This window comes from Ruegeria sp., from assembly GCF_965199275.1.
Taxonomy (GTDB): Bacteria; Pseudomonadota; Alphaproteobacteria; order Rhodobacterales; family Rhodobacteraceae; genus Ruegeria.
The window spans coordinates 55,675-109,746 of record NZ_CBDAQX010000012.1 but is presented as its reverse complement, the minus strand read 5'-3'; the positions used below and the strand labels follow the sequence as shown (position 1 = coordinate 109,746).

General features: G+C 60.9%; 40 protein-coding genes and 2 pseudogenes (1 of these 42 only partly in view). 25 read left to right on the top strand and 17 right to left on the bottom strand.

Features of this window, described 5'->3' with window-relative positions; translation table 11 throughout:
• Positions 1–294: 294 nt before the first annotated feature.
• A complete protein-coding gene (locus ACOERD_RS08090; protein ID WP_419738675.1) occupies positions 295–642 on the bottom strand; it encodes a helix-turn-helix domain-containing protein in 348 nt (115 codons plus the stop codon).
• Between ACOERD_RS08090 and ACOERD_RS08085 the strand changes: the two genes are divergently transcribed.
• Positions 635–2,377 carry an IS1634 family transposase gene (locus ACOERD_RS08085; RefSeq protein WP_419737624.1) on the top strand — a complete coding sequence of 581 codons (1,743 nt, stop codon included), beginning with the start codon at positions 635–637 and terminating at the stop codon, positions 2,375–2,377. The two genes, ACOERD_RS08090 and ACOERD_RS08085, sit on opposite strands and share 8 nt — an antisense overlap.
• A 506-nt stretch (positions 2,378–2,883) precedes the next feature.
• Here the strand turns inward: ACOERD_RS08085 and ACOERD_RS08080 are convergent.
• Positions 2,884–3,456 (bottom strand): recombinase family protein, encoded by a 573-nt coding sequence (locus tag ACOERD_RS08080; RefSeq protein WP_419738674.1) that lies wholly within the window; start codon positions 3,454–3,456, stop codon positions 2,884–2,886.
• A 195-nt stretch (positions 3,457–3,651) separates the two neighbouring features.
• Here ACOERD_RS08080 and ACOERD_RS08075 point away from each other — a divergent pair, with 195 nt between their 5' ends.
• The 4 genes and pseudogenes from ACOERD_RS08075 to ACOERD_RS08060 all read left to right on the top strand — a co-directional run.
• Positions 3,652–4,719, top strand: coding sequence for a DUF4158 domain-containing protein (locus ACOERD_RS08075; protein ID WP_419738673.1), 1,068 nt, complete (start codon positions 3,652–3,654; stop codon positions 4,717–4,719).
• Positions 4,720–4,804: 85 nt separating this feature from the next.
• A complete protein-coding gene (gene istA, locus ACOERD_RS08070; protein WP_419738672.1) occupies positions 4,805–6,313 on the top strand; it encodes an IS21 family transposase in 1,509 nt (502 codons plus the stop codon).
• Positions 6,300–7,031: an IS21-like element helper ATPase IstB gene (gene istB, locus ACOERD_RS08065; RefSeq protein ID WP_419737606.1), complete on the top strand. Its 732-nt coding sequence runs from the start codon at positions 6,300–6,302 to the stop codon at positions 7,029–7,031. Before istA (ACOERD_RS08070) ends, istB (ACOERD_RS08065) begins: the two co-directional genes overlap by 14 nt.
• A 193-nt stretch (positions 7,032–7,224) precedes the next feature.
• Positions 7,225–9,102 (top strand): annotated as a pseudogene (locus ACOERD_RS08060) (Tn3 family transposase); the annotation flags it as partial.
• 33 nt (positions 9,103–9,135) lie between these two features.
• Here the strand turns inward: ACOERD_RS08060 and ACOERD_RS08055 are convergent.
• Positions 9,136–9,981: pseudogene (locus ACOERD_RS08055) on the bottom strand (urate hydroxylase PuuD); the annotation flags it as partial.
• 101 nt (positions 9,982–10,082) lie between these two features.
• Here ACOERD_RS08055 and ACOERD_RS08050 point away from each other — a divergent pair.
• Entirely contained in the window at positions 10,083–10,994 is a 912-nt protein-coding gene (locus tag ACOERD_RS08050; protein WP_419738671.1) for a LysR family transcriptional regulator, read from the top strand.
• 12 nt (positions 10,995–11,006) lie between these two features.
• Here the strand turns inward: ACOERD_RS08050 and uraH are convergent, their stop codons facing one another.
• A complete protein-coding gene (uraH, locus tag ACOERD_RS08045; RefSeq protein WP_419738670.1) occupies positions 11,007–11,360 on the bottom strand; it encodes a hydroxyisourate hydrolase in 354 nt (117 codons plus the stop codon).
• Positions 11,361–11,506: 146 nt separating this feature from the next.
• Between uraH and puuE the strand changes: the two genes are divergently transcribed.
• The 3 genes from puuE to ACOERD_RS08030 are packed head-to-tail and all read left to right on the top strand — an operon-like array spanning position 11,507 to position 14,880.
• Entirely contained in the window at positions 11,507–12,919 is a 1,413-nt protein-coding gene (gene puuE / locus ACOERD_RS08040; protein ID WP_419738669.1) for an allantoinase PuuE, read from the top strand.
• Complete coding sequence (locus ACOERD_RS08035) at positions 12,916–13,401, top strand: ureidoglycolate lyase (RefSeq protein ID WP_419738668.1); 486 nt, start codon at positions 12,916–12,918, stop codon at positions 13,399–13,401. Before puuE ends, ACOERD_RS08035 begins: the two co-directional genes overlap by 4 nt.
• Before the next feature lie 54 nt (positions 13,402–13,455).
• Positions 13,456–14,880: a uracil-xanthine permease family protein gene (locus ACOERD_RS08030; RefSeq protein WP_419738667.1), complete on the top strand. Its 1,425-nt coding sequence runs from the start codon at positions 13,456–13,458 to the stop codon at positions 14,878–14,880.
• 194 nt (positions 14,881–15,074) lie between these two features.
• Here ACOERD_RS08030 and bhcD read toward each other — a convergent pair whose 3' ends face one another.
• The 5 genes from bhcD to bhcA form a co-directional block, all read right to left on the bottom strand.
• Positions 15,075–16,040: an iminosuccinate reductase BhcD gene (gene bhcD / locus ACOERD_RS08025; RefSeq protein WP_419738666.1), complete on the bottom strand. Its 966-nt coding sequence runs from the start codon at positions 16,038–16,040 to the stop codon at positions 15,075–15,077.
• 21 nt (positions 16,041–16,061) lie between these two features.
• On the bottom strand, positions 16,062–17,093 hold the full coding sequence (locus tag ACOERD_RS08020) for an IS110 family transposase (protein ID WP_419737763.1): 1,032 nt from the start codon (positions 17,091–17,093) through the stop codon (positions 16,062–16,064).
• Positions 17,094–17,439: 346 nt separating this feature from the next.
• A complete protein-coding gene (gene bhcC / locus ACOERD_RS08015) occupies positions 17,440–18,603 on the bottom strand; it encodes a 3-hydroxy-D-aspartate aldolase BhcC (protein ID WP_419738665.1) in 1,164 nt (387 codons plus the stop codon).
• Between the two features lie 42 nt (positions 18,604–18,645).
• Complete coding sequence (gene bhcB, locus ACOERD_RS08010; RefSeq protein WP_419738676.1) at positions 18,646–19,614, bottom strand: beta-hydroxyaspartate dehydratase BhcB; 969 nt, start codon at positions 19,612–19,614, stop codon at positions 18,646–18,648.
• A complete protein-coding gene (gene bhcA, locus ACOERD_RS08005; RefSeq protein ID WP_419738664.1) occupies positions 19,614–20,804 on the bottom strand; it encodes an L-aspartate--glyoxylate aminotransferase BhcA in 1,191 nt (396 codons plus the stop codon). Before bhcA ends, bhcB begins: the two co-directional genes overlap by 1 nt.
• 168 nt (positions 20,805–20,972) lie before the next feature.
• On the opposite strand from bhcA, the gene bhcR reads away from it, so the two are divergent.
• On the top strand, positions 20,973–21,809 hold the full coding sequence (bhcR, locus tag ACOERD_RS08000; protein WP_170467560.1) for an HTH-type transcriptional regulator BhcR: 837 nt from the start codon (positions 20,973–20,975) through the stop codon (positions 21,807–21,809).
• 7 nt (positions 21,810–21,816) lie between these two features.
• Here the strand turns inward: bhcR and ACOERD_RS07995 are convergent, their stop codons facing one another.
• The 5 genes from ACOERD_RS07995 to ACOERD_RS07975 form a co-directional block, all read right to left on the bottom strand.
• Entirely contained in the window at positions 21,817–22,659 is an 843-nt protein-coding gene (locus tag ACOERD_RS07995; RefSeq protein WP_419738663.1) for a bifunctional allantoicase/(S)-ureidoglycine aminohydrolase, read from the bottom strand.
• 490 nt (positions 22,660–23,149) lie between these two features.
• Positions 23,150–23,299, bottom strand: a complete 150-nt coding sequence (locus ACOERD_RS07990) for a hypothetical protein (protein ID WP_419738662.1) — start codon at positions 23,297–23,299, stop codon at positions 23,150–23,152.
• 538 nt (positions 23,300–23,837) lie between these two features.
• Entirely contained in the window at positions 23,838–24,569 is a 732-nt protein-coding gene (gene istB, locus ACOERD_RS07985) for an IS21-like element helper ATPase IstB (RefSeq protein WP_419737606.1), read from the bottom strand.
• Complete coding sequence (gene istA, locus ACOERD_RS07980) at positions 24,556–26,064, bottom strand: IS21 family transposase (protein WP_419737605.1); 1,509 nt, start codon at positions 26,062–26,064, stop codon at positions 24,556–24,558. The genes istB (ACOERD_RS07985) and istA (ACOERD_RS07980) overlap by 14 nt, the downstream gene beginning before the upstream one ends.
• Positions 26,065–26,123: 59 nt before the next feature.
• A complete protein-coding gene (locus ACOERD_RS07975) occupies positions 26,124–27,596 on the bottom strand; it encodes an IS1634 family transposase (RefSeq protein WP_419738661.1) in 1,473 nt (490 codons plus the stop codon).
• On the opposite strand from ACOERD_RS07975, the gene ACOERD_RS07970 reads away from it, so the two are divergent.
• Positions 27,589–28,002 (top strand): hypothetical protein, encoded by a 414-nt coding sequence (locus ACOERD_RS07970; protein WP_419738660.1) that lies wholly within the window; start codon positions 27,589–27,591, stop codon positions 28,000–28,002. The genes ACOERD_RS07975 and ACOERD_RS07970 overlap by 8 nt on opposite strands.
• Positions 28,003–28,109: 107 nt before the next feature.
• Here the strand turns inward: ACOERD_RS07970 and ACOERD_RS07965 are convergent, their stop codons facing one another.
• The gene (locus ACOERD_RS07965; RefSeq protein WP_419737624.1) at positions 28,110–29,852 is read right to left on the bottom strand and encodes an IS1634 family transposase; all 1,743 of its coding nucleotides are present in this window, start codon (positions 29,850–29,852) and stop codon (positions 28,110–28,112) included.
• On the opposite strand from ACOERD_RS07965, the gene ACOERD_RS07960 reads away from it, so the two are divergent.
• The 12 genes from ACOERD_RS07960 to ACOERD_RS07905 all read left to right on the top strand — a co-directional run bounded on the left by ACOERD_RS07960 (position 29,845) and on the right by ACOERD_RS07905 (position 39,859).
• On the top strand, positions 29,845–30,024 hold the full coding sequence (locus tag ACOERD_RS07960) for a hypothetical protein (protein WP_419738659.1): 180 nt from the start codon (positions 29,845–29,847) through the stop codon (positions 30,022–30,024). The genes ACOERD_RS07965 and ACOERD_RS07960 overlap by 8 nt on opposite strands.
• A 462-nt stretch (positions 30,025–30,486) precedes the next feature.
• On the top strand, positions 30,487–30,945 hold the full coding sequence (locus ACOERD_RS07955; RefSeq protein WP_419738658.1) for a DUF6878 family protein: 459 nt from the start codon (positions 30,487–30,489) through the stop codon (positions 30,943–30,945).
• Between the two features lies 1 nt (position 30,946).
• Complete coding sequence (locus tag ACOERD_RS07950) at positions 30,947–31,444, top strand: DUF6915 family protein (protein WP_419738657.1); 498 nt, start codon at positions 30,947–30,949, stop codon at positions 31,442–31,444.
• 108 nt (positions 31,445–31,552) lie between these two features.
• Positions 31,553–31,810: a hypothetical protein gene (locus ACOERD_RS07945; protein ID WP_419738656.1), complete on the top strand. Its 258-nt coding sequence runs from the start codon at positions 31,553–31,555 to the stop codon at positions 31,808–31,810.
• Positions 31,811–31,948: 138 nt separating this feature from the next.
• A complete protein-coding gene (locus tag ACOERD_RS07940; protein ID WP_419738655.1) occupies positions 31,949–32,290 on the top strand; it encodes a DUF2958 domain-containing protein in 342 nt (113 codons plus the stop codon).
• Positions 32,291–32,563: 273 nt separating this feature from the next.
• Entirely contained in the window at positions 32,564–34,642 is a 2,079-nt protein-coding gene (locus ACOERD_RS07935; protein WP_419738654.1) for a ParB N-terminal domain-containing protein, read from the top strand.
• A gap of 146 nt (positions 34,643–34,788) precedes the next feature.
• The gene (locus ACOERD_RS07930; RefSeq protein ID WP_419738653.1) at positions 34,789–34,998 is read left to right on the top strand and encodes a hypothetical protein; all 210 of its coding nucleotides are present in this window, start codon (positions 34,789–34,791) and stop codon (positions 34,996–34,998) included.
• Positions 34,999–35,269: 271 nt separating this feature from the next.
• The gene (locus ACOERD_RS07925; RefSeq protein ID WP_419738652.1) at positions 35,270–36,178 is read left to right on the top strand and encodes an ArdC family protein; all 909 of its coding nucleotides are present in this window, start codon (positions 35,270–35,272) and stop codon (positions 36,176–36,178) included.
• A gap of 149 nt (positions 36,179–36,327) precedes the next feature.
• A complete protein-coding gene (locus ACOERD_RS07920; protein ID WP_419738651.1) occupies positions 36,328–36,762 on the top strand; it encodes a hypothetical protein in 435 nt (144 codons plus the stop codon).
• 339 nt (positions 36,763–37,101) lie between these two features.
• Positions 37,102–37,539, top strand: coding sequence for a DUF736 domain-containing protein (locus ACOERD_RS07915; RefSeq protein WP_419738650.1), 438 nt, complete (start codon positions 37,102–37,104; stop codon positions 37,537–37,539).
• Positions 37,540–37,658: 119 nt separating this feature from the next.
• Positions 37,659–38,114 carry a hypothetical protein gene (locus ACOERD_RS07910; protein ID WP_419738649.1) on the top strand — a complete coding sequence of 152 codons (456 nt, stop codon included), beginning with the start codon at positions 37,659–37,661 and terminating at the stop codon, positions 38,112–38,114.
• 842 nt (positions 38,115–38,956) lie between these two features.
• On the top strand, positions 38,957–39,859 hold the full coding sequence (locus tag ACOERD_RS07905) for a DUF2493 domain-containing protein (protein WP_419738648.1): 903 nt from the start codon (positions 38,957–38,959) through the stop codon (positions 39,857–39,859).
• Between the two features lie 173 nt (positions 39,860–40,032).
• Here ACOERD_RS07905 and ACOERD_RS07900 read toward each other — a convergent pair whose 3' ends face one another.
• Positions 40,033–40,314 (bottom strand): HU family DNA-binding protein, encoded by a 282-nt coding sequence (locus tag ACOERD_RS07900; RefSeq protein WP_419738647.1) that lies wholly within the window; start codon positions 40,312–40,314, stop codon positions 40,033–40,035.
• Between the two features lie 231 nt (positions 40,315–40,545).
• On the opposite strand from ACOERD_RS07900, the gene ACOERD_RS07895 reads away from it, so the two are divergent.
• Positions 40,546–40,881 carry a hypothetical protein gene (locus ACOERD_RS07895; RefSeq protein WP_419738646.1) on the top strand — a complete coding sequence of 112 codons (336 nt, stop codon included), beginning with the start codon at positions 40,546–40,548 and terminating at the stop codon, positions 40,879–40,881.
• Positions 40,882–41,465: 584 nt separating this feature from the next.
• Here ACOERD_RS07895 and ACOERD_RS07890 read toward each other — a convergent pair.
• A complete protein-coding gene (locus ACOERD_RS07890; RefSeq protein ID WP_419738645.1) occupies positions 41,466–41,645 on the bottom strand; it encodes a hypothetical protein in 180 nt (59 codons plus the stop codon).
• 847 nt (positions 41,646–42,492) lie between these two features.
• On the opposite strand from ACOERD_RS07890, the gene ACOERD_RS07885 reads away from it, so the two are divergent.
• A protein-coding gene (locus ACOERD_RS07885) for an AAA family ATPase (protein WP_419738644.1) crosses the window boundary here: on the top strand, positions 42,493–54,072 show its 5' portion. The gene runs 1,638 nt beyond the window's last position; 11,580 of the gene's 13,218 nt are visible here — the first part of the coding sequence; it begins with the start codon at positions 42,493–42,495; its stop codon lies beyond the right edge, outside the window.

Genomic DNA, 54,072 nt, shown 5'->3' with positions numbered 1-54,072 from the left:
TCGTGAGCTATCAGAATTCTATCACCTTCTGATTAGCTCACGGGACAGAAAGAGGCAACCCGAAAATGCATTTTCGGGATCGGGAGAGCTGTATCTGTCACCTGGATCGGGTGTGCGGTCGGATCTGCGACGCACCTCACCCGGGCTGATTGGGCACATGCAGCGATGACCTGCGCTCTGAACATATGGAGAGCAGAGATGCGAGATTTTACATGCAGCGGGGCCCCCGGGGTTTATGATCCTGCGCGGTCCGAAGATATTGGGGTCGATTACGGCTCAGTGATAAATCGTACGCTAAGCGCTCTGGTCTCTCTGCAATGTGCGATAGACGGTAGCCCTTGAAACGGAGAATATCTCGGCGAGATCGCTGATCGAATGGTCTCCGGTTTTGTGCATCTTGTGAAGCTCTTTCTGTTGTTTTTCAGTTAGTTTTGGCTTCTTTCCTCGCATTTTCCCCTTTGCCTTGGCGATGGCCATGCCTTCACGGGTGCGCATTTCCTGACTTCCGACCTTTTTGTTGATCTGACTGGGTTTTTGGTTTGTTTTCAGGTGTGGTTGCTCAGAGGCGCGTTGTAGTGCCCCATTATTATAAAAAGTATTGACATGGGCCTTCAGATGGCTAACCTCTTCGCCCATGTTCATCCGCACCAAACATGACGCAAAGCTCAACCGCACACGGATCCAGATCGTTGAATCCGTCCGCACCGGCTCCAAGGTACGCCAGAAGATCCTGCGCCATGTGGGTGTGGCCCATAACGACAGCGAGATTGAGGATATCAAGCGTCTGGCGGGCCGCTTGATGGAGCAATTACGCATTGATCGCTCGCCGCAAATGGAACTGTTCACGCCCACGGAATATGCCGATCTGCAGGCGCTGGTGCGCCGCGCTCCGCGGCCGGACAAGCTTGGCGTTGATCTTGCCGAGTGCCGTGAGGAGGCGCGGGTCTCTCTGGGTCTGCGGGATGTCATGGGGACGATGTATGACCAACTGGGTTGGGGGGCCCTTCTGGGGGCGGCGCGTAAAAGTGCCAATCGCATTGTGAAAGAGCTGGTTATGGCGCGGATCGCACAGCCCGAGAGCAAGCGCGCGACCGTGGAGGCGTTGGAGAACCAGGCAGGCATCACGCTCAATCTGGACGTGGTCTATCGGAGCATGGATTACATCAATACGCCGGTGATAGACGGGATTTGCAAAACCTCTCACGCGGCGGCAGAGAAGTTGCTGGGCGGGCCAGTGACCGTGCTGTTCTACGATTGCACGACCCTGGCCTTTGACACCGAGCGCGAGGACCCGGCCGAGGATGCGGACGGGGTCGAGCAGGATCATCTTCTGGCCAAGGGCTTCAGCAAGGATGGCAAGCATCACCGCGCTCAGGTCATGCTGGCGCTGATCGTCACCTCCGATGGGCTGCCTGTGGGCTATGAACTCTTCCCGGGAAACACCTGGGAAGGTCATACGCTGGAAGCTGCGCTGAAGGCGTTGGAGGGACGCTTCGACGTGGCCAGGGTCACGTTCGTGGCCGATGCCGCCATGCTCAGCAAGGACAACCAGCAGATGTTGCAGAACAAGGGTCTGCCCTACATCCTCGGCTATCGCATGAAGTCCGCCCCGGCCGCCGTGAAGGCGAACATTTTGAGCCCGGAGGGACGCCAGCCTTGGGCTGGACACGGTTCTGAAGAGGCAACCGAGAAGGGCTGGTACAAGGTGATCGACCAGGAGGGAGCGCGGGTCATTGTGACCTGGTCACCCACCCGGGCACGCAATGATGCCCACAAGCGCGACAAGGCAATCGAAAAGCTGCACAAGAAGCTCAAGCGCTCTCGCAAACCCGGCAGCTTCAGCAGCCGGGGATATGGCCGCTTCCTGGCCTTCCCCGACAGCGGGGACGTCACGCTGGATGATGCAAAGATCAAGGCAGCGGCACAATGGGACGGGCTGCATGCCATTGTTGTTCATGGTGCGGACGAACTGGAGGCACAGGACGTCATTGCCCGCTATCACCAGTTGTGGGAGATCGAAGCCTGCTTCCGCACCAACAAGCACGATCTGAAAATCCGGCCCATCTATCACTGGTCGCCGCGTCGGGTCCGGGCCCATATCGCCATCTGCTACATGGCCTTCTGCTGCCTGCAGCACCTGCGCAAGCATCTGGACCTGCTCGGACACCCGATGAGCCCGGCTCGTATCCGCAACGAGTTGAACGCATTGCAGCTCTCGATCCTGCGCCACAAAGGCACCCCTGACCGCTACGGCATGCCAAGCCATGCCACGGTCGATGCCAGACGCATCCTCACCTGCGTCGGCCTGACCTGGAACGAAGCCCCTTTCAAGATACCCCCCGGGCGCACCCGAAAAACTGGCCAGACCAAAGCCTGAGCTCCCTCAACACTCCGAAACAATCGCTGGCGAAAAAAGTCCGTGTAGTGCCTTTTGGCAACCAAGGCATAATAATATCAATGACTTATACGAAAAAATGTCGGAAGTCAGGAGCACAGGAGGAGACGGGATCCGGAACGCGATGATGTAAGGCCAAAAAAGAGTTGAGGCCAAAAAAGCAAAACGCGCAGGTCTCCCCGCGCGCCTCATTCTCGTGAGCTATCAGAATTCTATCACCTTCTGATTAGCTCACGGGACAGAAAGAGGCAACCCGAAAATGCATTTTCGGGATCGGGAGAGCTGTATCTGTCACCTGGATCGGGTGTGCGGTCGGATCTGCGACGCACCTCACCCGGGCTGATTGGGCACATGCAGCGATGACCTGCGCTCTGAACATATGGAGAGCAGAGATGCGAGATTTTACATGCAGCGGGGCCCCCGGGGTTTATGATCCTGCGCGGTCCGAAGATATTGGGGTCGATTACGGCTCAGTGATAAATCGTACGCTAAGCGCTCTGGTCTCTCTGCAATGTGCGATAGACGGTAGCCCTTGAAACGGAGAATATCTCGGCGAGATCGCTGATCGAATGGTCTCCGGTTTTGTGCATCTTGTGAAGCTCTTTCTGTTGTTTTTCAGTTAGTTTTGGCTTCTTTCCTCGCATTTTCCCCTTTGCCTTGGCGATGGCCATGCCTTCACGGGTGCGCATTTTGAGCAGATCTGCCTCGAACTCGGCGAATGTGGCGACGATGTTGAAAAACATCTTCCCCATCGGGTCACTGGGATCGTAGATAGCTGCTCCCAGGGCAAGTTTCACGCCTTTAGCTTCGAGTTGATCGCTGATGGCCCGAACATCCGGAACAGATCGGGCAAGACGATCGAGCTTCGTCACGACCAGAGTGTCGCCTTTTCGCACGGCGGCCAGCGCTTGTTCAAGTCCGGGCCGCTCCCGATTGGTGCCGGTCAATCCGTGATCCGTGTAGATGCGGTCCTTGCGAACCCCGAGGTCACTCAACGCTTGCCGCTGCGCGGTCAAGTCCTGACTGTAGGTCGAGCAGCGCGCATATCCGATTTTTTCCATTGCTCGACTGTACGTTTGAACCCCCTTCACTGCAACTTTTATCGGACGGGTTATTTGCGACACTCTGAGACCTTGTTTTCATGGGTGCGGATTCCGAGGTCTGAGTTGTGCGCTGAAGGTAGGTCTATCGAACAGGCAAAAACATAACGAAGGCCCGGGATCTGACCCTCAACACTCTCTCTGAAAAGGTAACACATGGCCCATAGAACTGTTCTGACGAAACGTCAGCGTGATACTCTCTTCGACCTGCCCACTGACCGGGCATCGCTGGAATACCACTACACGCTCGCAGACGATGACATCGCGTACATCAAAACGCGCAGGCGCGCGCAAAACCAGATCGGCTTTGCGCTCCAGCTTTGCGCGTTGCGATATCCTGGACGTCTTCTGAAACCGGGAGAGGTGATCCCGGAAGCCGTATCCAATTACATCGCAGCCCAACTCGGGCTGAAACCTGAAGATCTCTTGCCCTACGCTGTCCGCGATGTAACCCGTCGAGAACATCTCGGTGCCTTGCGCAAAATCTACGGCTACAAGCCGTTCGCTGGCAAGCGCGCGAAGCAGATGCAGTCCTGGCTCGGTCAGCAGGCCGAGGCCGCCGAAACCGGCGAAGGGCTGGTGCGGGTCTTTGTGGAGGAATGCCGAAACCGGCAGATCATTCTGCCGGGGATCACGACCATTGAGCGGCTGTGCGCCGATGCCCTTGTGGCGGCCGAGCGGCGGATTGAGGGCCGGATTGCCGCGCGCCTGGACAGCCGGATGCGCCGCCGCCTAAATGATCTGCTGGGCGCGGCGGAGAACGGCTGGCAGAGTGTGTTCTTGTGGCTGCGCGGTTTCGAGGTTGGCAAGAACACGGCCGATATGAACCGCCTGCTTGATCGGGTGGACGCCCTCAAGGCAATTGAGCTATCGCCTGACGTCCTCAATGACATCCCGCCACACCGGATCAAAATCCTGCGCCGCCAGGGCGAGCGGTACTTCACGGGCGGCCTGCAGGACATCAGCGGCAATCGTCGCCTTGCCATTCTGGCCACCTGCGTGGTGGAGTGGTCGGCCTCCATCGCAGATACCGTTGTCGACACCCATGACCGGATCGTAGTCAAGATGTGGCGGGAGGCGAAGAAACTCAGCACGCTACACTTCGAACAGGCGCAGGCAGATATCGCCAACACACTGGTCGGGTTCCAATCATTGGGAACGACCTTGCTGATGGCCCGGGGCGATGAGGCGGCTGTAGAAAAGCGTGCAATTTTGACCCCCTAAGCGGGGAAATCGGCGTCCAAATTTGACCCCTCCCTATGGTTGTAGACATCCTTTTCATTGAGCAGTCGATGGAGAGGCAAGCGGGATGATTTGCGTGGAAACTATTAGAAAAGTGCGTCGCTTACACCTGATCGAAAAAAAGAGCATCAAGGAAATTTGCCGTTCGCTCAATTTGAGCCGTGCAACGGTTCGAAAGATAATCCGATCGGGAGTGACGGAGTTCAAATATGAGCGCAAATCGCAGCCATACCCGGTGCTCGGGCCTTGGCGCGCGCGTCTGGATGAAACGCTTGAGGAGAACGAGGCGCTTCCGAAGAAACACCGCAAGCGGATGACCAAAATCTGGAAGGAACTCTCCGATGATGGTTTTGGCGGCGGGTATGACAGTGTTCGACGCTACACAAAGAATTGGCGCATTGCGCACGGCCGACAACAGGCGCAGGCGTTCATCCCGCTGATCTTTGATCCTGGGGAGGCGTACCAGTTCGACTGGAGTGTGGAGACGGTTTTGATGGACGGTGCACTCACGACCGTGAAGGTTGCCCATTTCAAACTTTGCCATAGCCGCATGCCATTCTCCATTGCCTATCCGCGCGAGACGCAGGAGATGGTCTTTGATGCCCACGACGAGGCCTTCAAATTCTTTGGTGGAGGCTGCATCAACGGGATCTACGATAACATGACGACCGCCGTCGATGCGATCCTGTCGGGCAAGGAAAGAAAGTTCAACAAGGCATTCTCCCGGATGTGTTCTCATCATCTGGTGAACCCGATCGCCTGTACGCGCGCGGCCGGTTGGGAGAAGGGTCAGGTTGAGAATCTGGTCAAGGAGAGCCGCGCCTATAGTTTTACACCGCGTCTGGAGGTGGCCGACTTCGATGAATTGAATGCCCGGCTGCAAAAAGACGCGATCAAACGCGCAAAAGAACTGCGGCATCCGGAAAACCTGGAGGTGACGGTCTGGGAGGTGTTCCAGCAGGAAAAGCCGCTGCTGACGCATCTGCAGAAGCCCTTCGTCGGGTTCCGTGAAAAGACGGTCGCCGTGAGCCGAACCTGCCTGATCAACTTCGAAAGAAACAAATACAGCGTTGAGGCAAGAGCTGTTGGACGTCAGGTCCAGTTGCAGGTCTACGCCACGCGGATTGTCCTGCGCCAAGACGGTGAGATTGTCGGAGAGCACGAACGGTGCTTCGGCCGAGGAAAAACGATCTTCAACCCTTGGCACTATGTGCCCGTCCTCAAGCGCAAGCCTGGCGCTCTGCGCAATGGAGCACCGTTCCGTGACTGGGACCTACCACCGGCAATGACGCAGATCTGGACCCATCTGCGGGGCACATCCGACGGAGACCGGCAACTTGCCGATATTCTTTTCGCTGCTTACCAGCACGACATTGATGTGGTCGAGGCTGCCTGCGAAGAAGCTCTAAAATCTGGCCTGCGCAAGGCCGATGCGATCCTGAACATTGTCTCTCGGCGCACCAATCCCCCGCCGCCAAAGGCGATTGAGCCGCCTGCCCACCTGCAGCTGAAAATGGCACCGATCGCGGATTGCGCTCGCTATGACAGGCTTGGAGGCTCCCATGCAACTGCGTAAGGAAATTCTCGAACTTGCCCGTCAACTGAAGTTGCCAGGCATCGTCAACTGCTTTGACGAAGTGATGCAGGCCGCAGCCAAAAACAACTGGCGGCCCCAACAGGTCGTGGCCGAACTCCTCACGGCCGAACTGGCCGAAAAGACTGCGCGCTCGATCCGGTATCAGATGGGTGCCGCAAAGTTCCCGGTCTGCAAGTCCTTACCTGAGTTCGACTTCACGGTCAGCCCCGTCAACGAGGAAGTCGTGCGCAATCTTCATGACGGCGATTTTATGGACCAGGCCAGGAATGGCGTGCTGGTCGGTGGAACCGGATCGGGCAAAACGCATCTCGCAACAGCGATCGGGGGCCACGCGGTCAATAACCGCCGGCGGGTCAGGTTCTTCAGCGCTGTGGATCTCGCGAACAAGCTGGAGGCTGAACATCGCGAAGGCAACGCCGGGCGGCTCAGCGAGCAGCTGATCCGCGTCGACCTCGTGATTATAGACGAACTCGGTTATCTGCCGTTCGCAGAGTCTGGTGGACGATTACTCTTCCATCTCATCAGCAAACTGTACGAGCGAACGTCTATTCTGCTAACAACCAACCTCGCATTTGCTGAATGGCCGAGTGTGTTCACAGATGCCAAAATGACCACTGCTCTCCTGGATCGACTGACACACCATTGCGATATCATCGAAACCGGGAACGAAAGCTGGCGAATTAACCACCGCGACTAACCTCGAAATCGGGGAATAAATTCAAAACAGACAGCAGGTCAAACCTTCAGTCGAGCTACGCTCTCTTTTCGGTTTGACCTGCTGTCCACCCCCTCCTGAATCAACCTAAACACGACCCCCTCAACGCCCCTCTTAGCTCCAAGGGGGGTCAAATTTGGACGCCGATGGGGGGTCATTATTCAATGCCGATTGACAGGCGGCCCTGCGCGGTGCCGTCGATGCATCCTGCTCATGGGATGGATTGGAAACACTCGTGGCGATGGCGACCCAGTTGATCAAGCCCGCCATGGCCGAGCCAATGGATCACATCGAAAAGGCTATTCACTGTTTCAAACTCTATGGCAAACGCATGTTGAGAGCGCTGGATATCAGGGGTGCCACCGTGGCCCAACCGCTGCTCGACGCTGCGACGGTCATCCGGGAAGACGCAGATATCCCGACCAAATCCCGGGCCTTTCTTCCAGCCCGCTCAAAGTGGGACAAACAGCTGCGCAAGCCGGAAACCAACGAGCAGCGGCTTTGGATCGTAGCGGTGATGTGCCGCTTGCAAGAAGCCTTCCGGTCCAACGATATCTGGCTGGATCATGCCCGCCGATATGCCGATGACAGGAAAGTCCTGGTGCCGCTGGAAGCGGCGAAGACGATGCCAGGTCTTGATCTTCCGCTGGATCCCGAGGTCTGGCTTGAGGATCGCAAGCATCGGTTGCAGGTTGGTCTGGAGCGGCTTGCGGAGGCTGTCAGGGACGGCACCCTTCCCAACGGCCTCATCGAAGCCGGTGAGTTGCGCATTGAACGCCTCAAGGCGGATGTTCCGGCGGAAGCTGCCGATCTGGTTCTCGATCTCTATCGGCGCCTGCCCCCTGCGAAAATCACCGATATCCTTCAGGACGTGGCCGAAGCCACAGGCTTCACGGACGCGTTCACCCATCTGCGCACAGGCGCACCGTGCAAGGACATCATCGGACTGCTGACCGTGCTTCTCGGTGAGGGCTTGAACGTTGGTCTGAGCAAGATGGCCGCCGCGACCGCCGACCATGAGTATTCCCAGCTCTCCCGTCTGTCGCGTTGGCATGTCGAAAGCGATGCGATCAACGAGGCGCTGGCCATCGTTCTCGACGCGCAGTCCAGGCTTCCCATGGCCCAATACTGGGGTTCGGGTCAGACCTCATCCAGCGACGGGCAGTTCTTCCCGACCACGCGCCAGGGCGAAGCAATGAATCTCATCAACGCCAAGTACGACACGCATGTTCCGGGGCTGAAAGCCTACGCCCATGTGTCCGACCTGTACGGGCCGTACTGGATCAATTCGATCCCGGCCACTGTGAACGAGGCACCATATATTCTGGACGGATTGTGCCTGAGCGAGATCGGCAAGAAGATCAAGGAGCACTACGCCGACACGGGTGGGTTCACTGATCTCGTATTCGCCGCCTGCGCGCTGCTGGGCTATCGCTTCATTCCCCGGATCCGCGATCTGAAATCCAAGCGGTTCTACGTCTTCGATCGTAAAAGCGTTCCCAAGGAACTCAAGTGCCTGGTCGGGGGCAAGGTCCGGGAACAAACCTTCATCGACAACTGGGGCGATGTGCTGAGATGCACGGCCACGATGCGGTCCGGGAAGGTACCGCCAAGCCAGCTGCTGAAGCGATTGTCAGCCCGGCCGCGCAAGAACGATTTGGCCATCGCGATGCGGGAAATCGGACAGATCGAACGGACACTGTTCATCATCGAATGGACCCTTGATATGGACATGCAGCGCCGCTCTACTGTCGGGCTCAATAAAGGCGAAGCGCACCATGCGCTGAAGAATGCCTTGTGGATCGGCCGTCGGGGCGAGATCCGCGATCGGACCACGGAAAGCCAGCATTTCCGCCTGGCTTGCCTCAATCTGCTCACGGCGATCATCATATTCTGGAATACGGACCAGATCGGCAAAGCCATCCTGCAGCGGCAAAGCGAAGGCCTGGACACGCCCGAACACCTGCTCAGGCACATATCGCCCTTGGGATGGGAGCACATTCTGCTCATAGGTCAGTACATCTGGCGAGAAATGAGGCACAAAATCGCTTAGCGTACGATTTATCACTGTCCCGTAATCGACCCCATGAGGGCCTGTTCCAGTCGCATGCATCGTGTTGAAGTAGTGGCGAATGGTGACCCCGGTCAGAAAGATGAGACTTGCAATGATCCATGAATACTCGGTGCCGAAGGCCAGCGGGTAGTGGTTCGACAGCATCAGGAACACGACCGGCAAGGTCAGATAGTTGTTATGCGTCGAACGTACCTTGGCGATCTTGCCGTATTTTGCGTCCGGGGTCCGACCGGCCTTGAGATCTGCGACTACGATGCGCTGGTTCGGCATGATCTGGAAGAACACATTGGCCGTCATGATCGTTGCAGTAAACGCCCCAAGATGCAGTAGCGCGGCCCGTCCGGTGAATATCTGGTTATAGCCCCAGGACATGATCACCAGGATTACGAACAACAACAGCATCAGAATGGTGGGATGATCGCTCAGCTTGGATTTGCACAATTGGTCATAGAGCAGCCAGCCAATGGTCAGTGACCCGCCCGAGATCAGAATTCCCTGCCACAGCGCCAGATCGACCTTGGTCGGGTCCAGCAGGAACAGCTCTCCTCCGACCCAGTAGATGATCATCAGGAGCGCAGCACCGGACAGCCATGTCGTGTAGCTTTGCCATTTGTGCCAGGTCAGATGTTCGGGCATCCGGGCGGGGGCCACGAGGTATTTTACGGTGTGGTAAAACCCGCCGCCATGGACCTCCCATTCCTCGCCATAGGCCCCATCCGGCAGCGCAGGGTTTGGCTTAAGCATCAGGTCCAATGCGATAAAGTAGAAAGATGCCCCAATCCACGCCATCGCAGTGATCACGTGCAGCCAGCGGACCGAAAAGGCGATCCACTCCCACATTACGGCCAGATCATACATGGGTTTGCTCCTAAGATTCTTTGCTTCCGCTCACTCTATGCGAGACTGCTTTGTTCTGGTATTGCTAGCAAAGACCAAGCAGTATCAAAAAATGCAAAAAAATGTCCTATCTAGATAACATCAGAACCTTTGTCCGAGTCTACGAGTTGGGCAGCATGTCCGCCGCAGGCCGTGATCTGAGGGTTTCTCCGGCTGTCACCTCAGCGCGGATATCGCAATTGGAGGAGCATCTGGGCGTGCGGCTGTTTCAACGCACGACGCGCAGCCTGACGCCGACCGAACAGGGGCAATCGTTTTATCGGGGGGCTGCTGAGATTCTCGAGGCCGTCGAAAACGCCGAGGCGCAGATCGTCAATATTACCGAGAATCTAAAAGGATCTCTCTATGCCGCTGCGCCATTGGGCGTCGGTCGCAGGCTGATCGCGCCGCAGGTGCCAAAGTTTTTGGCCGAGTACCCCGAGGTCAATGTCAGGCTGAGGCTGACAGATCGCAAAGTCGACCTGACAACAGAAGGTCTGGATCTTGCATTTTTCCTAGGGCAGCCCGAGTACAGCAACTTGCGCATTCGCAAGATCGCCGATGTTGAAAGAGTGCTGTGCGCATCCCCAAAATACATCAAAAAACGCGGAATGCCGGCAAGTGGAGACGATTTGATCGCCGACAATCACGAATGCCTCAACCTGCGCTTTCCAGGCGCGACCGAGTTTCAATGGCTTCTCAGGACTCAAACGGGGCCAAAGCGATTCCGTGTCTCTGGTCGCTATGAATCGGACGATGGTGATGTGTTGACGGATTGGGCGCTTGCGGGTCACGGGATCGCGCTTAAGCCGATCTTTGAGATTGCACAGCACCTTAAGGCCGGAAATCTGGTTCCGGTCGCAACAGAAACGCCGCCGGAACCCATTCAGATGGCGTGTCTGTTCACACACCGTCGCATGCAAGATCCCAAAACGCGGCTGTTCATGGAGTTCATCATAGAGCGTATCGGATCCTCAATCGCCGCGAACACCTAGAACGGTAGGTTCTCAGCTGCCGCGGTAGGTCGAGTATCCAAAGGGGGAGAGAAGCAACGGGACGTGATAGTGAGACTGTTCGGACATCCCGAACCGGATCGGTATCACATCCAGAAAGCGAGGTTCCTCGGGCGGCGTGCCCGACGCGTCAAGGTACGCGCCGGCATAGAAGATCAGCTCATACTCGCCCGTTGAAAACTCGGATTGCGGCAGAATTTGTTCGTCGGTTCTGCCGTCGTCATTTGTTACCAGTGCTTTCAGCAAGGTGCGGTCTGTGCCATTGATGCGGTACAGCTCGATTTTCAGTCCTTCGGCGGGACATCCCCGCGCAGTATCCAGGACATGTGTGGTAAGGTAACCGGTCATTTGTGCCACTCCTAAAGTTGCTTATTTCTTAGTCTGTTTTCTCGTCCGAGGGCAAAGCCAGACTGTCCGAAACTGCTTTTCGTATTTTTTGAAAAATTTCTTTGATTATCCGGAGTATTGAGGAACTCAAGAAGAAGGAAACAGATGTGAAGCCTTATCCACGAGATATGACCGGCTACGGCAGCGAAATGCCCAAAGCCAACTGGCCCAACGGGGCCCGGATCGCGATTCAGATCGTATTGAACTATGAGGAAGGTGGCGAAAACAACATCTTGCACGGTGACGCTGCATCCGAGGCGTTTTTGTCCGAGATCACCGGTGCAGCCCCATGGCCTGGGCAACGGCACTGGAACATGGAATCGATCTACGAATACGGCAGCCGTGCCGGGTTCTGGCGTGTTCACCACCTTTTGCAGGACCTGCCAGTGACCGTTTATGGCGTGGCAACCGCTTTGGCGCGTGCCCCGGCGCAGGTTGCGGCGATGAACAATGCTGGCTGGGAGATCGCGAGCCATGGGCTGAAATGGATCGAACACAAGGATATGGACCCGCAAGACGAGCGTGCCCAGATCCGCGAAGCCATCCAGCTGCACAAGGAAGTCACCGGTCAGCCTCCGCGCGGTTGGTACACGGGTCGGTGTTCGATGAATACAATCGGTCTTGCCGCAGAAGAGGGTGACTTTGCCTATATCGCGGACAGCTACGCCGATGATCTGCCCTATTGGATCAAGGCAGGCGGCAAGGATCAGTTGATCGTACCCTATACGATGGATTGCAACGACATGCGTTTCGCGATTCAGGCCGGATACACAAATGGTGAGCAGTTCGAAAGCTATCTGAAAGATAGTTTCGACATGCTCTATGCCGAGGGCACAGCGGGTATGCCGAAAATGCTCTCGATCGGGTTGCACTGCCGCTTGATCGGTCGTCCGGGTCGCGCCATGGCGCTGAAACGCGCGCTTGAGTACTTTAGAAAACACGACGGCGTCTGGTTCGCGACACGTGAACAGATTGCCGATCACTGGGCAAGGGAACACCCACCGATGCAACGCCTCACCCCGTCCGAAATGGACCAGCCCACCTTTGTATCCGAATTTGGCGGCGTGTTCGAACACAGCCCATGGATTGCCGAAGGCGCGTTTGACCTTGAACTGGGACCGACCCATGACAATGCGGCTGGCGTCCACAATGCGCTGGCCCGTGTTTTTCGCACCGCCACGCCCGAGCAACGCCTTGGCGTTCTGACGGCGCACCCGGATCTGGCGGGCAAGCTTGCCGCCGCCGGGCGGCTGACCAAGGAAAGCACGGCGGAACAGGCCGGGGCCGGTCTGGACATGCTGACGGATGAAGAACGCGAAACCTTTACCGCGTTGAATGAGGCCTACACGACCAAATTCGGCTTTCCTTTCATCATCGCCGTTAAGGACAACACGAAGGCCAGCATCCTGGAGGCCTTTCACCGCCGCATTATCAGTGACCGGGATACCGAGTTCGACGAAGCCTGCCGTCAGGTCGAACGGATCGCCGAGCTGCGCTTGATCGAGAAGTTCTCGGAATGACCATCGAAATTAAGCTGCAGCCCCTGACCCCCGAAGCCTTTGCGCCGTTTGGAGATGTGATCGAAGCGGCGGGTGAGGTGGACAAATACATCAATCAGGGCAAATGCGCCCGCTATCATGACCGTGCCGCGTTGGATTTCCAGGACGGCCGTGCGGGGATCAGCGTGTTCCAGTCCGAGGCTTTCAGCCTGCCGATCAGGCTGGATATGATGGAGCGTCACCCTGAGGGCAGCCAGGCGTTTCTACCATTTTCCGAAAAGCCGTTCGTTGTGGTTGTAGCTACCGATGAAGATGGAAAACCCGGCCACCCGATTGCGTTCATAACTGCGCCGGGGCAGGGGGTGAACTATCATCGCAACACTTGGCACGGGGTACTGACCCCGCTCCATGATCCGGGGCTTTTTGCGGTCGTGGATAGAATTGGAACTGGACCCAACCTACAGGAGCATTGGTTCGAGGTGCCGTTCTCGATCATTGAATAAGAAAAAGCGCCGACAAAAGGCGCAGACTATCGTCATTTCAAGGAGGGAAACACAGTGTCAGATGCATCGATCGGTACGCCCGAGCAGCTCCGAGATCCGAATTACTCACCCCCGCTCGTCAAGGCAGTGCCACTAGGAATTCAGCATGTGCTGGCGATGTTCGTATCAAACGTCACGCCAGCTATCATCGTTTGTGGTGCCGCAGGATTTGGTTTCGGATCAGACAGCCCCGATTTCCCTCAGATGATCTACATGATCCAGATGTCTATGTTCTTCGCGGGCGTCGCTACTTTATTGCAATCCATTGGCGTGGGTCCTGTTGGCGCAAGGCTACCGATCGTTCAGGGGACTTCGTTTGCCTTCATCCCAATCATGATCCCGCTGGTGGTCGGTAAAGGCGTGGATGCCATTGCGGTCCTGATGGGCGGCGTTGTAGTTGGTGGGCTATTCCACGCTTTTCTGGGGATGTTCATTGGGCGTATCCGCTTTGCCCTTCCACCTCTGGTGACTGGCCTAGTGGTAACCATGATCGGCCTGGCACTGGTGAAAGTGGGTGTCCAATACGCCGCTGGTGGTGTTCCCGCAATCGGAACTGATGAATATGGCTCGGGTTTGAACTGGTTCATGGCAGGGGTCGTCATCGTCGTGACCCTCGGACTCAAGTTTTTCGCGCGGGGGATGTTGTCGGTTTCCGCGGTACTGATCGGCCTGTTGGTCGGGTATGCCGTGGCCTTTGTTCTTGGCCAAGTGAGTTTGGGCAATGTTGGGCGTGCCGCCTCTTTCGCACTGCCCAATCCGTTGCATTTTGGGATCGAGTTCTCGGTCGCGGCCATTGTCGGCTTCTGTGCGATGTCTTTTGTGTCAGCGGTTGAAACTGTCGGGGATGTTTCCGGTATCACTAAAGGAGGTGCGGGACGTGAGGCAACCGACAGCGAAATTCAAGGTGCGACCTTCGCCGATGGGATCGGCACCGCGCTGTCTGGCCTGTTCGGAGCTTTGCCGAATACGTCATTCAGTCAGAACGTTGGTCTGATTGCCATGACCGGGGTCATGAGCAGATCGGTCGTGACGATCGGTGCGCTTTTCCTGATCGTATGCGGCCTTGTTCCGAAAATCGGTGCGATCATCTCGTCCATCCCGATCGAGGTTCTGGGCGGCGGCGTCATTGTCATGTTCGGCATGGTCGTTGCGGCGGGTGTGTCGATGCTGTCAGACGTGAACTGGAATCGCCGCAACATGGTGATCTTTGCGATTTCCTTGAGCCTGAGTCTGGGCCTGCAGCTAGAGCCGGGTGCATTGCAGCATCTTCCTGGGACCATCAAGGTTCTGGCCACATCGGGTATCCTGCCCGCCGCCGTGATCGCAATTGTCCTCAACCTTGTTCTTCCTGAGGAACTATCTGACGAAGCGACCGAGGAGGTTTCTGGCGGACTGTCTGGACATGGTCTTGGCTCGATCGGGCGTGACGATCATAAGTGAGTGTCACAGGAGTATTGAAAACGGCGTGTTAAGGCACGCCGTTTTTTGTTGAAAATCCAACTGGTCATTAGATGGGATATTGCAAAAGGCGCTGATCCCGGTAGCAGGTTTATAGGTTTGTTCCAATCTACACTGCGATGTGTATAGCGCCACGTTCTGCCAGAAAGAAGGCAACAGAACGTGGCCCAATGGCGTCAGAAATCGACCTCGATAGCGATCCCTTTTTCTACGGCAAGGTCAACCACCGCTGCGGCCACCGCAAGATCCTGCAGGCCAACGCCTGTGCCGTCGAACAATGTGATCTGATCATCTGCCGAGCGGCCCTCATGCGTTCCATTGATGACCGCGCCAAGCTGAGCGACGTCGCTTTGGCTGATCAGACCTTCTGCGACGGCGTGCTGCGCCTCGCCAATGGTGATGGATTGCGCAACCTCGTCTGTGAAGACACTCGCTTTGGCCAGCAGGGCGGGTTCGACCTCTTGCTTGCCTTTGGTGTCTGTTCCCATGCAAGCCACATGCGTTCCAGGGCCGACATGATGCGCCATCAACGACGGCGCAAAGGCTGAGGTGATCGAGATGATCACATCCGCTTCGGTCATCCCGTCAAGTTCGACCGCCTCAAATGGGACACCTGCCTCAACAGCGACTTTCTCGATATTGGGCAGCATTTCCGGGTGGTAGTTCCAGCCAATGACCTTTTCAAAGCTACGCTGTTCCAGCGCGGCGCGCAGTTGAAAGGCGGCCTGATGGCCCGCCCCTATCATGCCGATCACCTTGGCATCTGCGCGGGCCAGATGTTTGATTGACACTGACGAGGCCGCCGCTGTGCGCAGCGCCGTCAGCAGGTTGCCGCCCACCGTCGCTGAGGGTTTGCCGGTGTCGGGATCGAACAGGAAAACCGTGGATTGGTGGTTGATCAACCCGCGTTTCTCAAGATTGTTCGGCCAGTAGCCGCCAGCCTTCAGGCCCAAAGTCAGGCCGGCGCGGTCAAAACCACCCTTGAAGCCATACAGAGCGTCCTCGTGGCCGATGGCCTCTCGCACGACAGGGAAGTTATAGGCATCGCCAGCGGCCATCGCTGCAAAGACGCTTTCGACGGCGTCAAAGGCCGCTTGGCGGGTCATCAATCCGGCGATCTCACGCTCGGGTACGATCAACATGTCAGTCTCCTATGATGATTGTCAAGCATGACATTGATTTTGTTTGATTTTAAATTCGACAAAATCGTCGAAGACCCAGCCGTTCTTGAGCGTGTCATAGATGATCTTGAGCAGCTTGCGGGCAGTGGCTATGATCGCCTTGCCCGCGCCACGGCGTTCCTTGATGCGCCGATAATGGCTGTTGAGATATCCCGAATAGCGGATCGCGATGAGCGTACATTGCACCAGCGTGGTGCGCATGAGCTTGTTGCCGCGCTTCGTGATCCGCCCGTGATGTTCGGTTTCGTTTGAGTTGCTCACCTTGGGCACGATGCCGACATAGGCGGCCAGCTTGTCCGCGTCGGAGAAGTCTTCAACCCTGCCGATCCCCGCCAGCAGGACCGCGGCAGATCGCGCACCGATCCCCTTGATGCTGGTGAGCCCCTCAAAGCCTTTCATGGCCGAGGCGGCCTCCTCGATGGCCTTGTCGAGACGGCTCAGGGTTTCGGTCAGGCCGAGCGCCTGGTCCCGCAATGCCGCCAGTTCGACCTGCTCAAGCGGTGTGAAGCGGCTGAGATCCAGGTCGCGCAGGCGCTTCTTGCTGGACAACCCTTCCTTCTTCAGCTTCATGCCGTGGCGGACAAACATCGCGTGGATGCCGTTCAGCAGCATGGTGCGCTGTTTGACCAGCATGTCACGCGTCCGGGTCAGCGAGGCCAGTTCGCTTTCCTGAGTGGACTTGAGCCGGGTTTCCGGCAGCATGTCCTTCGACAGGAAAAACGCCAGGGCGCGGGCATCGTTGCGATCGGTTTTCTTCACCGATGTGCGGATCACTTTAAACTGGCGCGGGTTGACCACAACGATCCGGCCGACACAGGGTTCCACCTCACCGCAGAACCAGGCCGTGTTGCCGGTGGCCTCGACCGCCAGTTCGTCATCCGCATCAAGGCTCTGACAGAACTGCTCAAGCGCCTGCGCGGACAGTTGAAAGGTTTGGAATGTTTCCGATCCGTCCGTCTCACGCCGACAGATCGTGAAGGAATTCGTATGAAGATCGACACCTATGTAAGCCATGGCTATACTCCCTGCTCAAGGAGGCGGAGCCCCCAATGGGGCGTGAACGGCCAAACCAAGCTCCTATGCAGGATCACCGGCCAAAACCGGGCCCTATGGGGGCTGTTCGGAAACAGGCGAAGGCTAAGCTCCACTACAGGGTCACAATGCCCTACGAAAACATCCAGCCTGAGACCTATCCGCCTCCCCGAATCCTCTAACAGATTCAGGGCGTTTGGCCGATCACAAATCATTCATACCCCCTCCACTTGGAATTCGTTCGCCCGTGCGCCTGTCCCGAAGGGAGAGGAGGCACACGGGCGAGGATCAGGCTGCTTTCGAGCCAGATTTCTTTGATTGTAAGGTCTTAGTAGGCGCGGCCGCGTGCGGATACGGGCCAGACGGCCTCGACCTTGCCGTTGCGCACGCCGACATACCAATCATGTACATTGGCCGTTGGGTCGCAGTGGCCGGGCACCAGCTTGAGCTTGTCGTTGACCTTGAGAACACCATCCGTATCCATCACAACGCCATGTTCGTCCGAGCATTTGATGTACTCAACATCGTCACGCCCAAACACGACGGGTAGGCCGCTGTCTACCGATTGCGCCTTGAGGCCCGCATCGACGATCGCCTTGTCTGCCTTGGCGTGGCTCATGACGCTCGTCAGGATGAACAGAGCGTTCTCCCACTCGCCCCGGTCGATACGGTTACCGTCCTTGTCCAGAATGCGGCCGTAATCGGCATCCATGAAGGCGTAGGAGCCGCATTGAAGCTCATTGTAGACGCCCGAGTTTGACTCGAAGTAGTAAGAGCCGGTGCCGCCGCCGGAAACCAGCTCGCAATCGATGCCTTCCGCCTTAAGGCCGTCAACGGCGTCTTTGACCATCGCAATTGCGGTATCCAGCTTTTCCTTGCGCGCCTCATAGCTGTCGAGATGCTGCATCGCACCCTGATAGGCCTGAATGCCGGTGAATTTGAGGTTGTCGGCCGCCTCGACGGCTTTGGCAATTTCGATCACCTGAGGTGTTGTGGTCACCCCGCACCGTCCCGCTCCGCAGTCGATCTCGACGAAGACCTCAAGCTGAGTGCCGTGATCGACGGCTGCACTGGAAAGATCGGCGACGTTGTCTACGTCGTCGACACATACAATGATGCGGCTGCCGAGTTTTGGCAGGCTGGCCAGGCGATCGATCTTGGCGGGGTCGCGTACCTGGTTCGACACCAACACGTCCTTGATCCCACCGCGCACAAAAACTTCGGCTTCCGAGACCTTCTGACAGCACACGCCCGCGGCTCCGCCGAGGCGTTCCTGAAGTTTCGCCACATCGACGGATTTGTGCATTTTGCCGTGGACGCGGTGGCGCATACCGTGGGCCTTGGCATAGTCACCCATCTTCTTGATGTTGCGTTCAAGTGCATCGAGATCCAGCACGAGGCTGGGGGTCTGGATATCTGCTTCATCCATTCCGGGCTTGGCCGGAATGTCATAGCCTACTTCGAATGCGTCGAGATTGGTCATATCTTTCATGTCCGTATTCCTGTGTCGGGATTGATGTCTGTTGCGACTGGGTCAGGTGTTCAGCCAGGGCAGCTTGTCCAGATCGACATTGCCACCGGTGATGATCAGGCCGACCCGCTTGCCTTTGAACGCGTCGGGGTTCTTGAGGATCGTAGCCAGAGGCACGGCCGAGGACGGCTCCATCACGATCCGAAGGTGTTTCCATGTTAGCTTCATCGCGTCGATGATCTCTTGTTCCGAGGCCGTGTAGATTTCGGAAACGTGGTTCGAGACGAAGTGCCACGTTAGGTCTTTCAGAGGCACCAACAGGCCGTCAGCGATGGTCTTCGGCGCGTCATCGGCGATGATGTGGCCCGCCTTGAAGCTGCGATAAGCGTCATCCGCCTGTTCGGGTTCCGCCGCAATGATTGCGGTTTCGGGCGCCAGGGTGGACAGGGTCAGGCAAGTGCCGGACACCATGCCGCCGCCGCCGATGGGGGCAACCACCGCGTCCAGACCATCGGTCTGCTCGATGAATTCGCGCGAACAGGTGCCCTGTCCGGCTATCACCCGCGGGTCGTTGTATGGGTGGACAAAATCCCCCCCAGTGGCCGCCTGAACTTGGGCGAAGGTCGCCTCGCGCGAGGTGGTCGAGGGTTCACACTCGGTGATTTTTCCTCCGTATCGGCGCACCGTGTCTTTCTTGGCCTGAGGCGCCGTGCGCGGCATCACCACGTTGCATGGAATGCCGCGCTTCATTGCGGCGTAGGACAGGCACGACGCGTGGTTGCCCGAGGAATGGGTGGCAACACCTTTCTTCGCCTGTTCCTCGTCAAGGCCGAATACTGCGTTGGTGGCGCCGCGTACCTTGAAGGCGCCCGGTTCCTGAAAGTTCTCGCATTTGAAGAACAGTTGGGCGCCAGTTAATTCGTTCAGGTAGTCCGAGGTCCGAACCGGGGTCCGGCGGATGTAAGGCTCGATCCGTTTATGCGCTTCGAGCATGTCCTCATAGGTCGGGATATACATGGAGAGGTCCTTCATCATGCAGCGTCCTTTTGAACGGCGGCTGGATGGCCGCGATAGTATTCCTGTGCAGCCGCCACGCCCGAACCCAGTTGGATGTTGAGGCCCAGATCGACCATGCACATTTCGGCCGTCGCGATTCCCGACAGGGCCATGACATCGGTCAGGCTGCCCAGATGTCCGATCCGGAAGACCTTGCCCGCGACTTCGCCAAGGCCGACGCCAAAGGCGACGCCGTATTTCTCGGCGGCATGGGTGACGATATCGGTCGCGTTGAAACCATCCGGCGTGCGGATCGCGCTGACCGTGTCGGAATAGACCGCAGGGTTCGCGGCACAAAGCTCCAGCCCCCATGCGCCTACAGCGGCACGCACCCCTTCGGCGATGCGGGTATGGCGGGCAAAGACGTTCTCCAACCCTTCTTTCAGCAACATGTCGCAAGCTTGGTTTAGGCCATTCATCAAGCCGACGGCAGGCGTGTAGGGATAGGCGCTGTTTGCGTAGCCCTTGGCCATATCATGGACGTCAAAGAAGGTGCGGGGCAGGGTGCCGGTTTTGGTCGCCTCCATCGCCTTCTGGCTAAAGCCAACGATCACGAGACCAGCAGGCAGCATGAACCCTTTTTGCGATCCCGTGACGGCCACATCGACGCCCCACTCATCAAAGCGGAAATCCATCGACGCGATGGACGAAACACCATCAACGAACAGCAATGCAGGATGCCCTGCCGCGTTCAGAGCCTTACGCACGGCAGCGATGTTCGACTTTACGCCGGTCGCTGTTTCGTTGTGCGTGGCAAGAACGGCTTTGATCTCGCGGTTCGCATCGGCGGTCAGGATTTCTTCGTAGCGATCAGCAGGCAGGCCTTGGCCCCACGGAGTCTCGACGATCTCTACATTCAACCCGTGGCGCTGGCACATGTCGATCCAGCGATGGCTAAACATGCCGTTGCGCGCGGCCAGAACCTTGTCTCCGGCGGATAGGGTATTGGTCAAGGCTGTTTCCCAGCCGCCTGTCCCGGTCGAGGGAAAGATGAACACCTCGGCGCTGTCGCTTTTCAGAACTTTCCGAACACCTTTGCGGGCAGGGTGCAGGATTTGTCCAAACAGCGGTGACCGGTGGTCGATCGTGGGCATGTCACACGCCTTGCGTAGGCTTTCAGGGATATTGGTCGGGCCTGGAATGAAAACGGGATTTTGAAAGCTCATGGATGGTCTCCTTCCGTCGTTGGGGACATCCTAAGGCCAAGCTTCTCGATTTTAAATTTTTTTGAAAACGATTTTCAAAAACCAATAATCGTGATTTAATTTATAGTTGTCAGCACCTTATGTTTTTCATATGATGAATTAAAATTTCGAAAAAATCCGAAGGTTCTTATGGTTTCTCAAAAAAATGGCGCTGGTTCCCCTCGAAAAGCCAGGGGAAGGCCGCGGGGATGGGATGACAAAACGGCTCAGAACACGATCAAATCCCTCGATCGAGCGATGGAGGTTTTCGAGTATCTGAGCGAGGCGCAAGGCAAGTCATTGACGATGCTGTCCGATGAAATGCAGCAGTCCCCGGCCACGGTCTATCGCATCCTTGTCACGCTTGAGGGCAGGGGCCTGGTAGAGTTCGATCCCGTCGAGCAGATCTGGCATATCGGCCCCCGTGCCTTCGTAATAGGTTCGCGATTTCTTCGGCGTACCAGCCTTGTGGATCGGGCAAGACCGGTGATGCGCAAGCTGATGGAAGCTACGGGTGAGACCGCCAATTTGGGCATTCAGAAAGAAGGCTCGGTCCTGTTTCTAAGCCAAGTCGAAACGCATGCCAGCATTCGGGCCTTCTTTCCGCCCGGAACACTGTCGCCCATGCACGCATCGGGGATCGGGAAGGTCCTGCTGGCGCATATGGATGAAGACCGGTTGGACAGATTGCTGGCTTCGGTCCAGCTGCAGGCGTTCACGGACCGGTCGATCACGACTGTAGAGAGTCTGAAACAGGACCTAACTTCCATCCGTGCGCGAGGTTTTTCGATCGACAATGAGGAAAAGAACGAGGGCATGCGCTGTATCGCTGCGCCGGTGTTCGACGTGAACGGCGAAGCGGTTGCGGGGATTTCCGTCTCGGGACCCACCAGCCGGGTGCGCGAGAACGGGATCGAACAGCTCAGCCGCCCCGTGATTGAGGCGGGCCAAGCGTTGTCTCAGGCCATCGGAGGAACCGTTAGTTGACTGCTCCCTAACGCCGGTTTGCAGCCGATCCAAGGCGCAGCGGCATGTGTCGGTTTACATCCTTATAAAGCAGGTACCGGAACTTTCCCGGACCACCTGCATAACAGGCCTGTGGGCAGAATGCACGCAGCCACATGTAGTCTCCCGCCTCGACCTCGACCCAGTCATTGTTCAACCGGTACACCGCCTTTCCCTCCAGCACGTAGAGGCCGTGTTCCATGACATGGGTTTCGAGGAAAGGGATGACCGCACCGGGTTCGAACGTCACCACGGTGACATGCATGTCGTGGCGTAGGTCATTGGGGTCGACAAATCGCGTTGTTGCCCATTTGCCATCGGTGCCAGGCATTGGGGTCGGCGTGATATCGTTTTCGTTCAGCACAAGGACATCCGGGGTCCCAAGTCCTTCAACGGCCTCATAGGCTTTTCGAATCCAATGGAACTTCAAGGTGTCATCGGAGTGGTTGCGCAAGGTCCAGTCGCATCCGGGCGGCAGATAGGCATAGCCGCCTGGGGTCAGCTCATGGAGCGTTCCTTCAGCGATCAGTGTCGCGGTGCCCTCGACTACGAACAGAACGCCTTGGGCCTCAGTGTCGGTTTCGGGCCGGTCGGAGCCTCCGCCCGGCTGCACCTCCATGATGTATTGCGAGAAGGTCTCGGCAAATCCTGTCAGCGGACGTGAAATCACCCATAGGCGCGTATCGTCCCAGAACGGCAGAAAGCTCGTCACGATATCTCGCATGGTGCCCTTGGGGATCACGGCGTACGCGTCCGTAAACACGGCGCGGTCCGTCAGCAGCTGGTCTTGTCCGGGGTGTCCGCCATGGGGTGCGTAGTATTGCTTGCTCATCTGTGCTCCTGAAGAAACGCCGTGCCCGCTTACATATGCTCTGGTTATGAGGATCGGACCAGCCGTAACGAGGCGACAGCTCTCTCTGTGAAAATTTGAAAAACGCAGTAATTGTTTGGGGATTTTAGGATTCACTTGGCGCGGGACAATTTCTTTATTTGATCCACAACAAGTAGTTTAGAAGCGAGTTTGCCTTGCGACCCACATGCCTTTCGGCTTTTGTATGGACTTAAGAAGCCATTCTCTGGAAGTACTTGAGGAGGAGTTGTGGATCATAGATGAGGGGTCGACAAACAGATTTTTTCCAAGGGCCTCGTTGCTTGGCATCGTTTGGAGGAGCGGCTAGGGCATTTTTTCTGACTATGAGCAAAAATGGAACTTCGAAGCCTTTGTGCAGAGGTGATTGTCGACTACGAGGTAAGTAAGATGCGCGCTTTGCCCCGGCCGCACTATTCGAATTAATACTCGCCGTTTTGGTGATAACGTCATACTACTCTATGCCTACGTTCCTGCCTTCGATCAGGCGTCGCTTCATCATTTCCGTGACACTGGCATCATCCTTTTCGTCAAAGTCTCGATTTTCAATTGCCTGACAACGGGCAAAAATTTGCACTACACTGACAGATTCCTTGTTGGTCATGTTTTCGCTGACGCGTGTTAACTTGATTTGGGGTGTTGTCGACACCGTGCAGCCGACTCAGTTTGAAGACTTGCGAACTCCTACAGGCCGGATGTTCGCTACCGCCATTCCACTTAATTGGGTTTAGACAAAAGGGCGCAAACCACGGCTTCAATCCAAGCTACAGGCATTCCATTTAGCGCGCGTGATTTACTTTCTTTTTCACAATTCTCTCGTAGATAAGCAGATGGTTTAGACGCCTAGTAGGGCACCACGACGGAACGAGTGGGTGTCGCTTTCGCGTTGGTTAGGTGCGATGGAAAGGGCGCGAGTTGACTCAGGCAGACGCATTGCGGCGTTTGACTGTCAATCGGCATTGAATAATGACCCCCCATCGGCGTCCAAATTTGACCCCCCTTGGAGCTAAGAGGGGCGTTGAGGGGGTCGTGTTTAGGTTGATTCAGGAGGGGGTGGACAGCAGGTCAAACCGAAAAGAGAGCGTAGCTCGACTGAAGGTTTGACCTGCTGTCTGTTTTGAATTTATTCCCCGATTTCGAGGTTAGTCGCGGTGGTTAATTCGCCAGCTTTCGTTCCCGGTTTCGATGATATCGCAATGGTGTGTCAGTCGATCCAGGAGAGCAGTGGTCATTTTGGCATCTGTGAACACACTCGGCCATTCAGCAAATGCGAGGTTGGTTGTTAGCAGAATAGACGTTCGCTCGTACAGTTTGCTGATGAGATGGAAGAGTAATCGTCCACCAGACTCTGCGAACGGCAGATAACCGAGTTCGTCTATAATCACGAGGTCGACGCGGATCAGCTGCTCGCTGAGCCGCCCGGCGTTGCCTTCGCGATGTTCAGCCTCCAGCTTGTTCGCGAGATCCACAGCGCTGAAGAACCTGACCCGCCGGCGGTTATTGACCGCGTGGCCCCCGATCGCTGTTGCGAGATGCGTTTTGCCCGATCCGGTTCCACCGACCAGCACGCCATTCCTGGCCTGGTCCATAAAATCGCCGTCATGAAGATTGCGCACGACTTCCTCGTTGACGGGGCTGACCGTGAAGTCGAACTCAGGTAAGGACTTGCAGACCGGGAACTTTGCGGCACCCATCTGATACCGGATCGAGCGCGCAGTCTTTTCGGCCAGTTCGGCCGTGAGGAGTTCGGCCACGACCTGTTGGGGCCGCCAGTTGTTTTTGGCTGCGGCCTGCATCACTTCGTCAAAGCAGTTGACGATGCCTGGCAACTTCAGTTGACGGGCAAGTTCGAGAATTTCCTTACGCAGTTGCATGGGAGCCTCCAAGCCTGTCATAGCGAGCGCAATCCGCGATCGGTGCCATTTTCAGCTGCAGGTGGGCAGGCGGCTCAATCGCCTTTGGCGGCGGGGGATTGGTGCGCCGAGAGACAATGTTCAGGATCGCATCGGCCTTGCGCAGGCCAGATTTTAGAGCTTCTTCGCAGGCAGCCTCGACCACATCAATGTCGTGCTGGTAAGCAGCGAAAAGAATATCGGCAAGTTGCCGGTCTCCGTCGGATGTGCCCCGCAGATGGGTCCAGATCTGCGTCATTGCCGGTGGTAGGTCCCAGTCACGGAACGGTGCTCCATTGCGCAGAGCGCCAGGCTTGCGCTTGAGGACGGGCACATAGTGCCAAGGGTTGAAGATCGTTTTTCCTCGGCCGAAGCACCGTTCGTGCTCTCCGACAATCTCACCGTCTTGGCGCAGGACAATCCGCGTGGCGTAGACCTGCAACTGGACCTGACGTCCAACAGCTCTTGCCTCAACGCTGTATTTGTTTCTTTCGAAGTTGATCAGGCAGGTTCGGCTCACGGCGACCGTCTTTTCACGGAACCCGACGAAGGGCTTCTGCAGATGCGTCAGCAGCGGCTTTTCCTGCTGGAACTCCTCCCAGACCGTCACCTCCAGGTTTTCCGGATGCCGCAGTTCTTTTGCGCGTTTGATCGCGTCTTTTTGCAGCCGGGCATTCAATTCATCGAAGTCGGCCACCTCCAGACGCGGTGTAAAACTATAGGCGCGGCTCTCCTTGACCAGATTCTCAACCTGACCCTTCTCCCAACCGGCCGCGCGCGTACAGGCGATCGGGTTCACCAGATGATGAGAACACATCCGGGAGAATGCCTTGTTGAACTTTCTTTCCTTGCCCGACAGGATCGCATCGACGGCGGTCGTCATGTTATCGTAGATCCCGTTGATGCAGCCTCCACCAAAGAATTTGAAGGCCTCGTCGTGGGCATCAAAGACCATCTCCTGCGTCTCGCGCGGATAGGCAATGGAGAATGGCATGCGGCTATGGCAAAGTTTGAAATGGGCAACCTTCACGGTCGTGAGTGCACCGTCCATCAAAACCGTCTCCACACTCCAGTCGAACTGGTACGCCTCCCCAGGATCAAAGATCAGCGGGATGAACGCCTGCGCCTGTTGTCGGCCGTGCGCAATGCGCCAATTCTTTGTGTAGCGTCGAACACTGTCATACCCGCCGCCAAAACCATCATCGGAGAGTTCCTTCCAGATTTTGGTCATCCGCTTGCGGTGTTTCTTCGGAAGCGCCTCGTTCTCCTCAAGCGTTTCATCCAGACGCGCGCGCCAAGGCCCGAGCACCGGGTATGGCTGCGATTTGCGCTCATATTTGAACTCCGTCACTCCCGATCGGATTATCTTTCGAACCGTTGCACGGCTCAAATTGAGCGAACGGCAAATTTCCTTGATGCTCTTTTTTTCGATCAGGTGTAAGCGACGCACTTTTCTAATAGTTTCCACGCAAATCATCCCGCTTGCCTCTCCATCGACTGCTCAATGAAAAGGATGTCTACAACCATAGGGAGGGGTCAAATTTGGACGCCGATTTCCCCGCTTAGGGGGTCAAAATTGCACGCTTTTCTACACAGATCGTGCTTGTTGGTGCGGAAGCAGGCTTCGATCTCCCACAACTGGTGATAGCGGGCAATGACGTCCTGTGCCTCCAGTTCGTCCGCACCATGAACAACAATGGCATGCAGCCCGTCCCATTGTGCCGCTGCCTTGATCTTTGCATCATCCAGCGTGACGTCCCCGCTGTCGGGGAAGGCCAGGAAGCGGCCATATCCCCGGCTGCTGAAGCTGCCGGGTTTGCGAGAGCGCTTGAGCTTCTTGTGCAGCTTTTCGATTGCCTTGTCGCGCTTGTGGGCATCATTGCGTGCCCGGGTGGGTGACCAGGTCACAATGACCCGCGCTCCCTCCTGGTCGATCACCTTGTACCAGCCCTTCTCGGTTGCCTCTTCAGAACCGTGTCCAGCCCAAGGCTGGCGTCCCTCCGGGCTCAAAATGTTCGCCTTCACGGCGGCCGGGGCGGACTTCATGCGATAGCCGAGGATGTAGGGCAGACCCTTGTTCTGCAACATCTGCTGGTTGTCCTTGCTGAGCATGGCGGCATCGGCCACGAACGTGACCCTGGCCACGTCGAAGCGTCCCTCCAACGCCTTCAGCGCAGCTTCCAGCGTATGACCTTCCCAGGTGTTTCCCGGGAAGAGTTCATAGCCCACAGGCAGCCCATCGGAGGTGACGATCAGCGCCAGCATGACCTGAGCGCGGTGATGCTTGCCATCCTTGCTGAAGCCCTTGGCCAGAAGATGATCCTGCTCGACCCCGTCCGCATCCTCGGCCGGGTCCTCGCGCTCGGTGTCAAAGGCCAGGGTCGTGCAATCGTAGAACAGCACGGTCACTGGCCCGCCCAGCAACTTCTCTGCCGCCGCGTGAGAGGTTTTGCAAATCCCGTCTATCACCGGCGTATTGATGTAATCCATGCTCCGATAGACCACGTCCAGATTGAGCGTGATGCCTGCCTGGTTCTCCAACGCCTCCACGGTCGCGCGCTTGCTCTCGGGCTGTGCGATCCGCGCCATAACCAGCTCTTTCACAATGCGATTGGCACTTTTACGCGCCGCCCCCAGAAGGGCCCCCCAACCCAGTTGGTCATACATCGTCCCCATGACATCCCGCAGACCCAGAGAGACCCGCGCCTCCTCACGGCACTCGGCAAGATCAACGCCAAGCTTGTCCGGCCGCGGAGCGCGGCGCACCAGCGCCTGCAGATCGGCATATTCCGTGGGCGTGAACAGTTCCATTTGCGGCGAGCGATCAATGCGTAATTGCTCCATCAAGCGGCCCGCCAGACGCTTGATATCCTCAATCTCGCTGTCGTTATGGGCCACACCCACATGGCGCAGGATCTTCTGGCGTACCTTGGAGCCGGTGCGGACGGATTCAACGATCTGGATCCGTGTGCGGTTGAGCTTTGCGTCATGTTTGGTGCGGATGAACATGGGCGAAGAGGTTAGCCATCTGAAGGCCCATGTCAATACTTTTTATAATAATGGGGCACTACAACGCGCCTCTGAGCAACCACACCTGAAAACAAACCAAAAACCCAGTCAGATCAACAAAAAGGTCGGAAGTCAGGAGGATCGGGCGCATGACCGGGTTTGCCGGGTTGATCAGCGTGGTAAAGCAGGCGAAATCATAGAAATGGAACCCGAACTGGCAGAGCACGGTGCGCCCCGTTCCCAGGAGCCCGTGTCCGAAGGCCATGCCCTTCTGAAACACCGGGGCGGGGATGTCCCGGTCCGGCTTGAGGGCAACCAGCCCGAGGCGGTGGCCATTGATTTCTGCAAGGCCCAGTGCGGCGCAGGGTGCGGGGGCGGCGCTGAAGTCTTCCTGAAAGGGTCCTGACTTCCGACATTTTTTCGTATAAGTCATTGATATTATTATGCCTTGGTTGCCAAAAGGCACTACACGGACTTTTTTCGCCAGCGATTGTTTCGGAGTGTTGAGGGAGCTCAGGCTTTGGTCTGGCCAGTTTTTCGGGTGCGCCCGGGGGGTATCTTGAAAGGGGCTTCGTTCCAGGTCAGGCCGACGCAGGTGAGGATGCGTCTGGCATCGACCGTGGCATGGCTTGGCATGCCGTAGCGGTCAGGGGTGCCTTTGTGGCGCAGGATCGAGAGCTGCAATGCGTTCAACTCGTTGCGGATACGAGCCGGGCTCATCGGGTGTCCGAGCAGGTCCAGATGCTTGCGCAGGTGCTGCAGGCAGCAGAAGGCCATGTAGCAGATGGCGATATGGGCCCGGACCCGACGCGGCGACCAGTGATAGATGGGCCGGATTTTCAGATCGTGCTTGTTGGTGCGGAAGCAGGCTTCGATCTCCCACAACTGGTGATAGCGGGCAATGACGTCCTGTGCCTCCAGTTCGTCCGCACCATGAACAACAATGGCATGCAGCCCGTCCCATTGTGCCGCTGCCTTGATCTTTGCATCATCCAGCGTGACGTCCCCGCTGTCGGGGAAGGCCAGGAAGCGGCCATATCCCCGGCTGCTGAAGCTGCCGGGTTTGCGAGAGCGCTTGAGCTTCTTGTGCAGCTTTTCGATTGCCTTGTCGCGCTTGTGGGCATCATTGCGTGCCCGGGTGGGTGACCAGGTCACAATGACCCGCGCTCCCTCCTGGTCGATCACCTTGTACCAGCCCTTCTCGGTTGCCTCTTCAGAACCGTGTCCAGCCCAAGGCTGGCGTCCCTCCGGGCTCAAAATGTTCGCCTTCACGGCGGCCGGGGCGGACTTCATGCGATAGCCGAGGATGTAGGGCAGACCCTTGTTCTGCAACATCTGCTGGTTGTCCTTGCTGAGCATGGCGGCATCGGCCACGAACGTGACCCTGGCCACGTCGAAGCGTCCCTCCAACGCCTTCAGCGCAGCTTCCAGCGTATGACCTTCCCAGGTGTTTCCCGGGAAGAGTTCATAGCCCACAGGCAGCCCATCGGAGGTGACGATCAGCGCCAGCATGACCTGAGCGCGGTGATGCTTGCCATCCTTGCTGAAGCCCTTGGCCAGAAGATGATCCTGCTCGACCCCGTCCGCATCCTCGGCCGGGTCCTCGCGCTCGGTGTCAAAGGCCAGGGTCGTGCAATCGTAGAACAGCACGGTCACTGGCCCGCCCAGCAACTTCTCTGCCGCCGCGTGAGAGGTTTTGCAAATCCCGTCTATCACCGGCGTATTGATGTAATCCATGCTCCGATAGACCACGTCCAGATTGAGCGTGATGCCTGCCTGGTTCTCCAACGCCTCCACGGTCGCGCGCTTGCTCTCGGGCTGTGCGATCCGCGCCATAACCAGCTCTTTCACAATGCGATTGGCACTTTTACGCGCCGCCCCCAGAAGGGCCCCCCAACCCAGTTGGTCATACATCGTCCCCATGACATCCCGCAGACCCAGAGAGACCCGCGCCTCCTCACGGCACTCGGCAAGATCAACGCCAAGCTTGTCCGGCCGCGGAGCGCGGCGCACCAGCGCCTGCAGATCGGCATATTCCGTGGGCGTGAACAGTTCCATTTGCGGCGAGCGATCAATGCGTAATTGCTCCATCAAGCGGCCCGCCAGACGCTTGATATCCTCAATCTCGCTGTCGTTATGGGCCACACCCACATGGCGCAGGATCTTCTGGCGTACCTTGGAGCCGGTGCGGACGGATTCAACGATCTGGATCCGTGTGCGGTTGAGCTTTGCGTCATGTTTGGTGCGGATGAACATGGGCGAAGAGGTTAGCCATCTGAAGGCCCATGTCAATACTTTTTATAATAATGGGGCACTACAACGCGCCTCTGAGCAACCACACCTGAAAACAAACCAAAAACCCAGTCAGATCAACAAAAAGGTCGGAAGTCAGGAAACACCGGGGCGGGGATGTCCCGGTCCGGCTTGAGGGCAACCAGCCCGAGGCGGTGGCCATTGATTTCTGCAAGGCCCAGTGCGGCGCAGGGTGCGGGGGCGGCGCTGAAGTCTTCCTGAAAGGGTCTGTTCAGGATCAGGTCCGGCTGTGACATCGGGCGGTTGCTCCTTTTTGAAAGCTGTCCCGCGATAGCAGCCCCTCCCGGTGCGGTCCAGCGCCCTGTGGTAGGGCCCCCGTTATCCCCCGTTATCCCCGCGTTTTGTGTGGCACCGAGGGCTTTGCCGAATCGCACTCTGCGCTGACAGCCTTGTCTGCGCAGAGGGGATGGGTCTTGTGACATGACCGGGAGGGCGTGGCGCATCTGAGGGTGCGTTTTTCCGACGTCCTCTCCCGTCACCGCGTCCCCCCAATGGTGCGCTTGTGGTCTGCGGTGCGCATCAAAGCAAAGAGGACTTCGGGTCCGGGTGTCATTGACTGAGATGGAAGGAGACTGTGATGACATCCGAACGCCACCAGAGACAGCCCAAAGGCGAGGTCAAAGCCACCGGGACCACCGAGGTGATAATCCCCAAAGCGCCAGACTGGGCAAAGATCAATGCCAGATGGGAAGCGGAACGCGAGAAGACGCGCGAGAGGCTGAGGGTCGTGCGCGCTGAGTTGCTGGCCGCGCTGCGGGCGTTGGGTGTTCAGGAGATCGAAGGCCAATATGACGGCTATGCCGATAGCGGCAATGTGCAAGGCATCGCGGTGACGCCGGTTGGTGTGACCCTTGGCGGTCTTGAGAACCGGCTTGAGGATTTCATCTGGGGGATGGCCCATGATTTGCATCCCGGCTTCGAGATCAATGATGGCGGCGAGGGCGCACTGATCTGGAATGTGGTGGAAGACCGCATTGATGTGGCGCACGCCGAGCTCTACACCGCGCGCAATGAATACAGCCACGAGGACATCTGACATGGCCCATCCCGATCATCACTCCGAAAGCTCGGCCCGCAAGTTCGGGGGCCGGGCATCGGATTACCATGCCATTCATGACTGGATGGATGCGTCCAAGGCCCATGAGGCGCGGCCCATACACAGGGCTTTGCGGCATCATTCCTTCGGCATCTTCGAGGCGCAGCGCGTCTTTGGCCGGTCGATCATCAACAGCGATGGCCGCCCCGTTCCGGTGCGGTTCATCGCCGAGCAGCATGTGCGTGAGGACTGCCGCCGCATTCCATCGGTCTCGGACTGGTTGCGCGGCATCCCTGTGGAGCCATGGATGGTCAACGGGGTGATTCTGCCGGACGTGGAGCCTGTGAGTGTGGACCCGCAGGGCGACTGGCGCGCGGCGGTGGCGGCGGGTCAGACGGTGCTGGGGTTTCAGGACTGGCTGGCCTGCCAGGCGCAGCGGCTGGCCAGTGATATGGACCGCGACGAGAGGGACGCGATACCGGCGACTACACCGGGCTAAACATCAACTTATCGCTCTGCTCAAAAACGGGTCGCCTTTTCCGGTGAGGAGAGACGGCCCGTTGCCCTGTGATCATGACCAGGGGATTGCAGAGAAAGGATTGAGATGATGTCAGATGCGAAAACACCGATACAGCCACAGCCAAAGCTCGCGACAAGCACAGGGCCAAACGCAGGCTCGGCGCGCAGCTGGCGGGTGTCCTGGGAGATCGACATTGAGGCGGAGAGCGCTGTCGCGGCAGCGGCTCAGGCGCTGCTGATCATGCGCGACCGTGATCCTGCAAATACGGCGGTGGTCTTTGGCTGCATCGACCCGTCTGGCACGTCCCATGTTGTGGACCTGCTGGCCGAGGCCGAGACCGCCTGAACGGCCTGCGCGGATCGTCGGCAGATACGCCAGAATGGCAGTGTCGCGCCGGGCCGCGATGTCATGTCCGGGAGAAGGAGCAGGCTTCTTTTCAGGGTGATCCCATTTGAGGGATCGGAAAGCCTGAAAGGAAAACCGATGGAACTGGTTACGAAGGAACAGATGGACGTGCTGCTGGCGAACGGGCGCAGGATGATGGAAGACGACATCTCCACCAGCGTCTGGCCTGTGCTGAAGCTGTTTACCCCGGATGCGCATGCGACATGGCTTCTGGCCTGGGTGGAACCGGACGCGCCGGATATTGCCTGGGGCTTATGCGATCTGGGATATCCCGAGATCGGGGCTGTATCGTTGCACGAGATCGCTGCGGTGCGGGGTGCGTTGGGATTGCCGGTGGAGCGGGATGTGTATTTCACGGCGCACATGTCGCTGAGCGATTATGCCTCGGAGGCGCGCGAGAAGGGCCATATCGCCGCCTGACGCTGCCTGATAGGGACGGGCGCAGGTCGTCGACGGCCTGCGCCCATTGCTCTCGTTGTGATGGTTTGCCAACGAACACGCTAACGAACACCCCGGATGCCTGTCCCTGATCCCTCGCTCGATTTAACCCGTGTGTACTCTTCTCCAACCCTGTCTTATGCCGCCGCCGCTTCGACGAAAGTTTGAGTAGGCGGCTGGATTTTTGTGATCCGGGTTTGGGTGAAAGGAGTTCACTCGGGCGATCGGATCGGGACTTCATCGAAAGGAAGACCGATGACGAAGATGATCACATACACGCCTGCAGATATCCCGCTGGGCCAGCTGGCGCTGCACCCGGGTAATGTGCGGGCACACAATGAGACGGCCTATACGGAGACATCCGTTGCGGCGCTTGCGGCCAATATCTGCGCGGTGGGGCTGTTGCAGCCCTTGCTGGTGCAGAAGCTGGGGCGCGGAGAGGGAACGGCCGGTTACGGCGTACTGGCCGGAGGGCGGCGTCTGGCAGCGCTGAAGCTGCTGGCGGCGGACAAGGCCGCGAAAGGCTTTACCAACAGGACGAAGATTGCTTGTCACGTGGTGCCGGAGGATGCGCCTGCGACGGCGGCGCTGTCGCTGTCGGAAAACGAGATGGTGTTGCCGATGGGCGCGCTTGACCGCTATGAGGCGTTCGCGGCGCTCCGGGATGCGGATGGTTTGGACATTGCGGCGATTGCACGGATGTTCGGGCTGGGGGAGCGCAGCGTGCGCGAGACGCTGCGGATCGGGCAGGTCGCGGGGGATATTCGCGCCGCCCACCGGGCGGGGCAGCTGTCGCTGGAGACGCTGAGGGCCTTTGCGGCCCATCCTGACCCGGCGGTGCAGATGGATGTGTTTGCCGCCCTGTCGGGTGAGGGGGTCCGTGTTGAGCCCTGGCAGGTGAAACGCGCCCTGGGCGCGCGGGGTGTGCGCCAGGGCGATGCGCTCGGGGCGTTCGTGCTGGAGGCCTATCGCAAGGCGGACGGGGTGATTGCGCCGGACCTGATTGAGGAAGACAGCGTGCTGAGCGATCCGGGGCTGGTGCAGAAGATCCTTGCGCAGCAGCTGGACGATCTGGCGGAAGAGGAACGTGCGCGCCTGGGCTTTGCCTGGGCCGAGCATCGCATCGAGCCGGGCTGGGATGCATTTGAGGCTTATGACCGGGTCTATCCGCAGGTGGTGGATCTGGATGAGGCGGCACAGGCGCAGGTGGATGCGCTCACCGCAAAGCTGGATGAACTGGCCGAAGCCTATGAGACGGCCGAGGACTGGGACGAGAAGGACCGTCTGGAAGCCGAACGCGAGACGCTGCAGGCGCAGATAGACGGGTTGACCACGGCCTGGTCCGAAGCGGATGCGGCGCTGGCTGGCGTGATCGCGCTCTGGCAGCATGGCGGGGTGCGGATGATGCCCGGCATGGTGCGGCCCGAGGACAGGCCCGCTGAAGAGGGCCCAAAGACGCCCTCAGCAACGGGGGACAGTGCGGGTGCGGACGCTGGTCCGAAGATCTCGGGCAAGCTGGCGGATGAGATGGCGCATGTGCGGACCCGGGCCATGGGTCTGGCCCTGGCACAATACCCTGCATTGGCGCGTGATTATGCCGCGTTCCTGCTGATCCGCGGCGTCTGTGGCGGCGGTGGATATACCGCTAACAGCACCACGATCCGCGCCTCGGTGGCCAGCTATGGGCCGACGGAGGCAGACGGCAGTCTTGCGCAGATCGAGAGCGGGTTTGCGGCGGTTGCGGCGGGTCTGGAAACGGACTGGCTGGACTTGCCGGGCGCGGAGAGCTTTGCCGCGTTCCGTGGGTTGTCTGCCCCGGCCCGCGATGCGCTTCTGGCCTATGCGGTGGCGCAGACACTGGCGCCGCGCACGGTGCCGGGGTTGCAGGACGCCCTGCGCGAGACGGTCGAGCGCGCGGCGCTGCCGAATATCCGCGATGCCTGGGTGCCGGATGCGGCGTTCCTCAAGCGGCTGACCAAGCCGGACCTGCTGGACATTCTGCGCGATGTCGGGCTGGTGAGCGAGGCGAAGGTCTACCAGAGCGGCAAGAAGTCCAATCTCGTCGAGTATATGGTCAAGCTCTTTGCCGCGCCGTTTGCCACATTGACCGACAGCCAGTTGCAGGCAGTGACGAGCTGGGCACCGGATCTGATGGCGCATGCGCCTCTTGAAGATGAGGCGAAGGGCGCTGTTGCGGCGGGGCGTGACGATGACAGTGATCGCGGGGCCGCAGATAGTGCGCCGCCCGATGACCTGGCGGAGATGGTCAAGGCCGCCAATTCGGTTCCGCTTGCCGATGGCTCTGCGCGCATCGAGGTGATCAGGGTTGCCTGAAGACGTATCGTGGCGGATCACGTGGCGGATCAAGGGGTCCCCCATGAGATTGTAATGTGAGATGGTAGGGGTCGTTCCCGCGTGCGCGGGGGCGGCTTTTTCTGATGTGGCTTTGCGCGGAAGGTGAGATCGGGTAGAGCGGGTGTATGGTGTACCCGGCCCCTGATCCCTCCACCCGTTCTGAGCCGCGCCGCTTCGTGGTGAGCTTCCTGACCCCGTATGGGCGCAAGATCACGCATCTGATTTCGGCCCCGGACCAGGTGGCGGCCGAGCGCCGCCTGGCACGGGCCTATCCGGGGCAGGCCCTGACCATTCTGAGTGTCTATACCCGCCCGTGTCTTTCCCGCGCGGATTGAGGTCCCTGACCCTGTCGATCTGATCCTGTCTCTCTGGCCGCATTCGGACGCCTGCGCCTGTTCGGGCCACATCGCGGGTGTGTGTCACCTTGCTGTTTTGGCCCTGTGTTTTGGCCCTGTGTTTAGGGATGCGTCTTTTCCTGTGTCGGGACGGGGGTGGCGCAGCGGTCCTGCATATCACCGGAGGGGGTTTGCGGCGGATGGGGCGGGCCAGAAAAGAAGGAGAGGGCTGGTGTTCGGGTGAATTTTCATTCTGAACAGGAGGTCTCCGATGTCTGGCACGTTCGATCTTTACAAGGAGGTGACGCAAACGATCCTCGATCATCTTGAGGCGGGGGTGGTGCCCTGGCGCAAGCCCTGGGACGCCGGTGGCACACCCGCGCTACCCTTGCGGGTGACGGGGGAGGCTTATCGCGGCGTGAACGTGGTGCTCTTGTGGCAGAAGATGGTGGCGCAGGGCTATCGCGCGCGCACCTGGATGACCTACGCCCAGGCGACAAAGCTGGGGGGCCAGGTGCGCAAGGGTGAGAAGAGCACGCGTGTGGTGAAGATGGGCCGCCATGTGACGCAAGGCGCGGTGGATGCGCGCACCGGCGAGCGGGAAGAGGACGAGGTGCGCCGCTTCATGCGCGCATACCGCGTGTTCCATGTCGAACAGATCGACGGGCTGGACGCGTCGTTCTACGCGGCACCCACCCCGCCGCGCTCATTCGGAACACGGTCTGACCCGGCGGTGCTGGCCTGGCTGGCGCGCACGGGGATTGCGCTGGAGGTGACAGGCGAACCCCGGGCGTATTACGACATCGCCCGCGATGTGATCCATATGCCCCCGGCGGAGAATTTCGGGGATGGTGCGGGCCATGCGGGCACCTTGCTGCATGAAGCGGCCCACGCAACAGGTCATCGGACCCGGCTGAAGCGGCGTTTCGGCACGGCGTTCGGGGATGCGGATTATTGCCAGGAAGAAGTTGTGGCGGAGCTGGGCTCTGCCATGGTCGGGGCGCAGCTGGGGGTTGAGCCGCGCTTTGAGCAGAACGCGGCCTATCTTGAGGCGTGGACCCGGGTGCTGCGCTCGGATGCCCGCGCCGTGATGCGGGCGGCCTCGGCGGCGCAGGCGGCGAGCGACTGGCTGATTGCGCGGGGCGGTCTGCTGGAGGACCCGGCGCTGCTGGCCTCGTGACATCTCGACCCCCCCAAGTTGCCATCGTGACGCCGGTTCCCCATGTGCGGGGCCCGGTTGGTTGCCGGGCCACAGCGTCCCCCTGCTGCGTTTGACCCACTGGCGCTGTGGGGATTTAGGACCTAGATTGAGCTGGAAGGAGAGACGGCATGGCTGAACCGGCATTTGATACATTGACGATCGCGCGGGAGCTTGAGCGCGACTTTGGCTATGAGCCGAAGCAGGCCGAGGGCGCTGCGGTGATGATCCACCGCCACCTGGTGGGCAACGTGGCGACGAAGGAGGATCTTGCGCAGGCAAAGCAATTGCTCGGGGCCGATATCCAACGTGTTGAAGACACGCTGACGGCGAAGATCGAGGCGCTGGATACGAAGATTGATCACGTCGAAGAGACGCTGACGGCGAAGATTGATCACGTCGAAGAGACGCTGACGGCGAAGATCGAGGCGCTGGATGCAAAGGTTGAAGCGCAACTTGCGCCGATCTCGAATGATCTGAAATGGATCAAATTGATCGGCGGTGTGATTGTGGCGGTCCTTGTTCTTCCGTTACTCAGGGAGCTTGCGCAAGTCTTTGGCGGCTGAGCATTGCACGCCCGTCTTTTGAACGCCGCTCCCCCGGGGCGGCGTTTTTGCTTTGGAGGAGTTCCGGGCGGCCCTGTTCTTCTGGCGGCTGCGTTGGTCAAGCGGGGTTTCGCGCGGGGTGCGCCGTCGGTGCATGTGTCGTTCTGCCGGGCCATTGAGGCCCGTCTGAACGACGGCTCATCACGCGGGATGTCGTGTCTGCATCGATTGCACATCCTGTTGTGACTGCGTGCAGAGGGGGTCCCGGCCCGGGCATCGCGCCCTGCCCGTGACCATCGTTGCGCGGTGTTCAGGGGTATCGCGGGCCGGGACGTGTCGCGCGTCGGATGAGCGGGGGGAGTGAAAGAAAGCTTTTGGTCAGGGGTGATCCTGATCGTGGTGATCGGGATGGGTCGGTGTGGTTCGACCGTTTGCAACCAGGGAAAGGACAGCAAAGAGATGTATTGTGGTGAATTGACGAAGATGGATGGGGATGATGCCTGGACGGGTCATGTGGCCTCGGTGGACATGGATGTGGAGATCGCGCTGGTGCCCAACGGGTACAAGTCCTTGGATGCGCATCCCGATTATGTAATCGAGGCGCGCTCGCCGAAGGGGCGGGTGATCCGGGTGGGGTCGGCCTGGGCGATGCGCAGCCGGGCGGGTAACGAGTACCTGTCACTGGTGCTGAACCTGCCGAACCAGGCGCCGGTGCGGGTGAATGCGGTGGTTGACGAACGCGCCGAGCCGGGCACGTACCGGATCATTCCGCTGAGCAATGTGCAGTCGGCAGCGTGAACGACGTGGTGTGGTCCGGCCGGTGGCTGGGCCGCGCCGGGTTTGGGACATGCCCGTTCGCGCAAATCACTGGCGTGGCGGGCGGAGAATGACTAGATTGAGCTGGAAGGAGAGACGGGATGCCGATGGCCGCGTTTGACACGATGAGCGTTGCAAGGCGCTTGCAGAAAGAATTCGGGATGCCTGAGAAGCAGGCGGAAGGTGTGGCTGTGGTGTTGCACGAAAATTTCGTGGGCAATGTGGCGACGAAGGAGGATCTTGCGCAGGCAAAGCAAGTGCTCGGGGCCGATATCCAGCGTGTTGAAGACACGCTGACCGCGAAGATTGATCACGTCGAAGAGACGCTGACCGCGAAGATTGATCACGTCGAAGAGACGCTGACCGCGAAGATTGATCACGTCGAAGAGACGCTGACCGCGAAGATTGATCACGTCGAAGAGACGCTGACCGCGAAGATTGAAGCGCTTGAAGAGCGGGTCATTTTGAAGATGACGGTTCGGCTGGGTGGGATCATGGTTGCGATTTTCGCGTTCTTCGAGATTTTGAACCGGGTCTTTCCGATCGCGGGCGGGTGAGCTGTCGAAGGCGCCGCCCCCTGAAACGGACCAATACCGAACGCCGCTCCCCCGGGGGCGGCGTTTTGCTTTTGAGGGGACCCGGATCGCGCCGCCGCGGCGTCGGTGCATGTGTCGTTCTGTCGGGCCATTGAGACCCGTCTGAAGGACGGTTCATCACGAGGTATGTGTCGCGCCTGATTTTACCGGAGGGTTTTCGCTCCACCGCAAGCATTCCCGGATCAGGCATCGAGCCTGCTCCGGAAAGGTCAGGGCGCGCGGCTGTGGACAAAACGGAAACGTCCGCCGGCGTCCGTTCTCCGTTTGTGTCCAGGCGCGCGCCCTTTTCAAGCCCCGTCCCCGCCCATTGAGGGCGTTGCCGGGACTGCCCATCGTTGCAAATTGTTCCAGGGGTATCGCGGGCCGGGACGTGCCGCGCGTCGGACGAGCAGGCCTTCCCCCGTCTGTCGGTGCCGGCTTTCGCTGCGCTTGCCCGTCTTCGCCGGGCGGCCCGCTGCTGCATCCGTCCCCGTCCTCCGGTTTTGTCCTTTGCCTGTCCGCGTCGCGCGCCTCTGCGTTGGGAGCACACACACGAGGGGCGGGAAGCATAACCTGCAGTTGGCCATCCGAATCACTGCGCCTCAAGGATCACAAAATTTTGCGGGCCTCCCATGCGCTTGTGTGGAGGTGTCTGCCGTATGTGACGTGGGACATTGCTTGGCAACCGTGGCGATCCGCAAATTTTTGTGTCCGGGCAAGCCCGGCGGCTGCGCCGTCCCTGACCCGAAGAGATTCGGCTCTGGCGGGGGGGAGCCATGCTTCACGCATTGGTGCGTGTGGCGGTTCTGACAGGAGGGTTCCCCATGGGGCTGGACACATATGAGATGATCGAGATGTTTGGGTTGACGGAGCGTGCGGATGATCTGCCGATCCCGAATGATGACGTGTTGCGCGACGAGATCGTGCGGGAGGCGTTTGAGGCGCTGGTTGGCGGGCTGTCGCGGACCGGGCTGCATGGCGAGATTGAGCCGTTGGCGCATGGGTTTGCGAGTTTGTTTCATCGGCGGAGGCTGGCCACGTCTGGCGCGCTGACAAAGGTGACGGACACGCTCAAGGGTCTGATCCGTGCGGCGGACGGGTCCGAGGTGATCGAGACGGAGATCGAGGAGGCGCAGCGCCAGGCGGACCGGCTGCGGGACCTGCTGGACGGTCTGGAGGTGATGGCGGAGGCGTCCGCGCGCTGTTACGAGGTTGAGACGGGCCGGGCCTATATGCCGCCGTCGGGTGGCCGGACGGGCCGGATGGCGTCCCTGACCGGTGCGGTGTTTGAGGCGCGGGCCTGGCTTGAGGCGGATGAGCGTGCTGAGGCGGCGCGGTTCCGGATCGAGGGCCTGCCCCTGGCGGTGGCCGGTGAGCGGGACTGGATCGATCACGCGCGGGTCTGGGATATCCTGGATCGGACGCGGGTGCGGTTTCAGCAGGGTCTGGGGTCTGATCTGGTTCTCTATCACAAGGGGGACCGGAAGGGTGTTGATGCGATTGCGGCGGCCTGGGCGCGGTCGCGCGCGGTGGCGCAGGTGACGTTTCAGCCGAACTGGCGGGCGTTTGGCAAGCGGGCGGGGTTCCGTGCGATTGACCAGATGTTTGAGACGCCGAAACGCCTGGGCGGTGTTGTGATCTTCGGATCAACGGGCATCGCGCTGAATCTCGCCGAGAAGGCCGAGGCGAAGGGCATCCGGGTGCTGCGGGTCGGCACGCGCGCCTGAGGGGCACAGGGTCCCGCTTCGAGAGAGGCGGGGCCCCAAAAAAAGAGCCAGACCCGATGAGAGCCTGGCCGAGGTAGTGGTTCACTGGTTCGAGGAATTCAAAACCAGTCATCTGGAGTAGCTATAGCTACACAGACACACACCCGCTGTCAAAATTTGCGGCGCGGCCCGGATCAGTCCGGGGTGTTCACTCTCGCAAAGATGGTCTTGCCGGCCTTGAAGCGGATGTGATGTTTTTGGGGGACCTTTACCGGCTCGCCGGTGCGGGGGTTGCGCCCTTTATATGCGTCTTGCTGTTTGACGCGGAAGCTCCCGAAGCCGCGCAGTTCGATGCGCTGCCCGTCCGCCAGGCCTTGCGCGATTGTGTCGCATATTGCATCGACCACTTTGCGCGCCTGTTTCTGGGTCAAGCCGTATTCCTCGCCGAGTGCGGCGCAGAGTTCCGATCCCGTCATGCTGTCCTGTCCTTCTTCCGGTTTGGTTCCATTGAACCGGAACGCGGCGCCAATGCAAGACCGGGTGGCGTTCGGGGTGGGTGGGGTCCGGGGGTCGCTGTTGACCCATGGTCCCGGTTTCTTGTGCGACGGGGTGGTGCGCGGCGTGGCATCGCGATTCCCCTGCCGGTTGGAAAAGACGCATGGAAGTGCTGCGCGAATGCGGCTATATGTGAGAGAAAGGATGGCTGAATGGCACATGCACTGCAAATAGACACGCTGGCGTTTTCGAAGAAGCTTCGCGAAGCGGGGGCGGATGAGAAACTGGCTGAGGCGATCGTTGAGGGCCTCACGGCGGCCGATACATCCGAACTCGCCACAAAAGGCGATCTGGCTGAGGCGGAAGCAGCCATGAAGGCCGATATTGCAGAGGTCAGGAGCGACCTGAAAGCTGATGTCGCGGCGCTGCAGGCCGATATTGCAGAGGTCAGGAGCGATCTGAAGTGGATGAAAGGGATCGGGGGTGCCATCCTTGCAGTCCTGATCCTGCCCTGGCTTGCTGATCTTGCCGGGGTGGTCATCCATTGATCCACGCCGGATAAGTCCTGACCGCGCCGTCCCGGGGGGCGGCGTTTTGCTTTGATGCGGGTCGGCCCGCGCGGCTGAGGTGATATCGGCCTCGCCTCTTCGGGGCGGGGTCGCTCTTCGGATGTGGGGTCGCTCTTCGGATGCGGGGTCGCAAAAAAGAGCCAGGCCCGATGAGAGCCTGGCTGAGGTCCTTGCTGGTTGGGGGATCCAGGCCAGCGAAGGGGAGTTCAGGTTGGGTGTTACCGCGAAACGCTATCGCCGCCAAGAGCGGAATTTCGGGGTGCGCGGGCGGGGCATCGGAGCAACGGGTCGTGGTGGCTCAGGTTGTTTGAATCCCGCGCTGCGGGATCGGGCCCCGAGGGTCCCGGGTTCCATCACGGGGTTGGACCGGGGCGGGACATGTCGCGCACAACTTGCGGGTGATTTCTGTTTGTGATGGTTTTGCGGCGGTTTTTTGACGGGGCGTGTCCTGCCGGTGCGGTCTGGCGGTGTCTTTTGTGGTCCGGTCGGCAGATTGCCGGGGCGCAGGGCGACCCGGCGCGCGCCGCGTCTCGCGTGCCGGTATGCGCGGCGGTCCCGTACGCTCATTCCCGGTCGGGTCCTGTGCAGTGTCGATTATGTTCTTCGAGCAGGGTTGCGATGTTGATCTGTTTGAGCTTTGCGGTCTGGATGAGATCGAGGAGGGCTTTGAGTTCCTGAGTTTCCATGGAGGTCAGCCAGTGCAGGTCGTTTTGTGAGATGCGGGCGATGATGCGCTTCATCATGGGAAGGTGTCCGACACCGACCTTGCGCTTGTACTTGGAGGGGGCGTCGGGTGCGGGTCTGGCTTTTGGCAAGGGGAGGGTCCTTTCAAGGTATTGCGGCAGTGAGGCCGCCTGTTGTTTCTGTCAGGCGCCCGGAGTCAGTGATCCAGTCCAGATTCCACGGTCGTGAGATGGTGCCCGGGATCGTAGTCCAGAAGCATTGTTCTGCCAATTCTTAAAAACCTCTGAAACCAATAAACAGGACAAGTCTTGCCAACCTCACGAATCCGCGCCGTAAGCGCTGATCCATGAGCCGATCTGCCCCGCGATTTTGACCGGGATTCGGCGCCGATTTTTGCCACCCGAACGCTTCGCCCGGTTTTTTCGCGATTTTTTGCCGAGATTCTGACCACTCTGAAGCGGCGATCCGAGGTCCCGATCTGCCCCGAAATCACCCCCTGAGATGGATAGCGCAGCCGCATCCAGTCGCCCGGCTGGTGGTGAAAGGCGCGCAGATCAAACCCCTGAAAGACCCATAAAACATTGAGGCATAGCGCAGCTTCCCAACCCCGTCGCACCGCGCGCGTCCCGACCCGCCGGGCTATGATTGAGATGGGGCGCTTCATGAGGTGTATCCGAAAGGATTGCGGCGAGATGAGCGACAGCGAATTGAGCGAAATCTGTCAGGCACGATTATACATTAAATTGGTTTGTCCAATTTAATGTTTCCTGTATCCTGTCGCCACGCCCCCGAACCCGACCCGCAGCACCCGCCCGAATTCACCTGCCCGAATTCACCTGCCCAGCCCGCCTCGACCGACAGATTCAACCAGCCCAGACCCGCGCCATGCCCAGCCCGCATTTCAATGTGTCCATCCTCTCGCGCTCCAGCGGCGGCAGCGCGGTTGCGTCGGCCAGTTACCGGCATGCAACGCAGATGATGGATCGCGATCAGGAGAGGCGGGATTATTCCGACAAGCGCGATGAGCTGGTCCATTCGGAAGTTGCCGTGCCGGAGGCGGCGGCGGATTGGGTGGGGCAGGCTTATGGGCAGGTCGGATTTGATGCGGCGCTGCAAGAGGTGCGGGCCGAGGCCGCTGCAGAGGGCCGTCAGCTCTCAGATTTTGAGGCGGAGCGTGCGGCCTGGGCGCGGGTTTCCGAACGGCTCTGGACCAGCGTTGAGGATCATGAGGCGCGGTTCAACAAACGTTGGAAACAGGCGCAACTGGCGCGCGCGGTCACGGTTGCTCTTCCGAATGTTTTGGACCGTGTGGCGCAGATCGAGCTGATGAGGGGGTTCGTGGAGGCGCAGTTCACGTCGAGAGGTATGGTTGCGGACTGGGTGATCCACGACAAGGGCGATGGCAATCCGCACGCGCATGTGATGGTCACGTTACGCACGCTCGAAGAGGCGGGCTGGGGGTTGAAGAACCGGTCCTGGAACGCGACGTCGGCGCTTCGGTCACAGCGCAAGACCTGGGCGGATCATGCCAACCTGATGCTGGAGCGGGAGGGGTTTGCGGAGCGGATCGATCACCGCTCGCTGAGGGCGCAGGGGCTTGATCTGGAGCCGGAAGGGTACAGCGTCCATGTTTCGGACCGGGCGGGTCGGGCGGGTGAGGCGGCGCGCGAACAGCTGCGCTGCGCGGAGCTGCGTCGGCGGAACCGGGCCTATCTGCGGGCGCATCCGGATCATATCCTTGCGGTTGTGCAGGCAAGCCGTGCGGTGTTCGGGGAAAGCCATATCCGGGCGGCGTTTGCAAAGCGGCTGGGGCTTGATCTGGCAGAGGTCGGGGGCGAGCTGGACCGGTTGGTGCAGGCGGCGATGGCCGCGCCTGACCTGGTGGATGTGATCGGGCAGGAGGGCGCGCGGGGTGAGACGGGTGAACGGCTTTACATCACGGCCGCAAAGGCGCGGATGGCGCAGCGGCTGGCGCGGGATGCGGCGGCGCTGGCGGGCAGCAGACTGGAGCTGGTGCCGGCGCAGGGCCCGACGCTGGGCGATGTGGCTCAGAGACAGTTAGATATTTTGGCAGATATTTTGGAGAAGGAGAAAGGCGATGGTGTCAGTGTCCGACATGATGGCGCTGGCGAAGGACCTGGGGCGGTTGCCCGCGTTGAGCCATCGGGCGCCGCTGGAGATGGGGCGTCAGATGAGAAGCACGTTGCCGACATCGGCAACGGCGTTGGTGAAGAGTATGAGCCCGAAGGCGCGTCGAGATTTGCTCAAACTGGTGCGGGAAGGCGAGGCGGAACATCAACACAGGAGCGCGGCAAAGCGGCGCGCGGCGCGGGGCTGAGTGCGCATCCGGTTGCGGATGCGATTGAACATGGTAGTGGCCCCATTGTGATTGACCTTGAGAGATGGAAGGAGGCGGGTCATGACGACAGGCGCGGAGATGCGGCGGCTGCTGGCGGAGATGCGGGCGCGGGCAGAGGAGATGGAGGAGGACCCGGCGGACCTGCCCCGGATGACGGCAGCCCCGGCGGTGTTGCGCCTGCGGCGGCGGCGGGTGGAGCGTTTGGAAAAGGACCCTCAGCGGCCGCTGTTCGGGAGGCGCTAGAGCAGCGCAGCGAGGATCTGTTCCGTGAGGTCTTCGGCGAGCCTGTGCGACCGGGGGCTGCGGAATGGCGGGCGCGGGAGAACGCAGGCCTTGCGATGCGCATGCGGGGCCCAAAGCGCGGGCTCTGGCGGGATTATAGCGCAGGTGAGGGGGGTGATCTGCTCGATCTTGTGGCGCGTGCATTTTGCGGGCTGGGATCGGCGCGAGAAGATTTCCCGCGGGTGCTGGAAGAAGCGGCGCGGTATTGCGGGCTGGCGACAGACCGGCCTGTCGACATGACGGCGCTGGCCGTCCGGTCCGCGCAGCGCGCGCGGGATGCGCGGATTGCCGAACAGAAGGACGCGGCGCGGCGCGCGGCGCTGGTGAAGGCGCTTGCCGGTCGTGCGGTGCCGGTGGAGGGCACAGCGGCGGGGGCCTATCTGGCGTCGCGTGGGATCACGGCGTTGCCAGGCGATGCTGTCGCGTATGTGCCGCCGGTTCCGGGGGTGGGCGTGCTGAGCCCGGAGCATGCGGCGCTGGTGGTCTGGGCGAAGAATGACGCAGGTGAGATCACGGGCGGTCAGCGTATCCTGGTCACTCCGGATGGCTCGAAGGTTGAGACGGATGCGGGAACGCCCACCGCGGTTGTGGGAACGCCCACCGCGATTGTGGGAACGCCCACTGCGGTTGTCCGCAAGCCGTCTTTCGGGGCGATTGGCGGATCGGTTGCGCGGTTTGCGGCACGGGAGGGTCTGGAAGACGGCCCGCTGGTGATTGCGGAAGGGCCGGAGAGTGCGCTGAGCATCTGGCAATCGACCGGGTTTGAGACCTGGGCGGTGTTTGGGGTATCGGGGTTCAAATCCGCGCCGGCGCCGCTTGATCGGGAGGTGATCCTGGCGCCGGACCGGGATGCGCCGGACAGTCCGGCGGGTCGGGCGTTCCGCAAGGCGGTGGCGCATCACCTGGCGCGGATTGAAGGGGCCGGCCAGGGCGGCCGCCTGAGCATTGCGGTGGCCCCGGAGCCTGTTGGCTCAAAGCAAGATCTCAATGACACATTGATGCGGGAAGATGGTGGCGCGGATGCGGTGCGTGCGGCGATTGCGGGGGCGCGTGCGGTCAAGGCCTGTCTTTCACCGGGTCTCAATGCGGGGCAGCGGGCTGCGGCGGAGGCCATGCTGGATGCCGCGCGTCTGACGCTGGTGACGGGCCATGCGGGTGTGGGCAAGACCTTCACGATCCGGGAGGCGGCGCGGGCCTGGCAGGACCGGGGGGTTCCGGTGCTGGCGGGGGCGCCATCGGGCAAGGCCACGCAGGAGCTTGCGGGGATCGACGGGGTTGAGGCGGCGACGCTCTCGGCCTGGGAGGCCCGCTGGGCGCGCGGCGATCTGCCGGCCGGTGCGGGCGGGGTGAGCGATGGTGGCGCGGGTTTTGTGTTTTTCATGGACGAGGCGGGGATGGTGGGCCTGGGCCAGTGGGCGCGGCTGCAACGCCGGATTGCGGCGCTGGGGGGCAAGCTGATCGCGGTGGGCGATCCGGAGCAGCTGCAGCCGGTGAATGATCTGTCGGGCTGGGCGGTGGCGGAAGGGCAGGTGCGCGCGTCCGGGGCAACGGTACCGGTGATGGACCTGGTGATCCGGCAGCGGCGCAAGGGCGACCGGGCGGCGACGGGTCACCTGGCGGGTGGCGATGCGGCGGGCATTCGGGCCGGGCTTTTGCATTACGTGCAGACCGGGGCGCTCCGGCTGGAGGCAAATGTTCTGGCTGATCCGGTGTCTGCCATCGCGGCGGCGTATTTCGAGGCGGAGGTGGAGACGGAGACCGGGACTGGGACCGAGATGGAGGCGGGCGAGGCCGGGCTGGACATTGCGCCGCATGAACGGGGCCAGGAGGGGCAGGGCGCGGTCCTTGATCGCGGGGTGCGGTCTGGACCTGTGCCGGGCCGGGCGCTGGCGCATTATCAGGCCGGTCCGGGGCGGATTGCGCTGGGATATACGAACCGGGATGTTGCGGCCCTGAATGCGGCGATCCGGGGTGAGGCGCAAAGCCGGGGCCTGATCGACCAGAGCGCGGAACAGACGTTCGGGATCGAGCGGATCGATCAAACGGTGAAGGAGGGTGCGCCTGGCTCCATCCGCCATCGCGTGACAATTGATCTGGCCCCGGGGGACCGCATTCTGCTGACGCGGGCGCATCGCGACCTGGACCTGCCGCGCGCGGGCTTCGGGACGGTGCTGTCGGTCTCACAGACCGGGCTCAAGGTTCTGATGGATGGGCGGCAAGAGGCGGTGGAGATCGACGCAGGCGCGTTTCCTCATTTTGATTACGGCTATGCGGCGACGGTTCACAAGAGCCAGGGCATGACGGAGGACCGGGTTCTGGTGCTGCCGCACCGGTTGATGGATCGCCATGCGATGAACGTGGCGCTGAGCCGGCACCGGGAGAGCGTACGCGTCTTTGGCCGCAAGGGGCATTGCGATAGCGTGCAAGCGTTCTGCCGTCTCGGGCTGCAGCGCGGGGCGGTCTACAGCGCGCCGGCGACCGGCGACCGGCTCAGTTCCATGGTGGCGATGCCCGAAGATGCGGCCATCCTGATGCGCAAGGACTGGAGGGGGCCTGGGCGTGATGTGTCGCGGCATCGCTCCTTTACCAGCGACCGGCATCTGATGGATGTGCTCACCCGTGTGTCCGGGCTCTTGTCGGCGGATCATGCGGATACCGATCCGCTGCGCGCGCAAGAGGTGGAGGACGGGGAGGGCTATATTGCCCGGCCGCAGCGTGTGATCGATGACCTGATCGGGCAGCAGGGTGTGGTGAACGCCGATGAGGTCGCGGGCGTCTTTGCGCGGCTTGTGTCGGATCCCGAGACCTTCCAGCGGCTGTTTCGGGAGGCGATGAGCCATCCGGACCTGGTGGCGCTGCCGGGCGCAGGGGGCGCGGAGCCATGGGTCTATACGACGGAAGGTCTTCTGAAAGCGGAGCTGGCGGCGGTGGACCGGGGGCTGCGGCTGGCGCTGCGGGGGCTGGATCGCGCGGTGTCACAGGGCTCCGGGTCGCAGGGCTCAGAATTACGGGGCTCAGAATTACGGGGCTCAGAATTACAGGGTTCCGGGGACGGGGATCCTGGCCGGCTGCCGGTCAGGATGCCGGAAGACGTGCCCGCTCTGACAGCGGATCAACACGGGGCGGTGATCTCCACGCTGGCGCCGGGTGATCTCAAGATCATCCGGGGCGGAACAGGCGCGGGCAAAACCCGGGTGGCGGCGGCGGTGGCGCGGGCGCATGAGGCGCGCGGCGCTGTTGTGACGGTGATCAGCCCGACGAGGGCCGGGCTGCGGGCGCTGGCGGCGGAAGGCGTGCCTGCGCGCAGCCTGGCGGCGTTCTTCGCGGAGCCGGTTACAGCGCCTGTGCCGGGTGCCCCGGAGCGGGTTGTTATTCTGGATGATGCCCACGGGCTGGGTGCTGGCCTGAACGCGGGTGGCGGGCGTGCGGATGTGGTGCTGGCGCGGATCGAGATGATGGGGGCAAAGCTGGTGGCGCTGGTCAATCCGGACCGACGACCCGCCGAGGCTGGAGCGGTCTTCACCACCCTCGCCAACCGTATGACGGCTTCAGACCGAATGTCGGCCTCAAACCGAATGTCGGCCTCACCCCACATGGATGTTGCCGATCTCACCGGCCTGCACGGGGTTGACAGCCCTGGCTTGCAGGTGCTGGGGCAGGGGCTGAGGCCGACATTCGGTTGCAGCGGGGCGCGGGAGGGTTGCAGCCAGGCGCTGCAGCGGGCTCAGAAGGACGGGATCATCCAGGCGAGGGGTGACAGGGAGCGTGCCATCGCGGCGCTGGCGCGGGCCTATGTGGCCGATCGCAGCCCGGACAAGCTGGCGCTGGCCTGGTCCCGCGCGGAGCGCCAGGCGCTCACGGACGCCATCCGGGCACGGCTGGATCAGATCGATGGGGCGCGCGCCGCGTTCGGGGCCGCCGAACATGGGGTTTTGAAGGGGCTCAGGCCCGGGGATCGCATTCGCTTCACGTCCAGCGGTGTGTTCGGCGCTCCGGCTGAGGGCCGGGTTGAAGCGGCAACGGCGGTGGGTGTTCAGAGCGCGCGTCTGCGGCGCGGCGATCTGGCGGAGGTGCTGGGTCCGGGGGTGCAGGGAGGGCTGCGCCTGCGGGTCACGGGTGGTCCGGAGAACGCGGGTGCCGTGCGGGAAATCAGCACACGGGAGATTACAGTGGCCGCCGAGGGTCCCCTGCCGCGCTGGCAGTTTGCCTTTGCCTCCACGATCATGGCCACCGCCGGCCATCGCCATGACAGTATCCACCTGCTGGGCCGCAGCGGCATGGACCGGGCGGTTCTGAGCGCCGGGGTGCTGGCGGCGCGGCGTGCGCTGCGCGTCTTCATGCCTGTCCGGCAAGACCGGTTGGGCGATGTCATGGGCCGGATCGCGTCCCGCGTGCGCGCGCCCCGCTCCGCTCTCGATTACGGCTTTGATCCGACACAGGCCGCGCGCGCGGCGCAGGACGGGCATTCCCCGGACCTGGCGCGCCTGGCCAGGGCGTGCATCGTCGAGGCCCCGGCCCCCCTGTCTGATCCAGATGAGGCCAGTCCGGATGAGGTGCGCCTGGAGGCGACCGGTCTGGATGAGGTGGAGATCACCCGCCTGACGCAGATCCCCAAACTGTCCCTGACCGCGCGGCAGCTTCAGGCCGCCAATACGGAGTTTCTCAAGGCCCACCCGGACCAGATTCTCGCCACCCTGCAGACGGATCGGCCGGTTTTTACGGAAAGCGACGTGCTGCGGGGCTTGCGGGACCGGTTGGGCGGCGTCATGGGGGAAGGGGAGATACAGGCGCTTGGGGCGCAGGTGATGGGCTCGGAGGACCTGGTGCGTCTCGGGGCCCGTGCCCCGGACGGTGCCGTGCAATATATGACCCGCGGGCGGGCGGCTGTGATGCGGCAATGCGAGGTGGATGCGCAGCGGTTGGCCACCGGGGTGTTTGAGGCGGGGCAGATGCAGGTGCTGCGCCCGGATGCGCTGGCGGAGCTGAACCCGGGCCAGCGTGCGGCCGCAGACGCGATGCTGGGGGCGGAGCGGCTGACGCTGGTGCAGGGCCATGCGGGGGTGGGCAAGACCTTCACGCTGGGCAAGGTGGCACAGGGCTGGCAGGCGCGGGGTGTGACCGTGCTGGCCGGCGCGCCGTCGGGCAAGGCCACAGATGAGCTGGCCGCCGCTCTCAAGGGGGTGCGGACCCGCACCCTTGCGGGCTGGGAAGCGGCCTGGGCGCGCGGGGAAGTGCCCCGACAAGGCAAGTTCGTCTTCGTGATGGATGAGGCCGGCATGGTGGGCGTCGGGCAATGGGCGCGCCTGCAGCGGCAGGTTGCGGCGATGGGGGGCAAGCTGATTGCGGTGGGCGATCCGGACCAGTTCCAGCCGGTCTCGGACCTGCCGGGCTGGTCCATCGCGGAACAGGCAGTGGGTCACAGCACGGTCATGGACACGGTGCTGCGGCAAAGCGCCCTGATGGACCGGGAAGCCACCGAGGCGCTGGCGCGGGGCGGCGAAGGTGTCGGGGCGGCGCTGCGCTATTACATGGAAAAAGGCGCGCTCAAGCTGGGCCCGGAGGTCCGCGCCGATCCGGTGGGTGCCATCGCGCGGGAGTATTGGAGACGACCGGCCCGCGACAGCCGGATTGCGTTGGCGGCCACAAACCGGGATGTGGCCCGGCTCAATGATGCGATCCGGGGTGAGGCGCTGGCCCGCGGTGCACAGGAGGGCAGACAGGGGGACACACAGGGGGACACACAGGGGGACATCGATCCTGCCACGGTGCGGCACTACGGGACGATCACGCGGGTGTTTGCCGGGGTTGAGGGGCGCAAGGAACGGGTGGTGGTGCCGCTGGAATTGGGCGTGGGCGAGCGGATCATGCTGACGCAAGCCCATCGCGACCCGGACCTGCCGCGCTCCGCCCTGGGCACGGTGATTGCCACACGGGAGGCAGAGATCGATGTGCAGTTCGATGGGCGCACAGGTCCCGTCACGCTCGATCTTGATGCGTTCAGGGGTCTTGATTACGGCTATGCGGCAACGGTGCACAAGGCGCAGGGCATGGGTGCGGATCATGTGCATGTGCTGCCGCATCGGTGGATGCACCGCCATGCGATCTATGTGGCGCTGTCGCGGCATAAGGAAAGCCTGACGATTTATGGCCGCGCGGGCCATGCGGAGCGGCTGAGTGATCTCATCGCCATGGGCCAGGCGGCAGGGCATCTGGATATGGTGCCGGAAGACAGCCGGCTGGCAGAGCGCCCTGCCGGTGGGCTGGTGCCAGGTGCTGCGTCCCCTGTCGATCCATATCAGGCGCACCCGGACACCGCCCCGAACGCGGGCACCGACGGTCTCGGTCTTTCGGGGCGGGCGGACTGGCAGGCGATGGGGTCGCCCCTGACCCGCACGGGCTTTGCCGGGGATGCGGATCTGATGGCAGTCGCAGAACGTCATGTCGGATTGCTGGCCGCGCGGTACCGCAAGGGCGATCCGGTCCTGACCCCCGATCATGAGGACAGGCGGGGCTATGCCCGCTTCCCGCGCCGGGTGGTGGATGATCTGGTGGCGCGCCAGTCGGTGCTGCGGGCGGAGGATGTGGCGTCTCACCTGACGCGGTTCGTGCAGGAGCCCGAGACCTTCCTGCGGCTTTACCGGGCGGCGATGACCCATCCGGACCTGGTGATGCTCTCGCAGGGCGGGTCTGCGACAGCAGGAGCGGGAGGGAAGACACGGACCGGAGCGCGGGTCTATACCACCCGGGCCCAGCTGAAGCTGGAACTGAACACCGTCGATCTGGGCGGTCGGCTGGCCCTGTCCGCGCTGCCCAAGAGGGCACCGGAGATCCGGTTTGCGGAGCCGGGCCGCTCAGATGCTGTGCAGCGGGGTGAGGAGATGCCGTATCGGCACAAGGATGCGCTTTATTATGCCGCCGCGCCCCGGCGGCTGCGGATCATTCGCGGGCAAAGCGGCAGCGGCAAGCGGGTCGTGGCGGCACAAACCGCGCGGATGCATGCGGATGCGGGCTGGCAGGTTCTGAGCGTCTCGCCGACCGGGGCCGGGCTGGAGGCGCTGGAGCGGGAAGGGGTCAAGGCGCCCCGCAGTCTCAGGCGGTTCATGGCCGAAACAGGCGCGCAGGATGCGGGCGGGGAAAAGGTTAAAATGCCGCCCCGGGTGCAGCTTGACCCGGGCACGGTTGTGGTTCTGAGTGATGCGGGCCGTGTCGGGGCGGCGGAGATGGGCGCGCTTTTGCGCCGCATCGAGACCAGTGGCGCGAAGCTGGTGGCGTTTATGGGCGGCGAAGAAGAGATGCCAATGGAGGCGGGCGCGGTGGCTCGCGCCCTGGAGATGCGGGCGGGGTCGGCCTGGCTGGGCCGGGACCGGGCGCGCGATGCGGGAAACATGATCGTGGTGTCGGGCCTGTTGCAGGGGGGCGCCCATGCGGAGCCTGCGCTGGGGTTTCTGCAGCGCACAGGTGCGCTGCTGGCAGGGGGCACCGCGCGCCGCGCCATCGATGTTCTGGCCGACAGCTATGTGAGTGACCCCGCGCCGGACAGGATCGCGCTGACCTGGAGCCGGGCAGACGCCCAGGCCGCAACCCGGGCGATCCGGTCCCGGCTGGATCACGTTGATCCCGCGCGCGCGGCGCTCGCTGCGGATGCGCCGCTCAAACCCGGCGACCGCATCCGGTTCATGGCCGGGACGCCCTGGGTGCCGCCCGCGGCGCGCGGGGCGAGATGGGCGGCAGATCGTATCCATGCCGGGGAACGGGGTGAGGTTCTGGGTCCGGACCCTGAGACGGGTGAGTTGGCTCTGCGCCTCACGGCGCGGGACGGGGTGACGACGCGGGATATCGGTCTTTGTGAGAAGACACGCCTGCCCGATTGGGACTATGCCTTTGCGGGCACGATCCACGGGGAAGGGGCGCGGGTGCGCGACCATGTCCATCTGCTGGTCTCGCCGGGCATGAGCCGGCAGGTTCTGGCGGCGGGTGCGGCGGCGCATCTGGAAAAGCTCAGGCTGGTGGTGCCGAGCTCCGAGGCGGGCATGGAGGATATGCTCAATCGCATTCTGCAGCGGGAGGGGCGGGCCGAAAGCGTGCTGGATTACGGGTTCGATCCGGCGCTTGGCGCGCGCGAGGCGATGCGCGGGCGGAGCGTTGAAAGCGACGCGGGGGCCGCCTCCGGTTTGGAGGCAGCCATCACCCGTCTGGCGCGGCTGGCCGGGATCGACCGGGCTGCGCCTGTGGCGGCGCTGGATCCGGGGCTTGAGCGGGAGGTTCTGGCCGAGGTGATCGGGGCGGCGATCCTGCGCGCGGGCCAGGCCCCCGATGGCACGCACAGGTTGGCGCTGGAACGCTATACGCAGGCGCTGACCGCGCCGCGTGACTGGCGGCGCATCCTGCGGCAGGTGCCCGCTGATCTGCCCGCCCGCGCCGATGATCTGGCCGCCTCGAGCGCAGGCCGGGATGGCGCAGGGCGCTTGCTGCCGGCATCGCGGCTTCTGGCCCGGGGTGCGCTGGCCGCACGCTGGTTCGGGGAAGAGGATGTTGCGACACTGTTCGAAGACGGGCTGACGCTCTATGGGCAGCGCGCCGAGACAGCCCGTGTCCATGGGCGTGCAGAGGAACTCGTGCGTGAGCCGGGACAGGAGCGACCCGCGCCCGTCTATCCCGATCCATCCAACAGGCCACAGAAGCCCCAACAGCGCGCCCGGTCGGTCAGACCCCGCAGGCGGTCCCGTTCGGCGTTTAACCAGATCATGGCCGGGGTTCAGGCTTCAGACGAGCAGGTCGCGCGCATGGCGCTGGAAATCTGGGGAATATCAGACCGCCCCCGTCGCCGCGCGCGCATCAAGGCCTATGCGCAGGGGGCAGCCGCGCGGCGGGCGGAGATGAAGGTGCGCGGGATTAAACCGCAGGTGGATGCGACCGTTGATGCGGTGGCTGTGTTGGATAAGCCGGTTGCCAGGACGGCGGCGCGCTCGAAGGGGCGCAGCAAGACCGTGGATTACGCGGCACTGGCGGCGGAGCAGTTCGAGGGGTTGCGCGTCACGGCCGAGCGGATCGGGAAAAAGCTACCGATGGACCTTGAAACTCGTTTGCCGCGTTTGATGGAGCAGGTGGATGCAAAAGATGGCGCGCCGGGTCAGTCGGGCCAGCGATCCTCAGATGAGCTGATGGTGCGCATTGCTGCTTCGAAGTCTGATCTTGTTGCGGGGAACCTGTTGCTCGCCAGATTGGTTGAAGCGGTGGTGGCCGACACGACTGAAGCCGAAGGGCAAGAGGGCGTAACGAAAGATACGGTTGCGGCGGGGGCGGACTACATTGCACTGGCGGCGGAGCAGTTCGAGGGGTTGCGCGTCACGGCCGAGCGGATCGGGAAAAAGCTACCGATGGACCTTGAAACTCGTTTGCCGCGTTTGATGGAGCAGGTGGATGCAAAAGATGGCGCGCCGGGTCAGCCGGGCCAGCGATCCTCAGATGAGCTGATGGTGCGCATTGCTGCTTCGAAGTCTGATCTTGTTGCGGGGAACCTGTTGCTCGCCAGATTGGTTGAAGCGGTGGTGGCCGACACGACTGAAGCCGAAGGGCAAGAGGGCGTAAAGAAAGATACGGTTGCGGCGGAGGGCCAGAAGCAGATAGCTGAGCCCATCAAGACCTTGGATGCTGACCGATCGGCCGAGAAGGTCGCACCTGCCAAGGTTCCCGAGATGGAAGAGGGCACGCGTGTTCCGGAGCGGCTCTGGCGGCAGGTGGAAATCCCGGGCAACAGCGACCATTCCATGCGCGCGCGGCAGGAAGAGCAACAGGCGCTGGTGCTCCGCATGGCCGTTCAGATTACCCGCATCATTCCCAGAGAC

Bases quoted from the DNA above. Each gene is read 5' to 3' on its own strand.
- ACOERD_RS07925 (WP_419738652.1), top strand. From the start codon at position 35,270: ATGTCTGGCACGTTCGATCTTTACAAGGAGGTGACGCAAACGATCCTC.
- ACOERD_RS07930 (WP_419738653.1), top strand. From the start codon at position 34,789: ATGGTGTACCCGGCCCCTGATCCCTCCACCCGTTCTGAGCCGCGCCGC.
- ACOERD_RS07890 (WP_419738645.1), bottom strand. From the start codon at position 41,645: ATGATGAAGCGCATCATCGCCCGCATCTCACAAAACGACCTGCACTGG.
- ACOERD_RS08020 (WP_419737763.1), bottom strand. From the start codon at position 17,093: ATGGCTTACATAGGTGTCGATCTTCATACGAATTCCTTCACGATCTGT.
- ACOERD_RS07900 (WP_419738647.1), bottom strand. From the start codon at position 40,314: ATGACGGGATCGGAACTCTGCGCCGCACTCGGCGAGGAATACGGCTTG.
- ACOERD_RS08080 (WP_419738674.1), bottom strand. From the start codon at position 3,456: ATGGAAAAAATCGGATATGCGCGCTGCTCGACCTACAGTCAGGACTTG.
- ACOERD_RS07945 (WP_419738656.1), top strand. From the start codon at position 31,553: ATGTCAGATGCGAAAACACCGATACAGCCACAGCCAAAGCTCGCGACA.
- ACOERD_RS07940 (WP_419738655.1), top strand. From the start codon at position 31,949: ATGGAACTGGTTACGAAGGAACAGATGGACGTGCTGCTGGCGAACGGG.
- ACOERD_RS07965 (WP_419737624.1), bottom strand. From the start codon at position 29,852: ATGTTCATCCGCACCAAACATGACGCAAAGCTCAACCGCACACGGATC.
- ACOERD_RS07910 (WP_419738649.1), top strand. From the start codon at position 37,659: ATGCCGATGGCCGCGTTTGACACGATGAGCGTTGCAAGGCGCTTGCAG.
- ACOERD_RS07960 (WP_419738659.1), top strand. From the start codon at position 29,845: ATGAACATGGGCGAAGAGGTTAGCCATCTGAAGGCCCATGTCAATACT.
- ACOERD_RS08085 (WP_419737624.1), top strand. From the start codon at position 635: ATGTTCATCCGCACCAAACATGACGCAAAGCTCAACCGCACACGGATC.
- ACOERD_RS07950 (WP_419738657.1), top strand. From the start codon at position 30,947: ATGGCCCATCCCGATCATCACTCCGAAAGCTCGGCCCGCAAGTTCGGG.
- ACOERD_RS07995 (WP_419738663.1), bottom strand. From the start codon at position 22,659: ATGAGCAAGCAATACTACGCACCCCATGGCGGACACCCCGGACAAGAC.
- bhcB (WP_419738676.1), bottom strand. From the start codon at position 19,614: ATGAAGGACCTCTCCATGTATATCCCGACCTATGAGGACATGCTCGAA.
- ACOERD_RS07920 (WP_419738651.1), top strand. From the start codon at position 36,328: ATGGCTGAACCGGCATTTGATACATTGACGATCGCGCGGGAGCTTGAG.
- ACOERD_RS07975 (WP_419738661.1), bottom strand. From the start codon at position 27,596: ATGTTCATCCGCACCAAACATGACGCAAAGCTCAACCGCACACGGATC.
- istA (WP_419737605.1), bottom strand. From the start codon at position 26,064: ATGATTTGCGTGGAAACTATTAGAAAAGTGCGTCGCTTACACCTGATC.
- ACOERD_RS07990 (WP_419738662.1), bottom strand. From the start codon at position 23,299: ATGACCAACAAGGAATCTGTCAGTGTAGTGCAAATTTTTGCCCGTTGT.
- istB (WP_419737606.1), bottom strand. From the start codon at position 24,569: ATGCAACTGCGTAAGGAAATTCTCGAACTTGCCCGTCAACTGAAGTTG.
- bhcA (WP_419738664.1), bottom strand. From the start codon at position 20,804: ATGAGCTTTCAAAATCCCGTTTTCATTCCAGGCCCGACCAATATCCCT.
- ACOERD_RS08090 (WP_419738675.1), bottom strand. From the start codon at position 642: ATGAACATGGGCGAAGAGGTTAGCCATCTGAAGGCCCATGTCAATACT.
- ACOERD_RS07970 (WP_419738660.1), top strand. From the start codon at position 27,589: ATGAACATGGGCGAAGAGGTTAGCCATCTGAAGGCCCATGTCAATACT.
- bhcR (WP_170467560.1), top strand. From the start codon at position 20,973: ATGGTTTCTCAAAAAAATGGCGCTGGTTCCCCTCGAAAAGCCAGGGGA.
- ACOERD_RS08035 (WP_419738668.1), top strand. From the start codon at position 12,916: ATGACCATCGAAATTAAGCTGCAGCCCCTGACCCCCGAAGCCTTTGCG.
- istA (WP_419738672.1), top strand. From the start codon at position 4,805: ATGATTTGCGTGGAAACTATTAGAAAAGTGCGTCGCTTACACCTGATC.
- uraH (WP_419738670.1), bottom strand. From the start codon at position 11,360: ATGACCGGTTACCTTACCACACATGTCCTGGATACTGCGCGGGGATGT.
- ACOERD_RS08050 (WP_419738671.1), top strand. From the start codon at position 10,083: ATGTCCTATCTAGATAACATCAGAACCTTTGTCCGAGTCTACGAGTTG.
- ACOERD_RS07895 (WP_419738646.1), top strand. From the start codon at position 40,546: ATGGCACATGCACTGCAAATAGACACGCTGGCGTTTTCGAAGAAGCTT.
- ACOERD_RS08075 (WP_419738673.1), top strand. From the start codon at position 3,652: ATGGCCCATAGAACTGTTCTGACGAAACGTCAGCGTGATACTCTCTTC.
- bhcC (WP_419738665.1), bottom strand. From the start codon at position 18,603: ATGAAAGATATGACCAATCTCGACGCATTCGAAGTAGGCTATGACATT.
- ACOERD_RS07935 (WP_419738654.1), top strand. From the start codon at position 32,564: ATGACGAAGATGATCACATACACGCCTGCAGATATCCCGCTGGGCCAG.
- ACOERD_RS07955 (WP_419738658.1), top strand. From the start codon at position 30,487: ATGACATCCGAACGCCACCAGAGACAGCCCAAAGGCGAGGTCAAAGCC.
- ACOERD_RS07905 (WP_419738648.1), top strand. From the start codon at position 38,957: ATGGGGCTGGACACATATGAGATGATCGAGATGTTTGGGTTGACGGAG.
- istB (WP_419737606.1), top strand. From the start codon at position 6,300: ATGCAACTGCGTAAGGAAATTCTCGAACTTGCCCGTCAACTGAAGTTG.
- bhcD (WP_419738666.1), bottom strand. From the start codon at position 16,040: ATGTTGATCGTACCCGAGCGTGAGATCGCCGGATTGATGACCCGCCAA.